Consider the following 56,280-nt stretch of genomic DNA (forward strand, 5'->3'; position numbering starts at 1 on the left):
TAAATCGCTTCGATCACCGTTCGAGCAAATCGCCGCGTGCAGCGCTCAAATACTGGAACATTGACCAGAAAGTGAGCACGGCGGCAATGTATAACGCCACCACGCCGATCCCCTCAACAAGATGATTCGGGTGCCATAGCAGCGCGAACAGCGCCAGCATCTGCGCCGTCGTTTTGACTTTACCAATCCAGGAGACGGCCACGCTGTTACGTTTGCCAATTTCTGCCATCCATTCGCGCAGTGCAGAGATAATAATCTCACGGGCGATCATCGTCGCCGCCGGCAACGTGATCCACCAGGAGTGGAAGTACTCCGCCACCAGCACCAGCGCCATCGCCACCATCACTTTATCCGCCACCGGATCGAGGAACGCACCAAACTGTGTCGTCTGTTTCCAGCGACGGGCAAGGTAACCATCAAACCAGTCGGTAATTGCCGCGAAGATGAAAATCAGCCCACAGGCCAGCGGAGCCCATTGAAATGGCAGGTAAAAAGCCAGGACAAAGAACGGGATTAAGACTACGCGAAACAGGGTAAGTAGGGTCGGAATATTAAATGGCATAATTACGCTAACTGTCTGGACAGAGTAGAATTTGTCCCTATGTTCCTACATTGCCCCGGGTGTTGCAATGCTTAGTGTTTCAGCGCGTGGAAGATTTTTTCCGCCAGTCCGTGCGAGATCCCCGGCACGCTGGCAATTTCATCCACCGACGCATTCATCAGCGGTTGCAGGCCCCCCATGTACTTCAGCAGCATCTGACGACGTTTTGGGCCTATGCCTTCGATAGTTTCCAGCGCGCTGGTATTCTTCACTTTAGCCCGTTTATTACGATGGCCTGTAATTGCATGATTGTGAGAGTCGTCACGAATATGCTGGATAACATGCAGTGCCGGTGAGTCAGGCGGCAGGGAAAACCCCTCCCCTTCCGGTTCGAGGAACAGCGTTTCCAGTCCGGCCTTACGGTCGGTGCCTTTTGCTACACCCAGTAACAGAGGATGATGCTTATCCCAGGGCACATCCAGGCCGGCAAAAACCTCTTTCGCCTGTGACAGCTGGCCTTTGCCGCCGTCGATGAGGATCACGTCAGGAATTTTATTCTCTTCCAGCGCCTTGCCATAACGGCGGCGCAACACCTGGTTCATCGCCGCATAGTCATCGCCAGGGGTAATACCGGTGATATTGTAGCGGCGATATTCGCTGCGCAGTGGTCCGTTGGCATCAAACACCACACAGGAAGCCACTGTCTGCTCACCCATGGTATGGCTGATATCAAAACATTCCATACGGCGGATAGCCGGTAGCTTCAGCGTGTCGGCCAGCGCCGACAGGCGCTGGTGAATGGTAGAGTGCTGTGCCAGCCGGGTCACCAGCGCGGTAGCCGCATTGGTGCGCGCCAGCTTCAGGTAGCGGGCACGATCGCCACGCGGCTTGCTTTGGATGGCAATTCGCCGTCCGGCCAGCTCGGTCAGCGACTCCGCCAGCAGATCTTTTTCGGGCAGGGTGAAATCCAGAAGAATATCGGCGGGGAGTGTGCGCGCCTGGCTGCCCTGCAAATAGAACTGTCCGACAAATGTCTGTACCACTTCTGCCAGCTCAGTGCCGCCCGGCACCTTCGGAAAATAGCTCCGGCTGCCCAGCACCTTGCCCTGACGAATAAAGAGAACGTGCAGACAGGCCATTCCGGAGTCGAAGGCCACGCCGATGACATCCAGATCGTCGCCCTGATTGGAGACAAACTGTTTTTCCGTCACGCGGCGTACGGCCTGGATCTGATCGCGCAGGCGGGCGGCCTCTTCAAAGCGCATCTCTTTGCTGGCCTGCTCCATGCGGCCAACCAGCTGGTTCAGCACCTGATCATCTTTGCCAGAAAGGAACAGCCTGACGTAGTCAATCTGGCGGGCATACTCTTCTTCGGACACCAGCCCCTTTACGCAAGGGCCAAGACAGCGACCTATCTGGTACTGGAGGCACGGACGCGAACGGTTGCGGTAGACACTATTTTCACACTGACGTACCGGGAAAACTTTCTGCAGCAGGGACAAGGTTTCCCGCACGGCATAGCCATTGGGGAAAGGCCCGAAATACTCGCCTTTGGCATGTTTAGCGCCGCGGTGGCTGGCCAGACGCGGATGCGTGTCTGCGCTGAGGAAAATATAGGGATAGGACTTATCATCACGCAGCAGCACGTTATATCGAGGCTGGTAGAGCTTAATATAGTTATGTTCCAGCAGCAGCGCTTCGGTTTCCGTATGGGTAACCGTGACATCGATATGGCAGATCAGGGCCACCAGAGCCTCTGTCTTACGGCTGGCCAGGTTTCCACGAAAATAACTGGAAAGTCGTTTTTTAAGGTCTTTGGCTTTGCCAACGTAGATGACCGTCCCTCCAGCGTCATACATCCGGTAAACGCCCGGCTGGCTGGTGACGGTTTTCAGGAAATTCTTTGCATCAAACAGATCATTCACTACTGATTAACGACTCCGCGCTGAACAGGCCATGACGAATGGCCAAATGCGTTAACTCTACATCACCGCTAATATTCAGTTTGCTGAACATGCGATAGCGATAACTATTAACAGTTTTAGGGCTCAGGTTAAGCTGTTCGGAAATTTCCGTCACTTTCTGCCCCTTTGTTATCATCAGCATAATCTGCAATTCGCGTTCCGACAAACAGCTAAACGGCGATTCCGTCTTTTGCGGTTCAATCTGACTGAGTGCCATCTGCTGAGCAATATCAGAAGCGATATAGCGCTGTCCCGCGTTAACCGAACGAATTGCACTGATCACTTCCTGCGGTGCGGCACCTTTGCTGAGATAGCCAGAAGCGCCGGCCTGCATAACTTTCGCTGGCAGGGGATTTTCAGTGTGGATGGTTAACATAATAATTTTGCAGTCAGGCGTATAACGGATGATCTTGCGCGTCGCTTCAAGGCCGCCAATACCGGGCATATTCATATCCATCAGTACGACATCCGCACAGTGAGCGCGACACCATTTAACCGCCTCTTCGCCGCAGTTCGCCTCACCAACGACCTGGATCCCTTTAATATCTTCCAGGATACGACGAATACCTGCGCGAACCAGCTCGTGGTCATCAACAAGAAAAACGCTTATCAAACGATGCTCCCTAAGTGGCTAATGCAGGTGACGAAAGTGATATCGGCAGGCCAGTGATGTTACTACTTTTTGACAGCTGTTAGAATAGAAATAATAGGTAACTTTACCCGTATCCTTTATCAACTGATAGGGTAAAATATGAATAAAATTGCCCCGATTTGCTACCTAATGGTGGCGTCCGAAATAACGTCTTATGGCAATATATATTTACATAATGAGTAAAACTGGCAGCACAATATGAAAAAACCTGAGGCCATTCACTTCCCGCATTAGTAATACCCGTGCTGCCACCGCCTTACTTATAGTAAAAATACACTCTCTCCCTCACGCTCTGGCCAGCATTTTTGTGTTATGAAACAGACTTTTCTTAAGCCGAAACATCCGGCAGAACAGTGATTTCCTGATGGCGTGATATGATATACTTCTGACAACTTTTTAGTGATCGGTGCTTGCAACGCAAGCACTGTTTTTCAAAGACCAACGGGAGATATCATGAGTGAGATCGACTTTTCAACCAGCGAAGAAGCGCAGGCACTGGCCAACGAAGTGACCTGTATGAAAGCCCTGGTCACACTGATGCTGAAAGGAATGGGTCAGGCGGATGCAGGTAAAGTTATCATTAATCTGGAACGTTATATTGCCGGACTGGAAGACGAAAAACAGGCTGAAGTGTTCACCAACACGGTGAAGCAGATCAAACATGCTTATCGCCAGTAGCCACAGGCTGAGGTGATCCTGCGCAGTTAAAAAGGGCCATTGCATTTTTTGAGGTTTTAACACAACGTAGTGTTTTTAACTGACAGAAAAAAACAATGGCCTTACTTTTCAAAGCAGTATTAGGGGCGCTGATTGTGGTGCTGATTGGCATTCTGTCAAAAACGCGTCACTACTATCTCGCCGGATTGCTCCCGCTTTTTCCCACATTTGCTCTTATCGCTCATTATATCGTAGGCAGCGAACGGGGAATGGAAGCACTGCGCACCACCATTATCTTCGGCATGTGGGCGATCCTGCCCTATTTTATCTATCTGCTGAGTCTCTGGTATTTTATTACCATAATGCGGCTGCCACTGGCGCTGCTGGCAGCCGTATTATGTTGGAGCATGGCAGCGTGGGTGCTGATCGCGCTGTGGTCAAAATGGCAGGGTTAACGTTCCCGCGGCCCCCAACTCACTGAGACGCCCAATGTTGGCAGAACCTCTTCCGGTCTGAAACGGCGCGCACCATGGAATTTATTCGCAAGATTCTGCTGTTTTACCGGTATTTTGACGGCAAACAGATTATCTTCTGACTGAATTATTCCCGGTGTCAGCAGGTCATAGTTGACCTGATGATGTTCAAACATCTGTTCAAGCATGGGCGTTGCTGCGCTGAAAAGATACTGGATGCCGGACTGCTCCGCCAACTGCACCGCATGCCATAAAATATTAAGCGGCAGCTCGGCATCAATTTCCAGGCGAGCCGAAAAGCGTGACATCTCCCAGACAACGTGACTGTCGATGCGGGGATGATCGCCGCCTGCCGCCAGTCGGCTGTTATCAGGATCCTGCCAGGCCATGAGCCGCGCACACCCACAAATCCCATGCTGTGCTGTCCAGGCAATAAGCCAGATGACATCTGAACGATCGTAGCGGTCATACTCCTGACCCGGTGTACTCAGGCGTGACGGAATCGACCATCCTTCGCCTCTGGCGAAGACGCTGTAACGGTAACTTCCTAATTCTGCCAACAACGAAGATGGCATGTCCTTCAGCTTGGTCTGGATAATCTTCATTTTTGATCCCCTGTCGCATTCCCTCGTGAGCGCCGCTCCTGACGGTTCGGGCAGGGTTGTTACCCTGGGCGCAGGGTAGACAACCAGTTAGTTATTCGAAACTACCAAATCTGGTAGTTGCAACTGCTATCAGATTAAACCGATTGCGGCTGCATAAGAGGCAACTTGCGTTTTGTTCGGTGCATTAAATCGTTTTTGCATGTTTTTTTGGTGAAAATTAACCGTATTCTCAGAAATTGAAAGGATGAGTGATATTTCAGCCGATGTTTTTCCCTCTGCAGTCCATTTAAGAATTTCAAGTTCTCTTTCACTTAATTCTAAGCTGGCGATCGACATCGAAATATCATTCACTTTGATGAGCGCTGCCATCGCCAGCTCCGAAATATACTGGAGTTTAAGTTCCATTTCCGTTGTTAATGCCATATTTTTAGATGGATCCGCCGAAGACAGCGATAATATTCCTATAGCTCTGTTTTTTGCCAGCACTGAGCAGGAAATGCCCTGATAAATACCGTGCTCCCTGGCCGCGTCAAAAACCTGCTGCCCGCTGTCCGCCGCATCGTCAGTCCACTGCCATACTACCCCTGGTGAGCCACATTTTTTCAACACCGGGTCTGACTGAGCAAAGTTTTCCTGCAAATAATATTCAACCCACTTCTGCGGGTAATTACAGTAAAAAAAAGTTTTCGGCCGGGTAAAAGGCACCGGATGTCGAATAAAAAGTGCATAAAAATCGAATTCCAGCTCGTTCGCCTGTTGTTCAATTATCCTGGTAATATGAGCAACATTGCTTCCATTGCAAAAAGAAAATTGCATTTCGGAGCGCCAGCTGAAATAGCTTTCAGGTGTCATTAACGCCTCAACCGGGCAAGGCGGGTACACCTCGCCTGATTATCATTGTTATGGTGATTTCGGTCGCATACAAATGAATAAAACCGCAAAATATCTCATTGACTAGTCTGATACTTATTCCAGAAACACAATTTTTAACGTTTTCGGTCACTGACTGTGAAGTCAGAAAAGAATGAGCAAAATAAGCCTGGAAAAACGACACAGACCCTTCGCCCCATTAATTATCTTTGTGTTTCAGCACTGTCAACAAGATACATCGATTTAACACAACCCTCACCACACCCGCCTAGAATAGGATTTTTCCTATAAACATTCAATAATTTTGACTTAAATGTCCTTAGTAATACATATAATATTTCTTCACTATTACCCTACAAAACGCTGTTCAATCTGCACACCGGGGTGACATCGACAGCCGAAATGCACTGATACTAATAGAAAATGCCTGCGAATCTTTGCCGTTTGAGTTTCCTAGCATAGATTAATCTGCATGAATGAACATCAGACAACTCCACAATCTTTGCAAGGGATTGCGCTGGCTTTTCCTGCGTCCGTAGTCCCCTTTTCAACTGTCGGCGGAACAGCCTGGCTGGGCATCAACATGAGCAAAAGGCGCGGGCACACAGAAGCACATCTCATTGATGATATACAGGGCTGAACGCGGCCCTGATGTTATTATTTCAAACGTCACGCTCCGGTTTTCTGCCCATTTTTTTCAGCAACGTTGTGAAAAACCCACGCATTTTATTGATGCCGTGATTGAACTCCTATATAGGGAGCACCGCGCTCTTTTTCAACCCGGCAGAAAGGTACACAGGAAAGCGCCTTTATTCAGCACCGCCAGGCGTCTCCTGGCGGGGATGTATTTTATTCAGTCCTGCATGACATTTTGCCAGGAAGAAAACGTGCGCAGCCAGCCCTCAACGGCAGAGGCCGAAGCTACGCATACCAAAATGGAAATGGTTAGCATGGGCCGCGTTATAATCCGGCCCCAGTGCGGTGCCAAACAGCGGGCAGCTACTGGCAAAGACAGCGTGCAGCCAGCGGCCACGGTCGCTCTCTTCTGACCAGTGATTGAGCACGCTGATACGCCTGCCGTTTTGCAAACGAAACCCACTGATATCCCAGGCTTCCGCCGTGGCATGTTCACTTAACCTTCCCTGGGCGCGATGGTAAATATTCCGGCAGGCGAAGCTGCCAAAGTGATCGATACGCACCAGTGGTGAGCCCAGTTCGCTGGCAGCGAGCGGTTTCAGCGTCTGTGTGACCATCATGGTGCTGCTGACGGCCAGCGCACAACTGCTGAGAAAGGAGCCGCTAAGCGTCACATCGCCGAAGCGCGTGATTCTGACCGGGTCGACGAGGGGGCACTGGCCACTCTGCGAACCCGGGCGGGTAAAACTGATGTAGCCTTTCGCCTGGGCCTGCTGCAGTACAGCCAGGCAGGCGTCAGGATCGGAGGCCAACTGCTTTAGCTTATAGCGCGTCACCAGCGTCGGCGCATCGGTCACGGACAGCGGCCTAAAGGGATCCCACTGCGGGGGTAATTCAGGCAGGATGACTTTTACCCCTCCCCAACAGAGCAGAAGCACGATCCCCAGCAAGATTAATCGCTTCATCTCCCCCTCCAATGATTAAACCAACAAGCGCAGCCGGGTTTTTAAGCAAGCAATGCACACTAAACGCAGTTTAGCTGCAATTTTGCTTTCTCAGCCCGTTTTTTACGTTAAGCTCTTGATCGTACTAACCTCAACAACATCAGACATCAGAAAAGCCATCAGAGCTTTCGTCTCATCAACACACGACAGGAAATCCGTAATGGTTGATCAATCAAAAGAGGCCGTTGCCTCCGCAGACGAGCCGGTATCGCTCCAGCGTAATTTGCATAATCGTCATATTCAGCTTATCGCCATCGGCGGGGCTATCGGTACGGGTCTGTTTATGGGATCTGGAAAAACCATTAGCCTCGCCGGACCGTCAATCATCTTCGTCTATATGATCATCGGTTTTATGCTGTTCTTCGTGATGCGGGCGATGGGTGAGCTACTGCTTTCCAATCTGGAATATAAATCGTTCAGCGACTTTGCCGCCGATCTACTGGGTCCATGGGCAGGTTATTTCACCGGCTGGACTTACTGGTTCTGCTGGGTGGTCACCGGCATTGCCGACGTTGTTGCCATCAGCTCTTATTTTCAACTCTGGTTCCCGGACTTCTCGATATGGATGAGCGCCCTGCTCTGTATCGTCGTGTTCCTGACGCTGAACATTGCCACGGTAAAACTGTTCGGAGAGATGGAGTTCTGGTTCGCGATTATTAAAATCGTCGCCATCGTGGCGCTGATCGCCACTGGCATTGTGCTGGTAGCGATGCACTACCCTTCACCAGGTGGCGGTACGGCATCGCTCAGTAATATCTGGGATCACGGCGGCATGTTCCCGAAAGGGTTAAGCGGCTTCTTTGCCGGCTTCCAGATTGCGGTGTTTGCTTTTGTCGGCATTGAACTGGTGGGTACCGCCGCGGCGGAAACACATAATCCGAGAACCGTACTGCCGCGTGCGATTAATGCCATTCCACTGCGTATTATTATGTTTTACGTGCTGTCGCTGATGGTGATCATGGCTGTCACGCCGTGGAATCAGGTCGTAGCGGATCGCAGCCCGTTTGTTGAAATGTTCGTGTTGATTGGTTTACCGGCAGCGGCCAGTATCGTTAACTTCGTGGTGCTGACATCAGCAGCCTCATCCGCCAACAGCGGTATCTTCTCCACCAGCCGTATGCTCTATGGCCTGGCGCAACAGGGCGTCGCGCATCGTCGCTTTGGTCTGCTATCACGCCGTGCGGTGCCGACTACGGGCCTGTTCTTCTCCTGCCTTTGTCTGTTGGGTGGCGTCGCGCTGATTTACCTGATCCCTAACGTGATGACCGTATTCACCCTTGTCACCACGGTATCAGCGATCCTGTTTATGTTTGTCTGGACGATTATTCTCTGTTCCTATCTTGCCTACCGTAAGAAGCATCCGGAACGTCACGCTGAGTCAGCCTATAAGATGCCGCTGGGCAAGTTTATGTGCTGGGTTTGTATGGCCTTCTTTGCCTTCGTGCTGGTGCTCTTAACGCTGGAGGAGGATACCCGTCAGGCACTGATGGTCACCCCACTGTGGTTTATCCTGCTGGCTGTGGGCTGGTTCCTGCGCAAACGTAAAACCGCCTAATCAAAACGGGTCAGATTCCCTCCTGGCCCGCTTCGTTTTTAAAAACGCGACCACAGCTTATGCAACGCCTGCCCTAACGGCGGGCGCTGTACACTGACTCTCTCCGGTTTAAACGGCCCGTTTTTTAACGGTTCCGGCCCCAGATCAAACGTAAAACTGTAATTCGGTTCTTCCCCCATCCTCAGATCAGTAATGGTAATATGCTCACCCACCCGCTTCATGGCATAAAAACCCCGGCTGAACCACGCCACGCGCTGCACATACCAGTTAGTGCTGAACTGCTGGTACAACGCCCTTCCATTATCGTGCTTCGTCAACGCCAGGGGGTGATCGGCATTGAGCAGGGAATAAAACCCCTCCTGATAATGATCGGCGGTCATCACCACGACACGCCACTGGAGTGTATTAAAGGCAGTGGGTGTCACCAGCAACCGCAACACGCGTTCTTCCCGCTGGGCCAGCTGTTGCTCAATCTGATGCGTCACCCACCCCTGCGCCACCATGCTCCACAGCAGATAGAGGCTACTCAGCCCCAGTCCCAGGCTGTTCCAGCGGTAGCCACGGGTTTGTCGCCAAACGAGGGCGGCAATCACCCCGACCAACAGGGGCAGCGTATACAGAGGGTCGATAATAAACATACTGCCGATAGCAAAAGGCCTATCGGTAAAAGGCAGCGCTAGCTGGGTACCATATACGGTTGTCAGGTCAAGTAACGGATGGGTGATCAACGCCAGCCATACTGCCCCCCACCAGCGGGGAAACATTTGTGGCTGACGGCACAGGCGCGACACCAGCCAGCCCAGAGCGGGGGAAACCAGCGTCAGCCAGAAGAGTGCATGACTCTCGGTCCGGTGCAGAGTCATATTACGGATGGCATCGCCATGATCAATAAAGACATCAAGGTCGGGGAGCGTGCCACACACGGCCCCGACGGTAACGGCCTGCCATACCGGAACCTTGCGTCCCATGACCGCGACGGCCACTGAGGCTCCAAGTAAAAATTGTGAAACAGAATCCATCATCCTTTCCTGTGTGTCACTGGCGTTAGCGTACGCGGATACCTTCAATCACCATGCGCTGGACATTGTCGACCGTCTGGTTAAAGAAAGACTCATCGTTCAGGGTCTGTCCGGTGATCGCCTCCACCTGGGTAGCAAAATCCGCATAGTGCTGAGTGGTTGCCCACAGCATAAAAATAAGATGGTTCGGCTGCACAGCGGCCAGTTTGCCCTCCTGCACCCAGGTTTCGATCACCGTCGCCTTATCTTCAACCAGATGACGTAAATCGCCGGCAAGTTCAGCTTTCAGCAACGGAGCCCCCTGCAGCATCTCCATGCAAAACAGGCGTGAAGCCTGAGGATGATCGCGGGACACTTCCAGCTTCAGACGGATATAGTCACGTATCGCTTCAAGCGGATGCTGGTCATGGCGCAGAGCGCGCAGCGGAGCCAGCCAGACGTCCAGCAGGTCTTTCAGTACCGCGATATAGAGCTCTTCTTTTGAGGGGAAGTAATAAAGCAGATTGGTTTTGGACACATCAGCACGCTCAGCCACTTTATCCAGGCTGGTGCCGTGAATGCCAAACTGCGAAAAATATTCCAGGGCCGCAGAAAGAATAGCGGAACGCTTTGCTGCCACCGCACGCGAACGCCGCGTCGGGGTTTTAGCCGGTAATTTATCAGCTGACTTCACCGTGACTCCATGATCCATGTGGGGTGCGGGGATGATAACAAATCACCTGGCGCATACCTAATCACGCGCATGCACTTTTATTGACCATCCCTGCCTGCTTTCCGTGCACCTTTTTTACCAACTGGTCTGAAATGGACCCTTCAGTCCAGCCTGAATCAATAATAAAAAACCAACCTCCTGTATTTTTTGCATTTTTTTAAAGTGGCACAGCGTTTGCAATCCAATCTGTAGCGCCGCTTCAATGGAAAGTGCGGGAAGCACGGCAGCGCCGGGGTTTGCACTTTCACTTACGCAGAGGATGACTTATGAAAATTGGTGTTTTTATCCCTATCGGTAACAACGGCTGGCTGATCTCCAACAATGCGCCCCAGTACATGCCGACCTTTGAACTCAACAAAGCCATCGTACAGAAAGCCGAGCACTATCATTTCGACTTCGCGCTGTCGATGATCAAACTGCGTGGCTTCGGTGGCAAAACGGAGTTCTGGGATCATAACCTGGAATCCTTCACGCTGATGGCCGGGCTGGCTGCCGTCACCTCGCGCATTGAAATTTATGCGACGGCCGCCACCCTGACGCTGCCGCCAGCGATTGTAGCCCGCATGGCATCCACCATCGATTCCATCTCCGGCGGTCGCTTCGGCGTCAACCTGGTCACTGGCTGGCAGAAACCGGAATATGATCAGATGGGACTGTGGCCCGGCGATGAATATTTCTCGCGTCGCTACGACTACCTCACTGAATACGTCAGCGTACTGCGCGATTTATGGGGCAACGGTAAATCCGACCTCAAGGGTGAATTCTTCACCATGAACGACTGCCGCCTCAGTCCGCAGCCACAGAAGCCGATGAAGGTGATCTGTGCCGGCCAGAGCGACGCGGGCATGGAATTTTCAGCAAAACACGCCGACTATAACTTCTGCTTTGGCAAGGGCGTGAATACCCCGACGGCATTCGCTCCGACAGCGGCACGCATGAAGAGTGCGGCAGATGCGCAGGGGCGCGATGTCGGTTCCTATGTTCTGTTTATGATCATCGCCGATGAAACCGACGAGGCCGCACGGGCGAAATGGGAACACTACAAGGCAGGTGCCGATGAAGATGCTCTGTCGTGGCTGACCACACAGAGTCAACAGGATAAACGCTCCGGCAGTGATACCAACGTACGCCAGATGGCCGACCCGACGTCCGCCGTCAACATCAATATGGGCACTCTTGTCGGTTCTTATGCGAACGTTGCGCGCATGCTGGACGACGTGGCCACGGTGGAGGGGACGCAGGGCGTGCTGCTGACCTTTGATGACTTCCTGCAGGGTATTGAAAACTTTGGTGAGCGCATTCAGCCGCTGATGCAGTGTCGCGCAGGAATTATTGAAGCTGCGCGGGAGGTGGCGTAATGACTCATAAACCGGCCGTGGTCTGTTCTACCACCTCAACACATCACACCCTCACCCTGCCCGCTCGTCCGGAGGCCATTGTCTTCCCACCGGAACAGACGGCCCTGATTGTCGTTGACATGCAAAACGCCTATGCGACACCCGGTGGCTACCTTGATCTGGCCGGCTTTGACGTGTCGGCGACCCGCCCGGTGATCGATCGGATTAACGTGGCAGTGAACGCCGCACGCGCCGCCGGTATTCAGGTGATCTGGTTCCAGAATGGCTGGGACGATCAGTACGTTGAGGCGGGAGGCCCCGGCTCACCGAACTGGCATAAGTCAAATGCCCTGAAAACCATGCGCCAGAATCCGGAACTTCAGGGCACGCTGCTGGCAAAAGGCGGCTGGGACTATGAACTGGTGGATCAGCTAACGCCACAGCCGGGTGATATTGTGCTGCCAAAACCGCGCTATAGCGGCTTCTTCAATACCGCACTGGACAGCATGTTACGTAGCCGGGGCATCCGACATCTGGTCTTTACCGGAATTGCGACCAATGTCTGTGTCGAATCAACGCTGCGGGATGGCTTCTTCCTGGAGTATTTCGGCATTGTCCTGGAGGATGCGACTTACCAGGCTGGCCCGCAATTTGTCCAGCAGGCAGCGATATTCAATATCGAAACCTTCTTTGGCTGGGTCTCTGACGTCGGTAGCTTCTGTCACGCACTGCAAACCGAACACGCAGCCATCCCCCAGACAGCTTAACCCTGGCTGATTTAACGGAGAACAGTTATGCCAAAAACCATTATCACCCCGCCGGGCACGGGTATCCCGATTGCCCCCTTTGTTCCCGGCACGCTGGCGGACGGCGTGGTGTACGTGTCCGGTACCCTGCCATTTGATAAAGATAATAACGTGGTTCATGTCGGCGATGCTGCCGCGCAGACCCGTCACGTGCTGGAAACCATCAAAAGCGTCATTGAAACGGCAGGCGGCAAAATGGAAGACGTCACCTTCAATTCCATTTTTATTACCGACTGGCAGCACTACGCGGCGGTGAATGCGGTCTATGCCGACTATTTTCCGGGGGAAAAACCGGCCCGTTTCTGCATTCAGTGCGGGCTGGTAAAACCCGATGCGCTGATTGAAATTGCCAGCGTGGCCCATATCGGAAAATAAGGCGTTCACTATGCATATTGAGCTGTCAGGCCGGGAGGATCCCGGAGCAAGAACCGTCGTGCTAGCTGCCGGACTCGGTGGACTGGGAAGCTTCTGGCTGCCGCAGATGAATGAACTGCGCCGGGCGTTTCGCGTGGTGGTTTATGACCAACGCGGCACCGGCCGCAGCCCGGATGTCCTGCCGGAAGGCTACAGTATGCGGGACATGGCCGCTGAGCTGGCCTCACTGCTGGAACAGCACCATATTCATCAGTTCGATATTATTGGCCATGCGCTCGGTGGCATGATTGCCCTGCAACTGGCGCTGGACTATCCGCAACGCGTAACGCGACTGGTGCTGGTGAACAGCTGGCTAAAACTGGATGCCCATACACGTCGTTGCTTTCGCGTGCGGCAGGATCTGCTGATGAATGTCGGGGTTGAGGCATTTGTCCGCGCCCAGCCTCTGTTTCTCTACCCTGCAGACTGGCTGTCAGAAAATCAGGCACGCATTGAAGCGGAAGACACCCTGCACGCCGCGCACTTTCAGGGGATGGATAATCTCCTGAAGCGACTCCACGCGCTGATGGCCTGTGACTTCAGCGATCGTGCCGGCCACATCACCCAGCCGGTGCTGCTGCTCTGTTCTGGTGATGACCTGCTGGTGCCCTGGACTTGTTCTGAGCGGCTCCTGGCCGCGCTGCCTGATGCCACCCTTCACCGCATGAGCTGGGGTGGGCACGCCATGAGCGTCACCGACAGTGCCACATTTAACCCCCTACTGATGAGCTGGCTGCAGGGCAGCCGTCTCGTCGTCCACACCACTGACAGGGAGCCACTATGGCAGACGCGCTGAACACTTCCGCCCTCGACACGCTCTTTACTCAGGCGCGGACTTACAACGGCTGGCAGGATCGTACCGTGACTGACATGCAGCTGCAGGAAATTTATGACCTGGTGCGCATGGCACCTACATCAGCAAACTGCAGCCCGGCACGATTCTTTTTTGTCCGCAGCGCAGAGGCCAAAGCCCGTCTTAAGCCCACGCTTTCCAGCGGAAACCTTGAGAAAACCATGACGGCGCCGGTAACAGCTATCGTTGCCTGGGACCCGCAGTTTTACGACAGGCTGCCAGAACTGTTCCCCCATGCCGATGCACGCGCGTGGTTCACCAGCAGTCCGGCGCTGGCGGAAGAGACCGCTTTTCGCAACAGTTCCATGCAGGCGGCTTATCTCATTGCGGCCTGTCGCGCACTCGGGCTCGATACCGGCCCGCTGTCTGGCTTTGACCGGTCAGCGGTCGATGCTGCCTTTTTTGCCGGCCTCGGCTGGAAAAGCAATCTGTTAGTCAACATCGGCTACGGCGACCGGACGAAGGTATATACCCGCCTGCCACGCCTTAATTTTTCCACTGCCTGCGTGATTGAATAAGGAGCGCCTATGACACTTGCCACCCCTCCTGCTACTCCGGTTAGTGGTGTAGAGAAACCGCTGTTCCGTGATGCCATGGCGCGTCTGGGGGCTGCCGTCAATATCATCACCACTGACGGCCCAGCCGGACGGGCCGGGTTTACCGCCTCGGCGGTATGCAGTGTGACCGACACGCCTCCCACCCTGCTGGTGTGCCTGAATCGTTCTGCATCAGTGTATGACATCTTCCTGGAAAACAGGCAGCTCTGTGTGAATACGCTGGCAGCCGGGCATGAAGCGTTATCCACACTGTTCGGGGGTAAAACCCCCATGGATCAACGTTTTGCTGCGGCCAGCTGGTCAACGCTGGCCACCGGTTCCCCGATATTAAGCGATGCGCTAGCGTCATTTGACTGTGTTGTCACTCAAGTGATGAGCGTGGGCACCCACGACATTCTGATCTGCGAAGCACAGGCACTGGTTTTCAACGACAGCAGTCATGGTCTGATTTGGTTCGATCGCAGTTACCATCCGTTAACCCAACGCAGTTTCTGATTTTTCATGTAGTGCTCACACTCTGGAGATATCGATGGCAACGTCCTGGTTCCCGAAATGGTCGAAAACGACGGCATCCGCAACAGGTATCGTCGCACCTGATGAAACACTGCCCGCAGGGCAAACGATCGTCATGGGCTTGCAGCATGCGGTAGCAATGTTTGGCGCTACGGTGCTGATGCCCCTGCTGATGGGCCTGGATCCGAACCTGTCGATCCTGATGTCGGGCGTGGGTACGCTGCTGTTCTTTCTGATCACAGGAGGACGCGTGCCAAGCTATCTGGGCTCCAGTGCAGCGTTTGTCGGGGTGGTGATTGCCGTCACCGGTTTTAACGGCCAGGGTCTGAACCCTCATCTCAGCGTCGCCCTCGGCGGAATTATCGCCTGCGGCCTGGTTTACACACTGATCGGTTTTGTGGTGATGAAAGCAGGTACGCGCTGGATTGAAAAGCTGATGCCGCCGGTAGTGACCGGTGCCGTCGTGATGGCCATTGGCCTCAATCTGGCCCCCATTGCCGTTCGTGGCGTCTCCGCCTCCATGTTCGACAGCTGGATGGCAGTAATGACGGTGCTGTGTATAGGCGTTGTGGCAGTGTTTACCCGGGGCATGGTGCAGCGCCTGCTGATCCTGGTCGGGCTGATTGCCGCCTGGGCCATTTATGCCCTGCTGACTAATGGCCTTGGTCTGGGTAAACCCGTTGATTTTAGCCTGCTGGCCAGCGTCCCCTGGTGGGGTATGCCGCAAATCACCTCCCCCACCTTCAGTAGCCAGGCGATGGTGATGATTGCTCCGGTCGCAGTGATTCTGGTCGCGGAAAATCTGGGGCACATTAAAGCGGTTGCCGGTATGACCGGGCGCAGTCTCGACCCGTATATGGGCCGGGCGTTTGTCGGTGACGGAGTGGCGACCATGCTCTCCGGCAGCGTAGGCGGTAGCGGCGTCACCACATACGCGGAGAATATCGGCGTGATGGCGGTGACCAAAGTCTATTCTACGCTGGTGTTTGTCGCAGCGGCGATCATTGCCATGGTGCTGGGCTTCTCGCCGAAGTTTGGTGCATTAATTCACACCATTCCCGGCCCGGTCATTGGCGGGGCCTCGATTGTCGTTTTCGGCCTGATTGCAGTCGCCGGGGCGCGCATCTGGGTTCAAAACCATGTCGATCTTAGCCTGAATGGAAACCTGATTATGGTGGCCGTTACGCTGGTGCTGGGTGCAGGGGATTTTGCGCTGAAAATCGGTAGCTTCACCCTCGGCGGGATTGGTACGGCGACCTTCGGCGCGATTTTACTCAATATGCTGCTCAGCTATAAACGCATCAGGCCATTAACCGAACAGAGCCCGGTACGTGAGAATAGCTGAACTGTTTTGTGTCAGGGGCCGGCCAGGCCCCTGCATCTAGGCCTGAGAAGACTTTTCCGCCGCCGTTTTTTTCCGCTTCAGCTTCATTTCACTGATCAGCACCCCCACGACGATCAGCGCCCCGCCAAGCAGGGCGATAGCAGGCAGCCTTTCCCCGGCGATACGGCCGACGATACCCGCCCACACGGGTTCACCCGCATAAATCACCGTTGCGCGCGTCGGTGAAACGCTGCGTTGCGCCCAGTTCATTGTCACCTGAATGAGTGCGCTGGCCATCCCGAGGCCCACGGCGCTGTAGAGCAGATAGGGGCTGAACGACGGCACCGTCTCACCGTTAGGGGCCATCATGATAAAACCAAATACTGACGCCGCCGCCAGCTGGATCACCGTGACACGCTGGACATTGACTTTCCCGGCGCTGGCCCCAATCAGAATAATTTCCGCCGCAATCGCCAGCGTGCTCAGCAGGGTGGCGATTTCGCCTGCGTTGAGCGCCAGCTCACCACTTTCCGGGCCAGCCAGCAGCAGCAGGCCGCCGAATGCCAGCACGATCCCGACCCATGACATCAGACCCGGCATCCGGCCAAGGAAAACCCACTGTAAAATGGGCACCAGCGGCACATACAGCGCCGTAATAAACGCCGATTTACTGCTGGAAATGGTTTGCATGCCGTAGGTCTGCAGCCCGTAGCCGAGGCCAATCGCCAGCCCTATCAGCGTACCGGCTTTGATCTCGTACCAGGTCACGCCGCGCAACACGCGCCAGGAGATGACGCCCAGCAGCAGCGCAGCGGTGGCAAAGCGTACACCGATAAAAAAGAAGGGCCCACTGACGGTCATGGCATGATGGACGGCCAGGAAGGTCCCGCCCCAGACCATCGTAATGAAGATCAGCACCCCCTCCTGGGGATTCACTGCAAACTTATAACGTGAGAAAAAACCTGACATCAGAGCACTCTGCTGAAAATTTGGCGTCAGTGTGCTGGGTTAGCTGCGGAGGGTCAAGCGCTGTGCGTGGGTTCAGTCTGCACCGCCGGAAAACCCGGCGGTGGGCAGCCTGCCGGGTTATTCCCCGTCTTCCGTTTTACTTTTACTGCCACGACTGTTTCGGCCGCCTTTTTCCCCGGCGACGGAGGCGCGCTTAGGGTCATTTTTAAAATTCCCCCCGCTGACCTTCCCGCCTTTACGCCCCGCTTCTGATGCTCTTTGACGGTCTTCAGCGAAATTTCCAGATCCACCACGATGTTCTGCCATTTCCTACCTCCGAATAGTTAAGACATCATTCTGCATGGTGCCCGTTCACGCGGTGATGAACCGGGCACGATGGCAACACACGCTGCCGTCTGCCACCTGATTAAGCGTAGTGTATCCCGCAGGGGATGTGCTCTTGCTGCCCGATCCCTGTGCAGAGGAGAGAGGAACATGCTGATTTTACCGCTTAATTTTTATTAATGGATTGTGGCAAAAAATGGGGTAACTGGTGATTTCTCAGGCAAATGCCGCGCTCACCACGGACAGTTCCCTTCCACTCTTCTATACTGATAAATCACTTAAATAACGGACGACATCAACCCCAGGAGAGCATTATGGCGACACAACAATCGAAAGCGCATCACGTTGGCGAATGGGCCAGTCTTCGCAACACCTCCCCCGAAATTGCCGAAGCCATTTTTGAGGTCGCAGACTATGACGAGCGGCTGGCTGAAGAGATCTGGGTGCAGCAGGGGAGTGACGAGGTGCTGTTACGTGCCTTTGAAAAAACCGATGCCGATGTCCTGACATGGGACAATAAGGTGGTTGAACGTAAGAACGTCTGACACAACGGCGGGCAGCAAGGCCCGCCCTGTTATTCAGCCCGGTGAGACTCGTCCGAGAACCGAAACGCCCCGCATTCTGTCGACTACCCTTAGTACCGGGTTAACAGATGACAGCCAGAACCCGGCTGATTACTGACACTATCTAAAGGAGGCATCATGCCGTACCAGACGATTAATCCCGCAAGTAATAAGCTGATCAAATCCTGGTCAGACCACAGCGACAGCCAGATTGAACAGGCACTGGCCACGGCTGACGCACTGTATCACTCTGACTGGTCAAAGGGGGCCATGCAGCCCCGTCTGCAGGTGCTGAAAAAGCTGGCAGACCTGATTGACAGCCGTGTTGACGAACTGGCTGAAGCCGCCAGCGTTGAGATGGGCAAACTCATTGAACAGAGCCGGGGTGAAGTGCAACTGTGCGCTCAGATCGCCCGCTACTATGCCGAAAACGCAGAGCGTTTTCTTGCACCAACCCCCTACCCCACAGAGCTGGGCGAGGCGTGGGTTGAGAATCACCCCATTGGTGTACTGGTTGCCGTTGAGCCGTGGAATTTCCCTTTCTACCAGCTGATGCGCGTACTGGCACCGAACCTCGCCGCCGGTAATCCGGTTCTGGCGAAGCATGCGCAGAACGTTCCGCACTGCGCCACCCTGTTTGAATCACTGGTGACGGAAGCCGGGGCTCCTCAGGGGGCATGGACAAATCTCTTTGCCAGTAACGATCAGGTCGCCACACTGATTGCCGATGACCGTGTGCAGGGGGCAGCATTGACCGGCTCCGAACGTGCGGGCAGCGCCGTTGCACAGCAGGCGGGCAAATACCTGAAAAAAACCACCCTTGAGCTGGGCGGTAATGACGTGTTTGTGGTGCTGGACGACTGCGACCTGGATAAAGCCGTTAAAGCAGGTGCAGGGGCGCGTCTGAGTAACTGCGGTCAGGTCTGTACGGCCGCCAAGCGTTTCCTCGTTCACGAAAAAGTGGCCGATCGCTTTATCGAAAAAATGACCGAAACGTTCAAAGCTGCAAAAATCGGTGACCCGCTGGATGCCAGCACCACCCTTGGCCCGCTGTCGTCGGCAGAGGCACGCGACAGCCTGCACAAACAGGTTGAGCAGGCGAAGGAGAAAGGCGCGAAAGTGCTGTTGGGCGGCGCGCCGGTTCCGGGCGACGGCTGTTTCTATCAGCCAACCATCCTGACCGGGATCACGCGCGATAATCCTGCCTACTTCGAGGAGTTCTTTGGCCCCGTTGCACAGATCTACATCGTGAAAGACGATGATGAAGTGGTGAAACTGGCCAACGATTCGCACTATGGGCTGGGCGGTGCGGTCTTTACTCGTGATATCAACCGCGGTAAAGCCCTGGCTTCACGTATTGAAACCGGAATGGTGTATATCAATTCCGCGACCAATACGGCCGCAGAACTGCCGTTCGGCGGTGTGAAACGTTCAGGCTACGGCCGTGAGCTTTCCGATCTGGGCATCAAAGAGTTCGTGAACCAGAAGCTGGTGGTGGTGAGTAAGGATTAAGCGCATGACGGGTAGCCCCGGGGATCGCCCGGTGGCTTAACGTGCTGACAAAAAAAGGGGTGACCGGTTAACCGGTCACCCCTTTTTCGATTTGAATGCAGAACCGCCATCAACGGCGGCCCCGATCCCTTAGTTTGTCGCAGGCTGCGCCGCCGGTTTGGCCGGTGCCGCACTGCCAGCGGCGGCCTTATCGGCCTTCGCTTTCTCTGCACTGGCTTTCTCTGCAGCGGCTTTATCCTTTGCCTCCTGCTCAGCCGCGGCCTTATCCGCTGCCGCTTTATCCTTCGCTGCTTTATCGGCTGCAGCCTTATCGGCGGCGGCTTTCTCGGCAGAAGCTTTTGCCTGAGCGGCTTTGTCCGCTGCGGCCTGGTCTGCGGCGGCTTTATCAGCCAGCGTTTTATTGACAACCGCTTTTTCGTCAGCGGGTTTCGCTGCCGGTGTGGCTGCGGCCGCTGGTGCCTGCTCTGCCACCTGCAGTGGCGTACCCTGCAGGGACTTATTCAGCACCTGCGTGAACTGATCCCATGAACAGAAACCGTTAGCATCGGTCGGGCAGCCGGCCATTTGCAGCGTTACACGCTTTGGTGGGTTGTCCAGCGACAGCACTTCCGCATCACGCAGCTGGCTTGAGGTCTGATAGACATATTCAACCTTAACCAGTTCGCGATCGTTTTTCTTGTCGTGCCAGCGCTGGAACTGGATCATACCGCCAATCGGCGTCTGCTCATTTTGTCCCGGCAGATCGTAAGGTTTGAAATCCAGCGCCGTCAGCAGCGAAGCGATATTCGAATCATGCCCCACCATCAGTGTCACTTTCGGCGCGCTGGCTTTATCCTGGTCGACGAGCAGGCTTCGGATATAATCCACCAATGGCGCCGCGACCTCACGGGCTACGACCGGAGAAGTAAACAGCGTGTCCTGATAACCGTTTTTAATCGCCGCCAGCTCTTTCCACTGTTCAGGGGTTTTAATTTGTCCCCAGGCGACCTGTTCCATCGGGAACCCTTCGTAATACTGCAGCGTAAAAGCATCGACCAGCGAATTACCGACTTTTAACGGGCCGGAGACGTTTGGCTCTTTGCCATTATCAGCACTGAATTTGTTCTGGTTAGAGCTCAGGTCACACTGTTTTTTGCCATCACAGGCTGGCGAATTTTTATAATCAATGATTTTTTCCAGACGCTGGAAAGCCGGTTTCAACGCCAGCTTTTCGCCTTCGCCGTTGATGGCGGTCAGCGCCTGTTTATTGAAGTCTTCGCTGTCGTTGGTGATCACCGGATTAAAGACCGGATCCATGGTGCCCATCTCGTCCTGGTGAGAAACGGCGATATCACAGCCGGGGAATGCGCCCGTGATAAAGAACTGCGCGGTCGCCACCGTCCGTTGCAGGCTGTTGGCGTAGGCATAGATGTCATCCGGTGCCGGACACTCTCCGTCTTTTACCAGCCCCTGCTGTGCCAGCCATTCACGGGTATAACGGCCCATGTAAACTTCCAGTACGCCCCCTTTGGTGGTCAACTGCCCGCCGGGTACGTCCCACTTAGGCCAGGCCTTTTTAGTCGCCTGTGCCAGTACGCTGCCATTGTCAGCTAACGGAGCACGCAGGTTATGGCGGCTCATCATCAGGACTTGCTCAAGCTGATAATCACCATCAGCGGCCCAGGCAGGAACCCCGGAAAGTGCGGAGCAAACGGCCAGCGCACAGAGACTAAACTTTTTGATCATATGTATATTCCATTGATTCAAGGGGTGAACGTACCGGGCATAGTATGCAGCGCAAGAGCGTGCCGTGCATCAACGCTGACTCACCACAACCCCACTCAGAGTGCAACGTCAGCGCATTGCCTGACGTCAGAACAGGCAGTCAATCATTCATGAGAATATAGCAGACTCTGACCCCGACGGTTTAGTGGCTTCAGGCGATTGAAAAGAAACAAGATGTTTTTAGGAATGCTCTAATCACCCGTTCTGCCAGAAAATAGCAGGAAAGGAGCGAAAACTGAAGGATAAGAATGATAATCGTCCTGCCTTTCACCGGCGTTATAAATACTCCACCGTAAATAACACCTGCGCCTGAAAGCGCCCGGTGCTGACCACCGGCGAACGTGCTTTCAGCACCGTCGTAAAATGGAGCTGATTATCCCCTTCATTAAGCCGCTGCCAGGCCACGGGCTGATTATTACGTACCGGTTGACCGTTTCGATCGCGCAGTTCAATGCCCACCGTCGTGTTCCCCTCCCCCACAGAAAACAGCCCGTCCGCATATGATGTCCCCTGAAAAATCACCCGTACCTGGTTCTTCTGCAATGTGTGGCACCGGGCCAGCGCCAGATAAAATTCCCTCACTGGTGACGGATGGCCGTTTTGCAACGCCGCAGAACTGATATCACCGAAATTGACCTCAATGCTCCCGGCACCCGGCGCCAGAGAACAGGGAGCATCCACGACCACGCCGGACAGGGTTATTTTTCCGTAACCGTTCTCTGCCGCCTGGCTGCTTAACGCCAGCACGAATAGCCCTGCGAAGATAGCCGCGTACTTCATGATCTCTCCCTGTCCGAAGGTGACGAATAAAATAACCAGTGATAAAGCTCCAGATTCTTTTGCATTCCCAGCTTGAGCATGACCGAACGTTTGTAGGTGCTGATGGTTTTTGGGTGCAGCGCCATACTGCTGGCAATCTGATGCGGCGTTAAGTGAACGCGCATATGTGCGATAAACGTTTTTTCCTGCGGTGTCAGGCGGTCTTCTTTGAGTGATCGCGGATCGATAACCGTGATCAGACTGTCCTTCTCCGGGATCAACTGATGCAACAGGCTGGCGAGGCGTGCCAGTGGCAGCCGCCGATGGAGATGTGTTACCGGGTAGCCCTGCAGACTTTCTGGCAGCGTTCGAAAGCCCCGTTCACCGGAGTCATGAACCACCAGCAGCTGGCTTTTTGTGGTTAATCGCCGCGCATACTGTTGCGAGGCACAAAGCGAGACGGCGTCCATTCCGGTCATCAGAAGATCAATTTTTGTCACCTGTCGGACAGACAGCCTGATGATGACCTGAGAATAGTGAGATTGCAGAAAACGCAGGACGCCATCCGCAAAATAGCGGTCGTGGTCAAACATCATCAGCGTCAGACTGCGGGGATCAGACATCGTATTTTCCTTAATCCGGGAGAATGATACGCGCTTACAGCAGGCTCATAACCAGCACCGCTGTGGCGCTGAAAGGCCCTGTGGCGACGTCTTCGCGATTCGACCTCACCAGAGCGAAGGTGAAATCGTCCCCCCCGATCCCATTGATGATCTGGCTGTTAATACTCTCGAAGGGACGTATTCGTTTTCCCTGATGGTAAATTTCCACCCCCAGGTCAGGGTTAGTGGTTTTAATGGCATTAGCGGAAAAAGAGCTGGCCTCTGCAGAGAGCGTCATTTTTATTGCCCAACTGCGGGTGTCTTTACACTGATAGGGAATATGCACGTCACGGCGAAACGGCGTGACGCTGGCACTCTGAGCGATTTCATTGCGTGCGACATAACCAAAGTCCACGTTGATATCCTGCCCCTGATTAATCGCGCAGGTGCCAGACGTGTAGTACGCATCATTCGCAGCGATGACGCGCCAGTTTGCGGTAAAAACGCCCCCGGCTGGCGTACTCCATTTATATAGCTGCATACTGGCCACGACCGTGCCGGCCTTGATCAGTACGCCTCGCCCCGGGTTATCTTTAAGCTGATAAAAGGCTTTCAGTTGTAGATCGTGCCAGCCACCATCGCGAAGCGTATACACCGTTATTGCTGAACCGATCGGATTCAGGTAGCGCTGGCCGTTAACCTCAACACCGCTGTTAAAAGAGGCATCCAGCGCCGTGTTATAGGTTCCCGCATTCAGCCGCATATAATCGACGTAAATGGAAGGATCCGTATTCCGGCAGGTGAAATACTGCGCCAGGTCGAACACCACCACGTCGCCAATCATAATTTCCGGTGACAGATTGACCGTGACGTCAATATTGCGCTGACCAACGGCGTCGAAGGCTTTACCGTCACGCTTATCAATACAGGAAAAAGCCAGTGCTTTCGCGGGCAGCAGCAGGACAACCAGCCAGAACAGCAGCCGTCTCATGGCTGTTCAGCGGCCGCACAGACCGCTCCCCGACAGTGGAAGGCCAGCGTTGAGCGTCCGCCGAAGTCATTGACATATTGCAGCATCGGTTCATCCCCCAGTGCGGCTGCACTTCCCCCGAGCGTGGCGTTGCTGAATGGTGCCACCATCACCGGCTCAAAACCGCTTATCGTCTCTTCTGCCTGATGCCGTCGGGCATCAATAAGGGTAATGAAGTAGCCGGTCGGGTTGTACACCTGGTAGTGGTCGCCTTTCCGCGCCAGCGTCACCTGCTGCTGGATCAGGGTCGTGAGCTCATTGGATGAACGCTGTAACGTCGCAGGCCGGTAAAATAATTTTATTTTGGTCTGCAGCGCAATTTGCAGCGTATTGGGCTGGTCAGATCGCGGCGGAATTTCCCGCAGATTAAAATAAAACAGTGACTCTCTGTCCTGAGCCAGTAAATTCACCGGCGGCAAGGACTGAATTTTTATCTGACTTTTGTCACCGGCTTCAATTCGCTGCACCGGCGGCAAAACAGTGAAAGGGGAATTTATCTTTCTGCCCTGTTGATCTTCAATCCACCCCTGGGCCAGATAGGGCAGTTGATGACTTTCATTCGCTATCGTCAGACTGACGGACGGAGTTTTCGCCTCCACAATAATGCGCGTACGATCGAGTGAAACAGCCGCCGTAGCGGATAACGAGCAAAGGACAACAATGGCCGCCGTGGAAAACGTCACTGCCGCTGAGATGGAGATAAGTTTCATGATTTTAACTCTCTGATTATTGATGTAACACGCCTTCTGCCGCCGGTGCAGGCTGGCGCACGCAGGGCAGCAGCAAAGCGGACAACGCACGATCGTTCAGCGCCGGTATGACAATCTGACACTGCGGTTTTCCGCCCCAGTGAACCGTCATCGATTCTCCTGACGCCATCCCACTCAGATACACAGCCCCGTTGTCGGCCACCAACCCGACATCCTGCTGCCGCGCATTTAGTACCTGTGCGCCGAACGGCGGCGAGGTGCCGTTTTCAAGGCGGATCATCGCCATGGCTTTCACGCCCGCCACCACGGAAAACTGGCGATAGCCAATCGCCCCGTCGGTCAGCGTGGCGCTGACAATAGATGAGGTCACTTCGGCGTTATCCGGAAGTCGGTTAATATCAATACCGATCTGGTTACGGTAATAACTGCTGATATCGGAAATAACCGCTGTGCCACGACCATTGCTGTAAACCACTCCCCCGCTGGCTCTGATGGGAATACCCGCCACGCCGTCGGTATCAACAAGCAAGCGTGTTCCTCCCGGCGTGTTTTGCCGGTGCAGCGCGATGCCTTTACGTGTGGCCGTTATTCCGCCCTTCAGCGTTGCGCCAATCGCCTGATAATGATCCTGCTGAACGTTAAGGCTGCCGGTGAGCTGCCCGCTATTGCCGTCATGCAGGTAATATCCCGACAGAACCTGATGGTCATTTGTGGTTCCAGCGCTCAGGCTGTAACTGTCGTTATTCTCCAGCGTCTGGTAGTAGTTGAGCTGCTGACTGCGATTGTTTCGCCCGCCCGACCCGCTATAGCTGACCGTACTGCGATTGCCAAACGGCAGAGACAGAGACAGATACACACCCCGGTCACGGACCTGGTTATAACGGTTGGACCAGCCTGAGAGTGAGAGACTGATATTTTTCCACTGCATGACATCGAGATAGCGTGACAGGGCCAGGCTATAGCGTTCACTTTCAGGCCTGTCCCAGTAAGTCTGTCGGTTGTAGCTGAACTGCGCACTGGCAGCCAGCGCCGGCAGGTCCTGTGCCAGCGTGATGGTGTACATTTCACGACTGTTACTGTGGCTCTGTCTGTCACCCGCGTTTCCGGCGTCAAGGTACTCTTCCATCGTCATAAACTGCCGCTCTGAGAAGCGGTAACCGGCAAACGTGACCTGGCTTCCGTAATCATCGAAGCGTTTTGAATAACTCAGCCGGTAGGCATTCCCCTGCCGGTTTTCTCCCCAGGGTAAACGGGCGACGGAATGGGTAACGTCGAATGACATTGCCCCCAGTACCAACAGGTCTCGACCCACGCCACTGGCCAACGACTGATAGTGCTCACTGGCGATAGCCCCGCCGTACAGTGACCAGCCGTTATTGACTCCCCACGAAAATTCACCGCTGATGAATTCGGGCCCGTTGGTACGATGCTGCCAGTTAACAGGCCGCCCCAGTGCCATTTTGTAACGCACCTGGCCCGGACGCGTAAGATAAGGCACCGAGGCGGTATTCAGCGTAAAGGTCTGGACGGTTCCATCCTGCTCCTCCACGCGAACGTTGAGTTCACCCAGTACCGCATCATCGATGTCCTGGATACGAAACGGCCCTGCAGCCACCTGGGTCTGATAAAGCACCCGTCCCTGGTGCATTACCACCACACGGGCATTCGTCCGTGCCACACCGGTAATTTCCGGCGCATAGCCTCGCAGATTAGGCGGCAGCATATTGTCATCGGTAATCACGCTGGCCCCCGCAAAGCGGAAGCTGTCAAAAATATCGGAGGTCAGATAGTCCTCACCCACCACCAGCCGGGCACCAAGATGAGGAAGCGCGCGCCCGGCGTAATAACGCGTCCAGTCAAAGCGACTGCGGGTGGTGCCATCCAGTGAGTCACGACGCCCCTGCCAGCTGGCACGCAGACGCCATGGCCCCAGATTGGCTCCGGTCACCCCCGTACCGCTCAGACTACGCTGTTCACCTGCATGTTGGGTAAACCGCGCCTGACTGGTCAGATTGTAATCAAATAACACGCCCGGTATCCCTTCATCCCAGCGTGACGGCGGATCCCAGGTGGCTGACTGGTACTCCAGAAAGGCCTGTGGCACGCTGAGCGTCAGCGTCGAGTCCGATAGCGATCCGCTTGCCTGCATCCCTTTCAGACTGCGAATATCGAGGCACTGGCCGTCATGCCACCACCTTAAATCCTCCGCCCGCGCCGGTCGCAGGCCCAGCTCAGAGACCAGCTGCGCGTTGAGACAGGGTTCGCTGCTGTCAGGCCGTGCCTCCGGTACAAAAAAATCCACCGTGCGAGCGGAAAGCGGCTCGTTATTCAACCGGATGTTCATCGGATAGCGGCCCGGCATGATGTAACCCTTCTGCGTAAAACGAGAGATATCGATATTCTGCCGGTCATCGACATCAAACAGGTCGGTATTAAACTGAACGCGATCGGCCCGGGCTGTCTGTTCTGCCATATCCAGAGAAAGAAAAATGGAAACGGCCACTATCCCTGACCATTTTATTTTTGAGGTTAATTTTTCCATAATCCATTACCGGAGCGACGTATGTTTTGGCGTGAAGGCATCAAGCCCTTATACAGGCCGGGACAACCGTCCCGGCCTGATCGCTCATTATGGATAGGCAAGGGTAAAGTTAGTGACCGCTGTGAATGCACCGGTACCCACAGCAACCGGATCATCGGTCGTACCATCCCCTTTCAATGCCGCAGTAAATTGCAGCGTATTGCTGCCAGCATTGATATTTTGCGCGGCGGTCGCCGTACCCAGCTCGATTTTTTTACCGCTACCATCCCGCAACAAAATACTGGCTCCGGTTGCCTCTCCCGTTATCCCCAGACGACCATCCACACCCGCTTTCCCGGTAAATGTCGCCGTAACCGTTTTCTTCGTACTGTTATCACAGTTCTGTAAGTCAATAGTAAATGGAACGGCTGTTTGCTCTCCGCCGTTGGCCAGCAGAGTATTTGATACCTGACCCAGCGGTATTTTTTGATCGTCAACGTTAGGTGCAATAGAACAAGGGGCATTAACGATGGAACCATAAAAAGTGACTTTCCCGCTCCCTTCGTCCGCGGCATTAGCTACGCCGGAGGCAGAAAAAGCAAAAAGTGAAACAATAGCAATTTTTTTAATTTCCATTTAGAAGTCCTTGATTTTATCTTTTTACCGAATGCGTGTTTACCACGACGTCCCACCAATCATTTTTCAAACGATCGCCAGGCCCATTGCAGGTATTCCTTAGTGAAGCCACGCCATCCTAAAGAGATTAAAATCTCAGTCACTGTCCATTTTTGTTGTTAATTTAAAAACCTTATAAAACATAAAGTTAAAACAAAACAACACACCAGCCACGGGCAATTATTAAGCTATAAATAAATTCTTAATTGCTAAATATATGTAAAATATGATTTTTATTTAAAACGTAACTCGCAATCTAAAGAAAATAGCGCAATGAATATCTCAGCGTGTTGACATCACTGCTTTCGGTAAATAAGATAATTCCTAACAACATATAATTCAGAAACAAAGAAATAGACTTATGCCTTTCATTAGCAGGAAAAAGTTAGCGCTCGAAAAAAAACTACGAGATCTCGCCAGGAACTTCAGGGAAAAGGAGAACATTGATGAGGCAATTAAATGCCATTACGACCTTCTACTTAAACAGTATCTAACCAATCCTCTTTATTTTAAAACATTATTCAAAGCCAACCGCTTTATTGTTGGATCGGCGATTTTGGGTATTTACTACACACGACCAGGGAGCACCTTTAAAGACATTAAACGATTCTGTATCGGTAACGATTTGTTCAGTAGCAATTCGCTGGATTCATTTTTGTTATTTTTACGCGTTGGGGGACGACTTGAAGTCTATCGCGATCATCAGGATAAGCGAAAATTTAACTATAAACCGACAACCAAAGCACTTGAAGAAACGCGGCGCATGATTAATACCATGCTGATCCCCTACTCCATGCTGTCGGATAATGTTGATCTGACGTTTTACCAGACGCATAAAAACTTTGTGCCCGCGTTTTTTACGGCTTATTCGGAAGTCACTCTTAATCGCATTTTCCTGCATGACATGGTGCCGGGAAGCGGGGAATTTCTGAGCCGCGATGGGGGGCACATGATTATGTTTTATCTCTACCTGGAGAGCATTAAACAGAAATCGCGGGTCATTAAATACAATATTCTGAAAGCGGCGTTTTGCTGTGCGGTATCGCGGTCACATATCCGTCGCAGCCTGCACGCTGCGGGGCAGATTGGTCTGCTGACCATTGAAGATGAGCTTCACCAGCTGACGCTGAGTCAGGGATTTTTGGACATGGTTAAGGACTATTTTTGCCTTTATCTGGCCAGTACGGTTCATGGATTATCAGGCATAAAATAAACAAAAAAACCCCGGGCTTTTACAAGCCCGGGGTCAGAATTGATGGTGGAAGCGTAGAGATTCGAACTCTAGAACGGTTTCCCGTCGCCGGTTTTCAAGACCGGTGCCTTCAGCCACTCGGCCACGCTTCCACACGGTTATCAGCTTGCTTAAGAAGACTTGCGCTAACTGATGGAGCGAAGTATAGGAGATGTTTTTTGCTTTGCCAAGAAGATTTTTCGCTAGTTTGTTGATTTTGTGAGCATTTGTGATCGATTGCTGTAAAAACAGGCAGTGGACAGGAAAAAACGAAACTGAACAGCGTTGCAAGAGGGGATTTGCTTTTATTGTGTCTGTATTCGGCGCAAAGCAAAACGGGCCAGCTTTACGCTGACCCGTTGGATTTGATGGTGGAAGCGTAGAGATTCGAACTCTAGAACGGTTTCCCGTCGCCGGTTTTCAAGACCGGTGCCTTCAGCCACTCGGCCACGCTTCCACAATGGGGCGCACTATAAACATCCCCGTACGCCTTGTAAAGTGAGTTTTGTATTATGTCGGTAAAAAAGAGCCCAATGGCGTGCGACTGCCGATATTATCGCCAGCCCGCGTACGAAATCAGCGGAATAGCGCGTAAAGAAGGGTAAAACGCCTTTCCCCGTTGCGCTGGCCTGCCTATGCTCCGTGGCAGACTGCTTATTATTCTAATGACCCAAAGAGGTGATTTATGGATCGCATCGTTTCCTCCACGCGCGAAAGCTCATTACTGAGCACACACCGGGTATTGCGTAATACCTATTTCCTGCTGGGCCTGACCCTGGCGTTTTCTGCGCTGACCGCCACGTTGAGCACCCTGTACGCGCTGCCGGCACCCGGTCTGATTCTGATGCTGGTCGGCTTTTATGGTCTGATGTTTCTGACCTATCGCCTGGCTAACAGTCCGGCCGGTATTCTGGCGGCGTTTGCCTTTACCGGCTTCCTCGGTTACTGCCTGGGGCCCATCCTTAACAGCTTCATGTCTGCCGGTATGGGTGATGTCATTGCTCTGGCGCTGGGTGGAACCGCGCTGGTGTTCTTCTGCTGTTCGGCGTGTGTGCTGACCACCCGTAAAGATATGTCGTTCCTGTCAGGCATGCTGATGGCGGGCTTCGTGGTGCTGCTGATTGCCGTGGTGGCGAATATTTTCCTGAACATCCCGGCCCTGCATATGGCGATTAGCGTGCTGTTTGTGCTGTTCTCTACCGGGGCCATCCTGTGGGAAACCAGCAACATCATCCACGGCGGAGAAACCAATTACATCCGCGCCACCGTCAGCCTGTATGTTTCTCTCTACAATATCTTTGTCAGCCTGTTGAGCCTGCTGGGCATGTCCCGCAGCAATTAATCTCACAGCAGGTATTAACTAAGCCCCGCCCTGCGGGGCTTTATTTTTGCTGGCGCAAAAGTTTGATAAACTGGCTGCCGGTTTGATATGACGAGGCAATAAAGTGCAGTTTGAAGGCAAAGAGATTGCGCGCGATGCGCAGGGATACCTGAAATCCCCTGCCGCGTGGAGTGAGGAGCTGGCCGTGCGGCTGGCAGCAGAAGAAGAGATTGTACTGAGCGAAGCCCACTGGGAGGTTGTTCACTTTGTGCGGGCATTTTATCTGGAGTTCAACACCTCTCCTGCCGTCAGGATGCTGGTAAAAGCCATGGCACAAAAATACGGTGAAGAGAAAGGCAACAGTCGCTATCTGTTCCGGCTGTTCCCGAAAGGCCCGGCCAAGCAGGCCACGAAAATCGCCGGTCTGCCCAAACCGGCAAAGTGCCTCTGACGCTATACCGTAGTGAAACCCTGTGGAAGATGAGCGGGGTGATGGGGCTCCGCCAGCACCTTATCGACCCGGGCGCTACGTGGCCCTCCTGCTTTTAACCACGCCAGCAGCGCCTCCACCTGCCGGGCCTCGCCACAGGCCAGTACTTCCACGCTACCGTCCTCAAGGTTTTTGGCGTAACCCTTAATCCCCAATTCTCTCGCCTCGCGCTGCGTACTGAAGCGAAAGCCAACGCCCTGAACGAGCCCATGAACCCACGCACGAATACAGATGATGGCCATTTTTCCTCCTGAGACTAACACCGTTTGCATTTTCGCAGTCCGCACCGGACAATATCGCCTGATTCTCTGAGTGTAAGCATAGCAAAATATGACTGTTCGATTGATTCTTGCCAAAGGACGTGAAAAGTCCTTACTTCGTCGCCATCCGTGGGTGTTTTCCGGGGCTGTTGCCCGCATGGAAGGCAAAGCCCAGTCGGGTGAAACTATTGATGTCTGTGACAGCCACGGTAAGTGGCTGGCGCGTGCCGCCTGGTCGCCTGAGTCACAAATCCGTGCCCGCGTGTGGAGCTGGCAGCAGGATGAGTCGATTGATATCGACTTTTTCGTTCGCCGCCTGCGCGCTGCCCAGCAGCTTCGCGACTGGCTGGCTCAGCGCGATAACCTTGACAGTTACCGCATCATTGCTGGTGAGTCTGACGGTTTGCCTGGCGTGACTATTGACCGGTTCGGAAATTTTCTGGTCTTACAGTTGCTTTCTGCCGGTGCCGAGTATCAGCGTGCTCCGCTGATTACCGCCCTGCAAATCTGCTACCCTGACTGTGCTATTTATGACCGTTCTGATGTGAGCGTCCGTAAAAAAGAGGGTCTGGAACTGACCCAGGGCGTGGTGCTCGGTGAAACGCCACCCGCGCTGCTGCCGATTACCGAACACGGCATGAAACTGCTGGTGGATATTCAGACAGGGCATAAAACGGGTTACTACCTGGATCAGCGTGACAGCCGTCTGGCTACCCGCCGCTATGCAGAAGGTCGTCGCGTTCTTAACTGCTTCTCCTACACTGGCGGCTTTGCGGTATCGGCACTGATGGGCAATTGTACTGAAGTCGTCAGTGTGGACACGTCGCAGGCGGCGCTGGATGTAGCTCGCCAGAATGTGGAACTGAACGGTCTTGATGTCAGCAAAGCGACATTCCTGCGCGATGACGTCTTCAAGCTACTGCGTCGCTATCGTGAAGAGGGCGAAAAATTCGATCTGATAATTATGGATCCGCCGAAATTCGTAGAAAATAAAAATCAGCTGATGGGAGCCTGTCGCGGCTATAAAGATATCAATATGCTGGCCATGCAGTTGCTCAATCCGGGCGGAATGCTAATGACCTTCTCGTGCTCCGGCCTGATGCCCACCGACCTGTTTCAGAAAATCATTGCCGACGCAGCTATTGATGCACAGCGTGACGTCCAGTTTATTGAACAGTTCCGTCAGGCAGCCGATCACCCGGTGATCGCCAGCTACCCGGAAGGAATGTATCTGAAAGGGTTTGCCTGCCGCGTGTTGTGACTTGAAAAATGGATGTCTGCCTCCATATAGTGAACAGGGCAAAGTTTCTCAGGAGGTTATGATGATTGCCAGCAAATACGGAATCGGACAACAGGTACGCCATCAGCTTCTCGGTTTTCTTGGCGTTATTGTAGATGTTGACCCGGAATACTCTTTAACTGACCCGGCAATTGATGAGGTCGACGGGGGCGAAGCACTGCGCGCCGCGCCATGGTACCACGTGGTGATGGAAGATGAGGATGGCCATACCGTCCAGACTTATCTGGCAGAGGCCCAGATCGCGTGGGAGTTACCCGGCGAACACCCCGAACAGCCTTCACTGGATGAGCTGGCAGCGTCAATCCGGCAACAGCTCCAGGCTCCCCGTCTGAGACACTAAAAAAACCCCGCTTTCGCGGGGTTTTTTATGACGTCGTCAGCCCAAGCCGGGGGATTTCAATTTTTGGACAGCGATCCATAACGACTTTCAGCCCCGCTTCAGCCGCCAGAACAGCGGCCTGCTCGTTAATGACCCCTATTTGTAGCCACAGCGTTTTTGCTCCTACCGCTATCGCTTCCTGCGCAACGCCCCAGGCCGCATCTGCATTGCGAAAAACATCCACCATATCGATGGGATGGGGAATATCACTCAGACTGGCATACACCGTCTGTCCGAGTAGCGTCTGTCCTGCCAGTTTCGGGCTGACCGGCGTCACCTGATACCCCTGAGAAAGCAGATAAGCCATGACACCATAGCTCGGCCGTGCCGGATTGTCGCTGGCCCCGACCAGCGCAATTGTTTTTGTGGTCGTCAACACATCCGCGATAGTTTGATCATTCATGATTGCCTCCATTTGCCTTACTGGCTCTTATGCCGTTAAGTGTGGCTTGTTTAACGCATCAAAAAATTCAACCTGTGCGATTCTCGATATATAGCACGATTAAGTATTTTTAAATGTTAATATGCTGCCATACTGAAAGACTTTGATACATTCAATCCGTTTTACCCTTTGCCCTGCTGGAGAAACAATGAAGCTGAGTATGGTCATCGCCGGGATGCTGGTGATGCTGATTGCCACCCTCGCGCAGGCGACAACGCTGAAACTCTCTACTGACATTGACCTGCTGGTGTTAGACGGGCATAAAATTTCAGGCTCTCTGCTCAAAGGGGCCGATGGTCTGGAGCTGGAACAGGGTGAACATCAGCTGCTGTTCCGCGTGGAACGGGCAGTAAGTCGCAATGCTCAGACCGCTGTAAACTGGGTTTCACAGCCACAGATCGTCACGTTCTCTACCCGTACTCAGTCCGTCGTTATTCGTCTCCCCGCGTTACAGACGCTGCGTGATGGCAAACATTTCGATAAAAACCCTCAGTTCATCCTGGTGGATGAGCGCGGTTTGGAAGTGGACAGCAAACGTGATGCGCTCCGTCCGCAGGCACAGGTCGATCTGGAGCAGGCGATGGTGCAGTATAATCTTGATAATAAAGTAGCGTCCGTGCCGCGTTTTGCGCAGCCGATGCGCCGCTCTGCCCAGGCGGGCAACGTTCTGCAGGATATGGCCACCAGCCAGCATCCAGCGGAGCGCATGCTGCGCTTATGGTATCTGCAAGTTGATTCGGCCACCCGCCAGCGCTTTGTTATGTTAATGAACGCCCTGCATACCAGTTGATACAGGCTGAGATCCGGCGCTAAACTCACTCCTCCGTTTGCTTGTTCATTTTGCCCGCCCTAACAAACCAGGATACTGAATGGATCAGACAACCCGTACGATAAAACCCCAGAAACATATTGCCCTGGTGGCTCACGACCACTGCAAAAATGCGTTAATGCAATGGGTAGAAATTAATAAAGAGCAGTTACTGCATCACACGCTATACGCGACAGGCACTACCGGAAACCTCGTGCAGCGAGCCACGGGCCTGCCCGTCACCGCCATGCTCAGTGGCCCGATGGGCGGTGATCAGCAGGTCGGAGCGCTGATTTCGGAAGGGAAAATTGATGTACTGATTTTTTTCTGGGATCCCCTGAATGCCGTGCCGCACGATCCCGACGTGAAAGCCCTGCTACGCCTGGCAACTGTATGGAATATCCCGGTGGCCACCAATCGCGCCACCGCTGATTTTATCATCCAGTCACCGTTGTTCGATCATCAGGTTGAGATTCAAATCCCCGATTACGAACGCTATCTGCAACAACGCCTGAAATAACCTCAGTTGCTGTTGCCCGGTCAGGGCTTACGTAATACCGGTACGCCCTGACGCCTGAACTCCGCAACAAACACCGATGGATTTGCACGATCGTAAAGCAGCCACACCTGCTGCTTTGCTCGCGTCATGGCAACATAAGCCAGTCTTCGCTCCTCGGCATCCGGGAAATCTTCCGGTACTGGTAACAGCGCATCCTCCATGACCGACTCACGGGCAGCGGCAGGGAACCCCTCTTTTCCCTCGGCCAGGCCCAGTAAGATCACGTAATCAGCCTGCTGTCCTTTACTGGCATGAATGGTCATAAAATCAATACTCAGCTTCGGCCAGCGCGTTGCGGCTTTGTCCAGCACATCCGGACGCAGATGATGATACCTGGCCAGCACCATAATCCGTTCGCCGGTCGCCACATAACCACTGAGTTTATTGAAGAGCGGTTCGAGCTGATCTTCAGGCAGCAGTGAGATCGATTTTTTATTCCCGTTGCTGAGGCTGTTGAGCGGTTTTTTCAGCTGGTGTGGATTGCTCTGAACAAAGGTATTTGCTATTTCGCCAATACGCTGGTTAAAGCGATAGGTGGTGTCCAGTACGCAGCGGTCACCTTCCCCAAAATGATGGTGGAAAGCCGTTGTCAGGGTCATTTCTGCCCCGCTAAAACGATAAATAGCCTGCCAGTCATCCCCCACCGCAAACAGCGAGGTTTGGGTATTCTGCCGGCGGAGCGCCGCCAGCAGGGCTGCACGCTGCGGAGAAATGTCCTGAAACTCATCGACCAGGATATGCTTCCAGGGGCTGATAAACCGCCCTTTATCAAGAATATTCACCGCCTGATGGATCAGCCCGGCGAAATCCACGGCACCCTCTTCTTTCAGCGCCCCTTTCCACGCTTTCATCAGCGGCGCCATCAGTTTGACGCGCTTACTGAAAAGTTCACGCACCTCTTCCGGAGCACTGTCGATCATTGCGGCCTGCGCCCCGCCGTGCGTTCGCATCAACCCCAGCCAGCGCTCAAGCCTGCTGGCCAGTCGGCGTGCGAGGCGTTCATCCTGCCAGAAACTCCCCTCTCCGGGCTCCCACCCGAGCTCCCCGGTCAGCCACTGTCGCCAACCGTTAGCGTGGGCTTTTTTCTCATTACACTGCTGCCGCCATACTTCAATCAGCAAAGCCTGCCGCGCGTCGCGGTCGGTTTCCAGCTTGCTGATGGTCGGCGCTTTATTACTGCCCTGCTGAATAATGTGCAATGCCAGGGAGTGAAAGGTGCGAGCCTGAATGTCCTCCGTGTGCAGGCGCGCACGAATACGTTCATTCATTTCAGCCGCGGCCTCGCGACCAAAGGCCAGTAACAGGATCTGCCCGGCGCTGGCCTGCCTGCGCATCATCAGCCAGCCGGCCCGGGCCACCAGCACGGAGGTTTTACCACTGCCCGCCCCCGCCAGAAGCAACACGGCATCCTCACCGTTGACCACGGCACGCGCCTGTGAGGTATTCAACGGCGAGGTTTCAACCTGGTTAAAGAAATCAGCATGCTGTTCCAGCATGCGGCGGGTCCATTCATTATTACGCTGAACACGTCGGGCGTCGCTGTGGCTGAGCCACTGTTGACAGTAGAGATAGGGATCGCGGCAGTTTTCGAACTCACTCAACCGCTGAACCGGGAGCGGAATGGCATCGAAAGCTTTTTGAATGGCCTGCTGCCATACGGCGATATCGCTGCGTTTCAGCCACTTATCCTGCTGCTCTGCCTCACGGATTTGCTGCTGCTGCGCCACCAGTACGCTGGCAGACACGTCGCTCATTTCCGTACTCCAGCGAGCCCATTCCTGGTTGAGGTAATGGTAGAATCGCTGCGTTTCACTCCATTCGGTGCCGTGCAGGCGTACCACTTTTTCATCCGGCAGCGTGAATTCCAGTTCACCCCAGACCAGCCCACGTTTGCACCTGATTGCCAGCAACTGGTTGAAAGGGATCAGATACTCATGCTTTTCGCCGCTGACTTCGACACCTGCGGTTAACAACCGCACCCGGTTGTAAGGATGCTGGGCCAGATGTTTACCCAAGGATGTTGCTTTCAGTTCCATTACCGTGACCCTGGCTGCGGTTATTTTCAACATCAGACAGTTTAACTGGCTGTCGTGTACCGCTCCAGTGCTAAAACACGTTACAATCAACCAATTGTCGGTTAATTGCCGTTATCTGCCGTGGGGAAACGCTTTTATGCGCACTGTGTTAAATGTCCTTAATTTTGTTCTGGGTGGCTTTCTGACCACCTTTTCCTGGCTGGTCGCCACCCTGCTGAGCATTATTTTTATTTTCACCCTGCCCCTGACCCGATCGTGCTGGGAAATCACCCGACTGTCGCTGTTTCCCTATGGTAATGAGGCTGTCCATGTTGATGAGCTGAACCCTGCCGGGAAAAGTGCGCTGTTAAACTCGGGTGGAACCTTATTAAATATATTCTGGCTGGTGCTGTTCGGCTGGTGGCTTTGCGTCATGCACATCATGGCCGGGATCACTCAATGCCTGACCATCATCGGCATTCCGGTGGGGATCGCTAATTTCAAAATTGCCGCGATTGCGTTATGGCCAGTCGGTCGCCGGGTCGTTTCCGTGGAAGTGGCGCAGGCAGCTCGCGAAGCCAATGCGCGTGCACGTTTTCGTTAAACTGACATTATGAGCAAAATCCTCATCGGCAGTCTTCGCCGGCACGCCTTTAACAGCGCGTGGCTCTATAATATTCGCATTACGCTCGCGCTCGCCGGGACGACCGCCGTGCCCTGGTGGTTGCATCAGATCACCTGGACCATCCCCCTGACGCTGGGTGTGGTCGCCGCAGCGCTGGCTGACCTTGATGATCGTCTGAGCGGGCGGCTGCGAAACCTGCTCATCACCCTGGTCTGTTTCTGTATTGCCTCCGTTTCTGTTGAACTGCTGTTCCCGCATCCCTGGCTGTTTGTCGCCGGGCTGGCGGTTTCCAGCTGGGGCTTTATTCTGCTGGGATCGCTTGGCCCGCGCTATGCCACTATCGCCTTTGGCGCTTTGCTGATAGCGATTTATACCATGCTGGGCATCAATCTTTTTCCGCAGTGGTACCTTCAGCCTGCACTGCTGCTGCTGGGAGCCGTATGGTATAACCTGCTAACCCTGTCAGGTCATCTGCTGTTCCCTATCCGGCCGCTGCAGGAGAATATTTCACGCTGCTTTGCCGCGCTTGCCCGCTATCTGGAAGCCAAGGCCAGCCTGTTTGACCCGGATATTGAAGGGGACGACCGTCAGACGCTGGTGGATGTGGCCATGGCAAACAGTCAGCTGGTTGCCCTGCTTAATCAGGCTAAGGCATCCATCCAGTCACGTCTGCGCGGTGACCGGGGCCAGCGTGGAACACAACGCACGCTGCACTACTATTTTGTTGCCCAGGATATTCATGAACGGGCCAGTTCCTCCCATGTGCAGTATCATGCCCTGCGTAAAGCATGGGGAGAGAGCGATATCCTGTTTCGTTTCCAGCGTCTGCTTTCGCTGCAGGCGCAGGCCTGCAATCGCCTTTCGCGCGCGATCCTGCTGCGTGAACCCTATCAGCATGACGCACGTTTCGAACGGGTGTTTGTTAATCTGCACACTGCGCTGCAGCGTATCAGCAGCCAGCAGCCGGACAGCGCGGAAATCAACGCCATGACATACCTGCTCAACAACCTGAAGGCGATTGATGCCCAACTGGCGACGATCGAGTCAGAACAGGCACTGGCGGAAAGAAGCTCCCAGCACGATCAAACGCTGTCCAGTGAGGGGCTGACGGGCTGGAGTGATGTCCGTCTGCGCCTCAGCCGTCATCTCAGCCCGGAGTCAGCGCTGTTTCGTCATGCGGTCAGAATGTCGTTGCTGCTGTGCAGCGGTTACGCTTTTATCCAGGTGACAGGCCTGCAGCATGGTTACTGGATCCTGCTCACCAGTTTGTTTGTCTGCCAGCCCAACTACAGCGCCACCCGCCGCAGGCTGGCCTTGCGCATTATCGGTACGTTGGCGGGTATTGTCCTCGGCCTGCCGCTACTGTGGCTGGTGCCTTCCATTGAAGGTCAGCTCATATTGATTGTGGTCACGGGAGTCCTTTTCTTTGCGTTCCGTAATGTCCAGTACGCCCATGCCACAATGTTTATTACGCTACTGGTGCTGCTCTGCTTCAACCTTCTGGGAGAAGGTTTTGAAGTCGCCCTGCCGCGTATTGTTGATACGCTTATCGGCTGTGGCATTGCCTGGCTGGCGGTGGCATTTATCTGGCCGGACTGGCGCTTTCGCCGGCTACCTGCCGTTGCGGAACGTACGCTGAATGCAAACTGCCGTTATCTGGATGCTATTCTGGTGCAATATCACCAGGGGAAAGATAACCGCCTGGATTATCGTATTGCCCGCCGGGATGCCCACAACGGTGACGCAGAGCTGGCTTCGGTTGTTTCAAACCTCTCGGTTGAAAACAAGTCCGACCAGACGCTGAGAGAAGCGGCCTTTCGGCTTTTATGCCTTAACCACTCCTTCCTGAGTTATATTTCTGCGCTTGGCGCGCATCGGGAAAAACTGGACAGCGATGCCATGCTGCAACTGCTGGATGATGCGGCCTGTTATGTTGATGATGTGCTACATGTTGATATCGTCGATGAGGAAAAAGCCCGGCGTATGATGGACAGCCTGGCCTTGCGTATTCAGAACTACCGCGCTGATACGAACACAAAAGAGCCACTGGTATTACAGCAGGTAGGATTACTGGTGGCTCTTTTACCCGAGATAACACGCCTCAAAAAACAAATCCTGCTGCGCGGCTAGTTCTGTTCATGCCTTCTTTTTTGTTCTCGCTGCACGTTGTAATGAAACCAGGCGCGCAGCTCATCTTTGACTTCCCGGGGCAGCGCAGCGTGATGGCGTCCATCAATTGCCCCCTGTAAGGCAAATAAAACGGGTAACCCCAGATTTTCATTACAGGAACGTATCAGGAGCCAGCTGCGTTTTGCCCCCTTCTGGATTAGCATATCAACGGTAGTGATACCGACCTGCCGCAGTAACATCTCCATCCGTATACCAAGATTGGGTAAATCTTTCAGACGGCGGTTACGCTGACGTTCCTGCTGTTGTCGTCTTGCCCCTTGCAGACAAAGATGCGATAGCGCCAGCAGTTGCTCATCGTCAGACCACAGCGCCCCGTCGACACGATAATAGTTTAATTCTACCGGCACGCCCCGCTTACTCAGGCTCAATGGCTGCATTTTGCGTTCAATAATATAGGGCTGCACCTGTTCACAGGCTCGCAGGTACATCTCGCCTTCAGCGACTACGGCAAACACCGTTTTCTCAACGGCCAGACAATAGCCACCAAACTGCGTCCTGGACTGAACCTCACCCAGAGGTGCCAGTCGCTCTTTTGCTTCTGCAATTTTACGCTTTGAATTATCCATATTCTCACCTGCTATTATTTCAGAGTTAACTCACTTCACTAACGAAAACCACATAGCAAAAATAGGTAATCCTGATTACAGGTTCAATGAATATATTAATATTTCATTGTTAACATTGTAATTTTGCGAGGCATTACGAAAAACATCACTTATCAGGCTGATATAACTCACGCCATTTATTATGCTGGCCAATTGCATTCACCCATCTAAAGCCACTCTATTTATTCAATCAACCAACAAAAATAAATATTATAAAATGGCAAAGCCCACCAACTAAATAAACAGAAAATTAAAGTTATTTATTCATACTAAACAATAGGTTAAACAAAAAACCACAAACTCTGTTTGAAGAGAATGAAATAAACACCCAATTTTTATCTGCATATGAACAGTTTTTTCGCTAACGACCTTCACATAACAGTGTCAGCGCGCATAGGGTTAATAGAAAAGTTAGCCGTTCACATAATTTTATTTCTTTAAACCTGTCGATATATATCAACCGGCTTTGGCGACCAGCACATCGAGAACAGACGATACGAAACCGTGACAACGGTTGTTAATCCACACAGTTCTCCCAGCGATTTTAATTTACCCTGACGAATCATGACGAACCTGAAGGCATAGTCATCTTCACTTAGCACTGACAGATCTGAGAAAAACAATGAAAGTGAACGAAAAAACCATCGCGCTATTTTTTCTGCTTCTCGCTATAACCTCTGTTGCGCAGGGCCAGGAAGCAACTGTGGCAGATAACAGTCTCATTCATCAAAGAAATTTCCACACCCACTCAGGCATTGTTGATACGGCAGAAAACCCTGATGAGCATCGGGAAGAATCCTTCGCCCGCAGACATCATCTGACGCACTGAACAGGCAGCCCTTTAAACGATCCGCAGAGTAAATCCCCGGGATGAGGCGGTAACAGCTAAGCGGACCGTTCATTATGTGGATCGGGGAAAGCGCAAGATTAAGGTTGATCTTTGCTCACTGCGACTATACTGTATATCCATACAGTCAACTGGTGAGCGAAGACATTATGCGTACTCATTCTCTGAAATCTCAATCTGTCCGTCGTAGTCTGCACGCTACTACGCCAGCCCCCGTGGCGTCCCCTTGTGCTAACGGCCTGATCAGCGAACTGATCTACAGTGAGAATCAACCTGACATGACTCAGTTGCTGCTGTTGCCCCTGCTGCAACAACTGGGAACGCAGTCTCGCTGGCAGCTTTGGCTTACCCCACAGCAAAAACTGAGCCGTAATTGGTTGCAACGTGTCGGCCTGCCATTGGATAAAGTGATGCATTCATCGCACTCCAGCGCGATTACCACGGTAGAAGCGATGATCAAAGCGTTGCAGACGGGTAATTACAGTGTGGTTTTGGGATGGCTGGAAGAGGAGATCTCAGAAAATGATCGAATGAGATTGCAGGAAGCAGCCAGTTCGGGCCAGGCATTGGGACTCATTATGCGTACCGAAAGCAGTATTTTTCCTTCAACCAGACCATTAAATGGCCTAAGAATTCAGTCAACTTTGTATCATTAAGTAAAAATGAGATTTTTCTCTGTCTTTTTCTGGCACAGAGGCAAGATAAGCGCCTGATTATGTTATGACGCGGCGGGACAATGGGTTAGCTGCGTTCTCAGACCCCATTTGAAGCAAAGAATTCACCCTGAAATGTTAAAAATTGTGTATGAAAGCCTGTTTTTTTGCTGACCATCGTCACATCATACTTGTAAGTTTGCTGGTACGTTGTAGACTTTAGCTCGCCAGGGTGCTCAATAACCTCCATATTTTGGAAGAGTCATAATCGAGCTTCATAACCCGGCGAAGGATTAAACCAAAGAGCTAACTTAAAGCTCATTGCCTATTTGGATGATAACGAGGCGCAAAAATGAAAAAGACAGCTATCGCAATTGCAGTGGCACTGGCTGGCTTCGCTACCGTAGCGCAGGCCGCTCCTAAAGATGACACCTGGTATACCGGTGCTAAACTGGGCTGGTCTCAGTACCACGACAAAGGTTACTACGGTAACGGTTACCAAGATAACGATGGTCCATCGCATGAAAGCCAGCTTGGTGCTGGTGCGTTCGGTGGTTACCAGGCTAACCAGTACCTGGGCTTCGAGCTGGGTTACGACTGGTTAGGCCGTATGCCTAACAAAGGCAACAACGTAAACGGCGCTTTCAAAGCACAGGGCGTTCAGCTGGCAGCGAAATTAAGCTACCCAGTAATGGATGATCTGGACGTTTACACCCGTCTGGGCGGTATGGTATGGCGTGCAGACTCCACCCAGAACGCTAACGGCACTCGCATCAGCGACCACGACACCGGTGTTTCTCCACTGGCCGCGGTTGGTGTTGAATACGCAGTGACCAAAAACTGGGCAACCCGTCTGGACTACCAGTGGGTTAACAACATCGGTGACGCAGGTACCGTTGGTGCGCGTCCTGATAACTCAATGCTGAGTGTTGGCGTTTCCTACCGTTTCGGTCAGGATGATGCAGTAGCACCAGTTGTTGCTCCAGCTCCGGCTCCAGCTCCAGTTGTTGAAACCAAGCGTTTCACCCTGAAGTCTGACGTTCTGTTTAACTTCAACAAAGCAACGCTGAAGCCAGAAGGTCAGCAGGCACTGGATCAGCTGTACACTCAGCTGAGCAACCTGGATCCTAAAGATGGCTCTGTAGTTGTGCTGGGTTACACCGACCGTATCGGTTCTGAGCAGTACAACCAGAAACTGTCTGAAAAACGCGCTCAGTCTGTTGTAGACTACCTCGTTTCTAAAGGCATCCCTTCTAACAAGATCTCTGCACGTGGCGAGGGTAAATCTAACCCTGTTACCGGCAGCACCTGTGACAGCGTGAAAGGCCGTAATGCCCTGATCGACTGCCTGGCGCCAGACCGTCGCGTAGAAATCGAAGTTAAAGGCATCAAAGACGTTGTAACTCAGCCACAGGCTTAAGTTATCTCGTTAAAAAAACCCCGCTTCGGCGGGGTTTTTTATTATCTGAAGAGGACGAAGGAACGATAAACATCGTCTTCGCTTGATCTGCTTTATTCGGGTTTACCCAAGATAGCCTTCAGATCCTGTTTAAGTGATGACATCTGGCTGGCGTATTGCTCTTTACGCTCGGCGTCTTCAATAAGCTGCACGATGGTTTCGGACAAGGTACTGTTACGACGCTGGGCCAGTCCAGCCAGGCGCTGCCATACCAGATACTCTAAATCGATAGACTTTTTTCGCGTATGCTGATGTTCGGCATTGAAATGACGTTTACGGCGCGCACGGATCGTCTGCTTCATCCGGTTTTCAAGCGCCGGATTGATGTGCAGGTCAATCCATTTCAGTACCTCTACCGGCCGATTCTCCATGACAAGCAGTTCATCGACGGCGGCCTGCGCTGCACTTAACTCGATGTAACGCGTGATCAGTTCACCTTCCCGGTGCTTTTTAACCAGATATTTCCATTTCCATCCGCTTTCAAGATTTTCCAGCTGCTGATATTTCATCGGAATCTCATGCTGACCACATAACAGGTTTAGAATAACAGCTTTTTTTCATCAGGCTGCAAACAAAACAGGAACACTGATCGTAATGTTAACGCAAGCTGCGTAGATGTGCATGTCTGCTGTGCTTAACAGGCTGAAATATTGTATAATGCCGCTTTTAATCATTCAGAAAAATACGATAACTTTGACCAACAACCGATTAGAGTGGCGCGCCCTGCAGCCCGATACAGAACGCTTTCAGCATCTCCTCTCGCAGGTACCAGCTGCCGAAACAGAATGCTTTGCATCCGTGCAGGCACGTCTGTTTAACGGGCTGAACCTGTTACTGCAAACGCCGGCCAAAGTCCCACTCATGCTGGTCAAAAGTCCCGAAAGTGCGGAATATTTAGCGCTGCTGCAAAATATTCTCTCCACCCTTGCTGATGAGGAAGAGGGCCCCCCTACGCTTTACGGTGGTCAGTATGATATCGGAGATAACGCGATAAGCTGGCGACCCGCACAGAGTGGTGCGGATAATTTCGCCAGCGAAGGGGGCATTCATCAGGCAGAGTGGATCGAAGCCGAGCAGCTTTTTGGCTGCGTGCGCCTCCACCAGTCCAGGATAACCCTGTCACCGGGGCTCGTACATCGCGCCAACGGCGGGGTGCTGATCCTTTCCCTGCGAGCTTTGATGGCACAGCCTTTACTCTGGCTACGTCTGAAACAGATCATGGTTAACCAGCGTTTTGACTGGTATTCACAGGATGAAACCCGCCCCCTTCCTCTGGCTGTCCCTTCTATGCCGATGGCGTTTCGCCTGGTGCTGATTGGTGAGCGAGATGTGCTGGCAGATTTTCAGGAGATGGAGCCTGAACTGGCTGCCCTGTCACTGTACAGCGAGTTTGAAGATAATATACAGCTGGTAGATGACGAAGAGTTTATTCACTGGATACAGTGGGTGCAGAACGTAGCCGTCAGCCTGGGGTACCCGGTTCCCGATGCCGATTTCTGGCCGGTGTTGATTCGTGAGGCTGCCCGTTATACGGGCGATCAGGATACCCTTCCACTTGATCCTCAGTGGCTGGGCCGGCAACTTCAGGATGCCGCGCTCTACAGCGAAGACGAGCGTATCTCAGCACAAAATCTGCAGGATGCGCTCAGTACACGCGAATGGCGCGAAGGCTTCCTGCCTGAACGTATTCGCGATGAAATTTTGCTCGATCAGATCCTGATCGAAACCGAAGGGGAAATGATCGGCCAGATCAACGCGCTCTCTGTCATGGAGTTTCCTGGCCATCCGCGTGCTTTTGGTGAACCCTCCCGCATAAGCTGCGTCGTTCACGTGGGTGACGGTGAGTTTATGGACGTGGAGCGCAAAGCCGAGCTGGGTGGAAATATTCATGCAAAAGGCATGATGATTATGCAGGCCTGGCTGATCGCGGAACTGGAGCTTGAGCAGCAGCTGCCCTTTTCTGCCTCACTGGTCTTCGAGCAGTCCTATTCCGAAGTCGATGGTGACAGCGCCTCGCTGGCAGAACTGTGTGCTCTGATCAGCGCCCTCGCCTCACAGCCCATCAATCAGCAGCTGGCGGTCACCGGCTCTGTGGATCAGTTTGGTCGCGTGCAGCCGGTCGGCGGCCTGAATGAAAAAATTGAAGGCTTCTTCAATGTCTGTCAGCAGCGCACGTTAACCGGTTCTCAGGGGGTGATCATCCCTGCAGCGAACGTACGCCACCTCTCCCTGCAACAGGACGTTGTGGATGCCGTGCGGGAAGGAAAATTCCATCTCTGGGCCGTGTCGAGCGTTGACGAGGCGCTGCCTCTGTTAACCGGTATGGCGTGGGATAAAGAAACCGGCGCCTGCCTGCACCGTTCGATTCAGGAGCGAATTGCTCAGATGCTCCATCCGGATGCACGTCATCGCCCGTGGCCCCTGCGCTGGTTAAACTGGTTTACGCCAGGCTGATCGGACTTGTCCGGCGTACACGTGTAAGCTAAACTCCGTGCTTCATTAAAATAAGGCTTATTGAGACTATGGTAGATAAACGCGAATCCTATACAAAAGAAGACCTGATTGCCTCTGGTCGCGGTGAATTATTTGGCGCAGAAGGCCCGCCATTGCCAGCCGGCAATATGTTGATGATGGACCGCGTGGTTAAGATGACCGAAGACGGCGGTAACTACGGGAAAGGATTCGTTGAAGCGGAACTGGATATCAATCCCGATCTGTGGTTCTTCGGCTGTCATTTTATCAATGACCCGGTTATGCCCGGCTGCCTCGGCCTGGATGCTATGTGGCAGTTGGTCGGTTTCTACCTCGGCTGGTTAGGCGCTGAAGGTAAAGGCCGCGCACTGGGCGTGGGTGAAGTGAAATTCACCGGGCAGGTTCTGCCAACAGCCAAAAAAGTTTCTTACCGCATCCATTTCAAACGCGTTATTAACCGTAAACTGGTGATGGGCGTGGCAGATGGTGAAGTACTGGTCGATGGTAACGTGATTTACACTGCTACCGACCTGAAAGTGGGCCTGTTTAAAGACACCACTGCTTTCTAAAATAATTTTGACCCAAATTATCCGTGTTATTGCAAGGCAGCAACGCAACGATCCCCGTGAAGTTTACTCCGGTGAGCAAATGGGTTGAGTTAGGTAGCAAAGGCTTCTGCGGCTTTAACGTAGAGGGGTCAAAATGAAAACCTCCGCAACAGCGGAGGTCTTTCCTTTTCAATAACAGGCCGCTACGCGGTAACTGACCTGTCCTCCATGGCTTGTCGCCAACCTCCCAACCAGTGAGATCGAGCATCCAGCATTTGATACGGACACATCTCTTTAGAGCGTCCTGTAATGCCTGCGTGATAACCCCGTGACTGCGCCCGATCAAGGCGATCTCGTTTCTGTCTCTTCATGCCGCGTTTCCCTCATTTTGTCTGGTGGAATCTGGTGGAAAGAAAACAGTGGTTACGTTTCGTGCAACCACGCTTCAGTTTTACCGCGACTTTGAACAAAGATCAACGCGCAAATGTAATGCGACTGTCATCATTCTGCCTCACTGGCCGGGCCGGAATTGGACTGCAGCAGAAGAAGAAAGGATTACACCCTGCTGATTTATATAAAAAAAGCCTTTGATGCAGCAGAAGTAAGGTTCTGCAACTATCAAAGGCTTAGTGCGTTAGTTAATTTTTACTTATTGTTCGCGAATAATCGCATTAGCGACCTGTCCCGCAATCTGTTGCCATCCTTTAGCCAGCGTTCTCACTAACCCGTCGTAACCATCTTCACTTTGCGGTAACGACAGCGAGAACGGCTGTTTCTGCAGTTTGCCGTTATGTTCCAGAATCCACTCGCCACTGATAATGGCATGACCATCATAGCGGCCATGGAAACCGGTTACGGTGACATTCAGCGTATCGTGCGTCTGGCCGAGAGGCGTCGAGGAGATCAGCGCCGCCGGCAGGCTGGTGCTCAGATTGGTCACCAGCGTCTGCTGTAACTGCTGATCCAGTGGGCTTGCCCATTGGTTATTGGCGGCAATGACGTACTGGACATCATTACTCTGGTACACCACGCCATTTCCGGCCAGATAGTCCGGCACAGAGACACGTTCCACCCAAACTGGCGTGCTCACCGTCTTACTGCTGGCGACGAGTGCCTTTTCTGCCGGGGGCAGCTGATAATAAACAGTTTCAGGGCTGCTGCTGCATGCACTGAGTGCCAGCGCCAGCGCAATGGGTATCCATTTCATCATTGTTTCGCCCTCTTCGGCTGTGGGTCCTGACCCGGTTTGGCTTCAAACACCAGCGCATTGCTTTTACTGTTAAGCGTTTTCAATACGGGCTGTAATTCGCGCAGAACCTGATCGAGGCGCTGCATATCACCCACCATCTTGTTGTAAGCAGGTGAACCTGGCTGGAAGCCTTTCATGCTTCGGTTAAGTTCACGCAGCGTGCTTTGCATATCCGCAGGCAGCTCCTTCATCGACTGGCTTGAGGTTATCTGATTCAGACTGTCCAGCGTTTTTTGCATTTCCCGCAATGTGCGCTGGCTCTCTTTCAGCGTCCCCGTCGCTTCGTTCAGCAGCGGATTCAGAGGCAGACTGTTAATCTTATCCAGTGATTCCATCAGTTTCTGTTGAATCTGCGCCAGACCGCCTGTCATCGTCGGGATCAGCTCATAGTCAGCAAAGGTTGTCGGGCCGCTGACTGGTTTAGCGTTGCTGTAGAAATCAAGGTCAACATACAGCGAGCCCGTCAACAGGTTAGCGGACTTCAGTGAGGCTCGTAACCCATGAGTTATGCCATCTTTCAGATGCTGCTCGAAGTTAAAATCGCTTCCCAGCTGTTTCTGGAACCGATCCGGCTCAATGCGTATCAGCACCGGGATCCGGTAATCATTGTTCAGACGCTGTGCAATGCCTGGGGTCGTAAACGGCACTTCAGCAACGGTTCCCAGACGAATACCGCGGAACTCAACTGGCGCGCCTTTCTGCAGACCACGAATGGAATCACTGAAGAACAGCAGGAAGTCTTTATGCACGCTGTAGAGGGAATCCTGAATGCTACGCTGATCGTTAAACAGCCGGTATTCCGCCTTGTTTTGTGCTAAATCGCCGCGCTCCCACCCTTCCGGAACATCAAAGCTGACCCCCCCGCTAAACAGCGTGGTCAGTGAACCCATCTCAACACGCATTCCGGAGGCAGACATGTCGACAGCAATCCCGCTATCCTTCCAGAAGCGAACGTTACTGGTGATCAGGCGATCGTATGGCGCAGCAATAAACAGCTGGTACGTCATCATACGTTTATCGGCGTCAAAGGCGCTGGTTTCAACGGTTCCGACGCGATACCCCCGAAACAGTACCGGATCGCCCGCATTCAGTTGTCCGGCCTTTTCACTGTCAAGCGTAATGCGGATACCTTTGGCATCAGGCGGTGCCAGCGGCGGCGCATCCAGCAGTTGGTACTGCTCGGCTTTTTCGCCTTTAGAGCCAGGCTGCAGCTCAATATAGGCACCTGAGAGGAGCGTTCCTAACCCGGTAATACCTTCACGGCCAATGGCCGGTTTGACCACCCAAAATGCGCTGTCTGCACTTAGCAGCTTATCCATACCGGCATTAAGGCGTGCTTTGATTTCCACATGGTGAAGATCGTCCGTCAGAACGGCACTCTCCACCACGCCAACATCAACGCTGCGGCTTTTGATGGTGGTTTTTCCGCCCTCAATACCTTCAGCATTGGTGGTGATCAACGTCACCAGCGGTCCCTGATGGCTGAAGTGGTAAAACAAAATCCATGCACCGATCAACACGGTGACGATGGGGATGATCCACACCGGCGACCACCGTTTGATCTTATCTACCGTGGCTACGCCGTGGTTATTGTCCGTCACTTTTCAGGCTCCTCAGTACTCTTTTCTCGTATCCGATCCCAGGTAAGTCGCGGGTCAAACGTCATGGCAGCAAACATTGTCAGAATAACCACCAGAGCAAACAGCACCGCACCGTTAGCAGGATAAATACTCATTAATTGGCCCATGCGCACCAGCGCTGATAAGACGGCGATAACAAATACGTCAATCATTGACCAGCGCCCGACGAACTCAACCACCTCATAAATCTTGTGCATTCTGTCGCTGTCATACCGGTTATTGTCCCGGCCGTTGGCGTGCCAGCAAAGCCAGCCTATCGCCATCATTTTCAGCGATGGAACCATAATACTGGCAATAAAAATCACCAGCGCTACCGGATAGGATCCGTCACTCCACAGCAGGATTACCCCTGCCATGATAGTGGAATTCATTTTGTTACCCAGCGCCTCGGTAACCATGATCGGCATGACGTTGGCCGGGATATACAACAGAATCGACGTGATCAGTAAGGCCATCGTCCACTGCAGGCTATGCCGGCGTCGCGCATGGCCATTCACGCCGCAGCGCGGGCATTCCAGCACATCGCTGGCCAGCACGGCAGTACAACAACGACAGGATCGTAACCCCTGGCGAAGACCGCTCATCCCCGCCCGGGGGACCGCGGGCAGTGCGGGCAGCGGGGCAACCCGCAGCCATAATGTACGCCGATCAATACACTGGAAGGCTCTGAGCTGTAAGACACAGAAAAGGCACCAGGGAATAAAACTGGTGCCGATACCAATATCGCCATAGGCCATGAGTTTAACAAAACTCACCAGCACACCTGCGAGGAAGATCTCCGCCATTCCCCAGGTTTTCAGCTGGAACAGCACCCGGGCCATGACACGTTTCAACCCCAGAGGCAACCGGATGTCATTCACCAGCAGCAGGATCATCAGCATACATAAGGCCGGCACCCCCTGCACAAACAGCAAAAACAGGGTCGCCAGACTGCTGTAGTCATCGGAAACCATCACCTGAGGTATTTTTGTCAGGGTAATTTCGCTGCTCAGTCCGGCAACGTGCATATTGATGAACGGAAACAGGTTTGCCAGCAGCAGCATGAAGAGCGCCGCCAGCGCATAAGCGGTTGGCCGCTTGCGCGGCTCAACCCAGTTAGACTGCAGTGTGGTATGACAGCGTGGGCAGCTTGCTCTGCTGCCCGGGCTGATATCTGGCAACTGGGTCATCAGATCACACTGCGGACAGAGCATCCATTGATGCGCATGGTGCGACGAACACATACCTGACCCTCGGTAATGTCAGAACAGCTGAATCAGGCGCCGTTACTTAACGACTCAAGATATTCCCAACGTTCAAAAGCGACTTCCAGTTCCTGTTCAGCCTGAGCAAGTGAGTCCAGCACAGGCTGAGTCACATCATGCGGCTGATTAAAGAAGTTAGCATCGGCAACCTGTGCCTGATACGCTTCCAGGCGGCCTTCCAGCTCTTCCATTTTCTTCGGCAACTGCTCCAGCTCCCGCTGCAAATTGTAGCTTAACTTAGCAGCCGGTTTTTTAGCCGTTTCACTTTTTGTGTTGTCCTGACGAGGCTGCGTCGACGAACTGGTCTTGGCTGCCAGACGATTTTGCTTAAAGGCGCTGCGCTGCAGCTGGGCATCGTGATAGCCGCCAACGAATGCGCCAATATCGCCATTGCCTTCGAAGATCCAGCATTCGGTCACGGTGTTATCAACGAACTGACGATCGTGACTCACCAGCAGAACCGTGCCCTGATATCCGTCCACCAGCTCTTCAAGCAGCTCCAGCGTTTCCACATCGAGGTCGTTGGTCGGTTCATCGAGGATCAGCAGATTGCTTGGTTTGAGGAACAGACGCGCCAGCAGCAGACGATTACGTTCACCGCCGGACAGCGCCCGCACCGGGGTCATCGCCCGTTTCGGGTGGAACAGGAACTCCTGCAGGTAGCCCAGCACATGGCGCGGCTTACCGTTGACCATCACTTCCTGTTTACCTTCGGCCAGGTTATCCATGACCGTGCGGTCCGGATCCAAATCGGCACGGTGCTGATCGAAGTAGGCCACTTCCAGCTTAGTGCCGATGTGCACGCGGCCGCTGTCCGGTTTCAGCTGATCCAGCATCAGCTTCAGCATGGTGGTTTTACCACAGCCGTTAGAGCCAATCAGCGCAATTTTATCCCCACGCTGGACCTGACGGGAGAAATTACGTACCAGCTGTTTACCGCCCACAGAGTAGTCAACGTTTTCCAGCTCAAAGACAATCTTGCCGGAACGGGAGGCCTCTTCGACCTGCATATTGGCTTTGCCCATCACTTCACGGCGATCGGAACGTTCGCGACGCAGCGCTTTCAGCGCGCGCACACGCCCTTCATTACGCGTGCGGCGGGCTTTGATCCCCTGACGGATCCACACTTCTTCCTGCGCCAGCTTGCGGTCGAATTCGGCATTCTGCATCTCTTCCACGCGCAGTGCTTCTTCTTTACTGGTCAGATACAGGTCGTAGTCGCCCGGCCAGGACACCAGCTTGCCGCGGTCAAGGTCAACAATACGCGTTGCCATGTTGCGGATAAACGAACGGTCATGCGAGATGAAGATAATGCTGCCCTGGAACGTTTTCAGGAACGTTTCCAGCCAGTCGATAGTTTCGATATCCAGGTGGTTCGTCGGCTCATCCAGCATCAGTACTTTCGGGTTGCTGACCAGCGCACGGCCGAGGGCCGCTTTACGCAGCCAGCCGCCGGATAATGAGGAGAGATCCGCGTCCCCATCCAGACCGATCTGCTGCAGCACATCGTGGATACGGCTTTCCAGCTGCCACAGGTTCTGGTGATCAAGAATGCCCTGCAGGCGCGCCATCTCATTGAGGTTCTTGTCGCTCGGATCTTCCATGACTTTATGAGAGATCGCGTGATACGCCTTGAGGTGCTCGGCCTGCTCTTCCACACCTTCAGCAACGAAGTCGTACACTGACCCCTGCACGTTACGCGGGGGATCCTGCTGGAGGCGTGCCACCACCAGATCCTGTTCGTAAATGATGCGTCCGTCATCGAGCGGCTGCTCACGGTTAATGATCTTCATCAGGGTGGATTTACCCGCCCCGTTACGGCCAACCAGACAGACACGCTCGTTTTCTTCGATGTGCAGTTCAGTGTTATCCAACAGCGGCGCGTCGCTGAATGAGAGCCATGCGCCATGAATACTGATTAGTGACATAAAAACTTATTCCTTACCGGCGTGAACAATCAGCCAGCAGTTGTGAATTTGACGGTTACGGGCGAAATCCTGTGACTGGGTTTTCGCGGTGATTTCAGTTGCAGCCAGGCCAAGCGCTGCCAGTCCGGCCAGATCCATTTTGAAACCGCGTTTGTTATTCGAGAACATAACGGTGCCGCCCTGACGCAGGATACGCTTGAGATCTTTCATCAGATCGAGATGATCGCGCTGCACATCGAAGCTCTCTTCCATTCGCTTGGAGTTGGAGAACGTCGGTGGATCGATAAAGATCAGATCAAACTGTTCATCGGCATCGCGCAACCAGCTCAGGCAGTCAGCCTGCATCAGGCGATGCTGACGCCCGGACAGACCGTTAAGGCGCATGTTGCGCTCGGCCCACTCCAGATAGGTACGTGACATATCAATAGTGGTGGTACTTCGCGCGCCACCGAGACCAGCATGTACGCTGGCACTGCCGGTATAAGCAAACAGGTTCAGGAAATCTTTTCCGCGGCTCATCTGCCCGAGCATCTTACGGGCAACACGGTGATCGAGGAACAGGCCGGTATCAAGATAGTCCGTCAGATTAACCCATAACTTAGCGTTAAACTCGCTCACCTCGAAGAAATCGCCCTTTTCGCCCAGTTTTTGATACTGGCTTTTCCCTTTCTGCTTTTCGCGGGTCTTCAGTACCAGGCGATTGGCGGGCAGTTCCAGCACGCTCAGGGTCGCGGCAATGACATCAAACAGGCGTTGACGGGCTTTTGCCGGTTCAATGGTTTTCGGTGCCGCATACTCCTGTACGACCACCCAGTCACCGTAACGATCTACCGCCACGTTATAATCCGGGAGGTCGGCATCATACACGCGGTAACACTCGATACCCTCCTGACGCGCCCACTTATCCAGCTTCTTACAATTTTTACGCAGGCGGTTAGCGTAATCCTCTGCCAGCTGGCCGGCCGCCGCCCCACCTGGGTTCTCTGCCAGCTGATAGTTTTTCTGTACACAATCGAGTGGACCGTTTTTCGCTTTAAACTGGCGATCGGCACGCAGCTGCAGACAGCTCAGCAACTCGGGTGAGGCACTGAACAGTGACAGGTTCCAGCCACCGAAGTGCGTTTTCATAATACGCCCCAGCTGGCTGTGCAGCGCAATCAGGGCGGGTTCACTGTCCAGTCGTTCCCCATAGGGTGGGTTACTCAGCACGGTACCCGTCTCACCCTGCGGCAGAGGATTGGTCAGCTTCAGCACATCCTGGGCAGTCAGCGTAATCAGATCGGTCAGTCCGGCGTTGCGGACGTTGGCACGTGCACGCTCGATGACGCGTGAATCATTATCATACCCGTAGAAACGTGAGGTAGTTTCAGACACCCCCTTTGCCGCACGTTCGTGCGCTTCGCGGGTAATATCGCTCCACAGCGGCTGATTAAAGCGACTCCAGCCGGTAAAGCCCCAGTGTTTGCGCTGCAAACCCGGCGCACGATCGCTGGCGATCATCGCAGCTTCAATCAGTAACGTCCCGGACCCACACATCGGGTCGACCAGCGGCGTGCCTGCCTGCCAGCCGGAACGCTGCACGATAGCCGCAGCCAGATTCTCTTTCAGGGGTGCCTGTCCGGTCTGCTGACGATAGCCGCGCTGATGCAGGCCATCGCCGCTGAGATCCAGGGCAATGCTGGCGGTATCTTTATTCAGCCAGACATTGACGCGGATATCGGCCTGTTCACGATCGACATTCGGGCGTGGCAGGTTTTTACGGGTAAAGCTGTCGACGATAGCATCCTTCACTTTCAGCGCGCCGTACTGGCTGTTTCGGATCACTTCATTCAGGCCGCTGAAATGCACCACAAACGTTTGATCACTGCCAAACATCGCAGGCCAGTCAATCGCCTGCACCCCAAGATAGAGGTCGAGGTCGCTGTAGACGCCGCATTCCGTTAACGGCAGCAGAATACGTGAAGCCAGACGGCTCCACATCAGACTCTGGTACATCAGACGATCGTCACCCTGGTAATGTACGCCGCCCTGGACCACCTGGCAGCCTTGCGCTCCCAGGGCTTCCAGTTCACTTTTTAACAGCTCTTCGAGCCCACGCGCCGTACTGGCAAACAGAGAATTCATAGCGTCACTTATCGTCATCAGAAAATTGCTGCGCATTATATCTAATCATGGCGGCATGTCATAAAGTTAGCGCTTATTCCTGCAAAAACCCTGTAAAGAGCCGGGTGAGCGGCACGGTGCAATGGAGAATCACCATGATTAACCTGTCTCGTTTATTTGTTCATCCTGTGAAATCCATGCGCGGGATGCAGGTTTCCCACGCGCAGGCACTGATCAGCGGTCTGGCATTCGACCGTATCTTTATGCTGACCGAACCTGATGGCACCTTTATCACTGCCAGGCAGTATCCGGAAATGGTGCTGTTCACCCCGGCGCTGATCGTTGATGGACTGCACCTCACCGCCCCTGACGGCAGCAGCGCAACCGCCCGCTTTGCGGATTTTCAGGAAACCCCTGCCCCCACCGAAGTCTGGGGAAACCAATTTACGGCGCAAATTGCGCCGGAAAATATTAACCAGTGGCTGAGTGGCTTTTTTCCGCGCCAGGTAGAGCTGCGCTGGGTGGGAGCAGAGATGACCCGCCGGGTGAAACACTTCGCGCAGGTGCCGCTGGGGTTTGCTGATGGTTATCCTTTTCTGCTGATCAATGAAGCCTCACTGCATGACCTGCAACAGCGCTGTCCTGCCGGCGTGCGTATGGAACAGTTTCGCCCTAATCTGGTCGTCAGTGGTGCCAGTGCCTGGGCAGAGGACAGTTGGTCATCTCTGCGTATCGGTGAGATTATTTTCGATGTGCCCAAACCCTGTAGCCGCTGCGTCTTCACCACGGTCAGCCCCCAGCACGGACGTAAGCATCCCGCTGGGGAACCGCTCAATACCTTACAACGCTTTCGCAGCGCACTGGATGGCAGCGGTGATATCGACTTTGGCCTTAACCTGGTGGCGCGCAGCAGCGGTATTGTCCGGGCGGGTGATGAAGTTGAGATACTGACCACCCATACGCCACGCGCTTACGGTGCCGGGCAGGTGACAGAGACGCTGGAGGTCAACCAGACGGCGGCCCGCACTCTGGACATTTGCTGGCAGGGGCAACATTTTAGCGGCAACAATCAGCAGGTGTTGCTGGAACAGCTGGAACTACAGGGCATTAAAATCCCTTACTCCTGTCGCTCAGGCATCTGTGGAAGTTGCAAAGTCAGTCGGGTCAGCGGGGAAGTCACTACGCTGAAAAAAGGCGCAATACGTGAGGATGGTACGCTACTGAGCTGTAGCTGTATTCCGGCGGGCGATCTCGTGCTGCGTTAATGCTGAGCGCGGTAGCTTATACCGCGCGGGCAAAACGAATCCCGTCAGCGCTGGCCTGAGGCAACAGGCGGTCATGCATAATTTTAATTGCATCGCCGAGCACCATCCCCCGACCCGCCACATTCAGCTGCGGCTGGGCCAGCAGGCACAGCGCGGCGCTATCGCCTGACTCCACCACCAGCAGCGTCGCCGTTTCACCAGTCTCAGACACTTTGACATTCACCAGCTCACCGTCTCCCGGACGCCAGTTTCCCTGGATATAGCTGTCAAAGTGCCAGCTTTTGGGCATCAAAGGCTTGAGGAAGCGCGTAGCCACCAGCGCATTCAGCACCAGTTCAGCACGCTGATCGGTATTCAGAGGCGCATCACGGCAACGCTCGTCAAAGGTAAAAAACAGTGCGGCATCATCGACACAAAAACCGGAAACATCAAAGGCGTCAGGCGTTAACATTTTGCGCGGAAAGCGGGAACGGAACAACATACCATCAGCCAGGTCAAGCATCATCCGGTCATGTTCTGCGTCGAAGAACCAACGCCAGTTATCGTCTGGTTTTATCCTCATCATGGTTCCTGTATTAATACTGAGTAACAAGTAACCGGAGATTAATTAATTTTTCCGGTAATCAGAGGGTAACTCTACGCGCTCAGCATCCTCTGTAAATTTTGAATATTGTATGAACAGCACAAAATATAAACGAGCCGGAGGCGAAAATAAAGCCCCCGGCA

The 56,280-nt window shown here is 53.4% G+C and carries 56 protein-coding genes and 2 tRNA genes; 27 read left to right on the forward strand and 31 right to left on the reverse strand.

The window, feature by feature from the left end; translation table 11 throughout:
- Nucleotides 1-13 precede the first annotated feature (13 nt).
- The 3 genes from pgsA to uvrY all read right to left on the reverse strand — a co-directional run bounded on the left by pgsA (nt 14) and on the right by uvrY (nt 3,118).
- Nucleotides 14-562 (reverse strand): CDP-diacylglycerol--glycerol-3-phosphate 3-phosphatidyltransferase, encoded by a 549-nt coding sequence (gene pgsA / locus K6L24_RS13715; protein ID WP_062743794.1) that lies wholly within the window; start codon nt 560-562, stop codon nt 14-16.
- 71 nt (nt 563-633) lie between these two features.
- A complete protein-coding gene (gene uvrC, locus K6L24_RS13720; RefSeq protein WP_062743795.1) occupies nt 634-2,466 on the reverse strand; it encodes an excinuclease ABC subunit UvrC in 1,833 nt (610 codons plus the stop codon).
- The gene (uvrY, locus tag K6L24_RS13725) at nt 2,459-3,118 is read right to left on the reverse strand and encodes a UvrY/SirA/GacA family response regulator transcription factor (RefSeq protein WP_062743796.1); all 660 of its coding nucleotides are present in this window, start codon (nt 3,116-3,118) and stop codon (nt 2,459-2,461) included. The genes uvrC and uvrY overlap by 8 nt, the downstream gene beginning before the upstream one ends.
- A gap of 492 nt (nt 3,119-3,610) precedes the next feature.
- On the opposite strand from uvrY, the gene K6L24_RS13730 reads away from it, so the two are divergent.
- Nucleotides 3,611-3,835: a DUF2594 family protein gene (locus tag K6L24_RS13730; protein ID WP_062743797.1), complete on the forward strand. Its 225-nt coding sequence runs from the start codon at nt 3,611-3,613 to the stop codon at nt 3,833-3,835.
- 95 nt (nt 3,836-3,930) lie between these two features.
- Entirely contained in the window at nt 3,931-4,269 is a 339-nt protein-coding gene (locus tag K6L24_RS13735; protein WP_062743798.1) for a GlpM family protein, read from the forward strand.
- On the opposite strand, the gene K6L24_RS13740 is transcribed toward K6L24_RS13735, so the two are convergent.
- From K6L24_RS13740 to K6L24_RS13750, 3 genes are all read right to left on the reverse strand, one after another.
- Nucleotides 4,266-4,892 (reverse strand): acyl-homoserine-lactone synthase, encoded by a 627-nt coding sequence (locus tag K6L24_RS13740; RefSeq protein ID WP_062743799.1) that lies wholly within the window; start codon nt 4,890-4,892, stop codon nt 4,266-4,268. The two genes, K6L24_RS13735 and K6L24_RS13740, sit on opposite strands and share 4 nt — an antisense overlap.
- A 129-nt stretch (nt 4,893-5,021) precedes the next feature.
- Complete coding sequence (locus K6L24_RS13745; RefSeq protein ID WP_187509620.1) at nt 5,022-5,744, reverse strand: autoinducer binding domain-containing protein; 723 nt, start codon at nt 5,742-5,744, stop codon at nt 5,022-5,024.
- Nucleotides 5,745-6,664: 920 nt separating this feature from the next.
- Nucleotides 6,665-7,363, reverse strand: a complete 699-nt coding sequence (locus K6L24_RS13750) for an extensin-like domain-containing protein (protein ID WP_137268882.1) — start codon at nt 7,361-7,363, stop codon at nt 6,665-6,667.
- A gap of 199 nt (nt 7,364-7,562) precedes the next feature.
- Between K6L24_RS13750 and cycA the strand changes: the two genes are divergently transcribed.
- Entirely contained in the window at nt 7,563-8,957 is a 1,395-nt protein-coding gene (gene cycA, locus K6L24_RS13755; protein ID WP_222681568.1) for a D-serine/D-alanine/glycine transporter, read from the forward strand.
- Between the two features lie 38 nt (nt 8,958-8,995).
- Here cycA and K6L24_RS13760 read toward each other — a convergent pair whose 3' ends face one another.
- The gene (locus K6L24_RS13760) at nt 8,996-9,976 is read right to left on the reverse strand and encodes a metal-dependent hydrolase (RefSeq protein WP_222682333.1); all 981 of its coding nucleotides are present in this window, start codon (nt 9,974-9,976) and stop codon (nt 8,996-8,998) included.
- 25 nt (nt 9,977-10,001) lie between these two features.
- Complete coding sequence (gene rutR, locus K6L24_RS13765) at nt 10,002-10,667, reverse strand: HTH-type transcriptional regulator RutR (RefSeq protein ID WP_062743804.1); 666 nt, start codon at nt 10,665-10,667, stop codon at nt 10,002-10,004.
- 287 nt (nt 10,668-10,954) lie between these two features.
- On the opposite strand from rutR, the gene rutA reads away from it, so the two are divergent.
- Genes rutA through rutG form a run of 7 tightly spaced genes read left to right on the forward strand, consistent with a single transcriptional unit; the run spans nt 10,955 to nt 16,513 of the window.
- A complete protein-coding gene (gene rutA / locus K6L24_RS13770) occupies nt 10,955-12,046 on the forward strand; it encodes a pyrimidine utilization protein A (protein ID WP_222681569.1) in 1,092 nt (363 codons plus the stop codon).
- On the forward strand, nt 12,046-12,792 hold the full coding sequence (gene rutB / locus K6L24_RS13775; RefSeq protein ID WP_118664330.1) for a pyrimidine utilization protein B: 747 nt from the start codon (nt 12,046-12,048) through the stop codon (nt 12,790-12,792). The genes rutA and rutB overlap by 1 nt, the downstream gene beginning before the upstream one ends.
- 27 nt (nt 12,793-12,819) lie before the next feature.
- Nucleotides 12,820-13,206 carry a pyrimidine utilization protein C gene (gene rutC, locus K6L24_RS13780; protein WP_062743807.1) on the forward strand — a complete coding sequence of 129 codons (387 nt, stop codon included), beginning with the start codon at nt 12,820-12,822 and terminating at the stop codon, nt 13,204-13,206.
- 10 nt (nt 13,207-13,216) lie between these two features.
- Nucleotides 13,217-14,041: a pyrimidine utilization protein D gene (gene rutD / locus K6L24_RS13785; RefSeq protein ID WP_118664331.1), complete on the forward strand. Its 825-nt coding sequence runs from the start codon at nt 13,217-13,219 to the stop codon at nt 14,039-14,041.
- Nucleotides 14,026-14,616 carry a malonic semialdehyde reductase gene (locus K6L24_RS13790; protein WP_062743809.1) on the forward strand — a complete coding sequence of 197 codons (591 nt, stop codon included), beginning with the start codon at nt 14,026-14,028 and terminating at the stop codon, nt 14,614-14,616. The genes rutD and K6L24_RS13790 overlap by 16 nt, the downstream gene beginning before the upstream one ends.
- 9 nt (nt 14,617-14,625) lie before the next feature.
- Nucleotides 14,626-15,150, forward strand: a complete 525-nt coding sequence (gene rutF / locus K6L24_RS13795) for an NADH-dependent FMN reductase RutF (RefSeq protein WP_118664332.1) — start codon at nt 14,626-14,628, stop codon at nt 15,148-15,150.
- Between the two features lie 34 nt (nt 15,151-15,184).
- Complete coding sequence (gene rutG / locus K6L24_RS13800) at nt 15,185-16,513, forward strand: pyrimidine utilization transport protein G (RefSeq protein ID WP_118664333.1); 1,329 nt, start codon at nt 15,185-15,187, stop codon at nt 16,511-16,513.
- 36 nt (nt 16,514-16,549) lie between these two features.
- On the opposite strand, the gene K6L24_RS13805 is transcribed toward rutG, so the two are convergent.
- Nucleotides 16,550-17,461 (reverse strand): DMT family transporter, encoded by a 912-nt coding sequence (locus tag K6L24_RS13805; RefSeq protein WP_062743812.1) that lies wholly within the window; start codon nt 17,459-17,461, stop codon nt 16,550-16,552.
- A 117-nt stretch (nt 17,462-17,578) separates the two neighbouring features.
- On the reverse strand, nt 17,579-17,767 hold the full coding sequence (locus K6L24_RS13810) for a con-10 family general stress protein (RefSeq protein ID WP_187509615.1): 189 nt from the start codon (nt 17,765-17,767) through the stop codon (nt 17,579-17,581).
- 332 nt (nt 17,768-18,099) lie between these two features.
- Here K6L24_RS13810 and K6L24_RS13815 point away from each other — a divergent pair, with 332 nt between their 5' ends.
- Entirely contained in the window at nt 18,100-18,330 is a 231-nt protein-coding gene (locus K6L24_RS13815) for a YccJ family protein (RefSeq protein ID WP_062743814.1), read from the forward strand.
- A 156-nt stretch (nt 18,331-18,486) separates the two neighbouring features.
- Nucleotides 18,487-19,860 (forward strand): NAD-dependent succinate-semialdehyde dehydrogenase, encoded by a 1,374-nt coding sequence (locus K6L24_RS13820; RefSeq protein ID WP_222681570.1) that lies wholly within the window; start codon nt 18,487-18,489, stop codon nt 19,858-19,860.
- Nucleotides 19,861-19,989: 129 nt separating this feature from the next.
- On the opposite strand, the gene agp is transcribed toward K6L24_RS13820, so the two are convergent.
- From agp to K6L24_RS13855, 7 genes are all read right to left on the reverse strand, one after another.
- Nucleotides 19,990-21,585 carry a bifunctional glucose-1-phosphatase/inositol phosphatase gene (gene agp / locus K6L24_RS13825; RefSeq protein ID WP_062743816.1) on the reverse strand — a complete coding sequence of 532 codons (1,596 nt, stop codon included), beginning with the start codon at nt 21,583-21,585 and terminating at the stop codon, nt 19,990-19,992.
- Between the two features lie 315 nt (nt 21,586-21,900).
- Nucleotides 21,901-22,404, reverse strand: a complete 504-nt coding sequence (locus tag K6L24_RS13830) for a fimbrial protein (protein ID WP_062743817.1) — start codon at nt 22,402-22,404, stop codon at nt 21,901-21,903.
- Nucleotides 22,401-23,006, reverse strand: a complete 606-nt coding sequence (locus K6L24_RS13835; RefSeq protein ID WP_118664335.1) for a helix-turn-helix transcriptional regulator — start codon at nt 23,004-23,006, stop codon at nt 22,401-22,403. The genes K6L24_RS13830 and K6L24_RS13835 overlap by 4 nt, the downstream gene beginning before the upstream one ends.
- A 34-nt stretch (nt 23,007-23,040) precedes the next feature.
- A complete protein-coding gene (locus K6L24_RS13840) occupies nt 23,041-23,976 on the reverse strand; it encodes a fimbrial protein (RefSeq protein WP_191927162.1) in 936 nt (311 codons plus the stop codon).
- The gene (locus tag K6L24_RS13845) at nt 23,973-24,725 is read right to left on the reverse strand and encodes a fimbria/pilus periplasmic chaperone (protein WP_157075997.1); all 753 of its coding nucleotides are present in this window, start codon (nt 24,723-24,725) and stop codon (nt 23,973-23,975) included. Before K6L24_RS13845 ends, K6L24_RS13840 begins: the two co-directional genes overlap by 4 nt.
- Before the next feature lie 16 nt (nt 24,726-24,741).
- On the reverse strand, nt 24,742-27,267 hold the full coding sequence (locus K6L24_RS13850; protein WP_137268891.1) for an outer membrane usher protein: 2,526 nt from the start codon (nt 27,265-27,267) through the stop codon (nt 24,742-24,744).
- Nucleotides 27,268-27,354: 87 nt separating this feature from the next.
- Entirely contained in the window at nt 27,355-27,882 is a 528-nt protein-coding gene (locus K6L24_RS13855; protein ID WP_062743821.1) for a fimbrial protein, read from the reverse strand.
- A gap of 400 nt (nt 27,883-28,282) precedes the next feature.
- Here K6L24_RS13855 and K6L24_RS13860 point away from each other — a divergent pair, with 400 nt between their 5' ends.
- Nucleotides 28,283-29,134: a hypothetical protein gene (locus K6L24_RS13860; protein WP_222681571.1), complete on the forward strand. Its 852-nt coding sequence runs from the start codon at nt 28,283-28,285 to the stop codon at nt 29,132-29,134.
- A gap of 43 nt (nt 29,135-29,177) precedes the next feature.
- On the opposite strand, the gene K6L24_RS13865 is transcribed toward K6L24_RS13860, so the two are convergent.
- Both K6L24_RS13865 and K6L24_RS13870 read right to left on the reverse strand, forming a co-directional pair.
- Nucleotides 29,178-29,265 (reverse strand) — tRNA-Ser (locus K6L24_RS13865).
- 256 nt (nt 29,266-29,521) lie between these two features.
- A tRNA-Ser gene (locus tag K6L24_RS13870) sits at nt 29,522-29,609 on the reverse strand.
- A gap of 228 nt (nt 29,610-29,837) precedes the next feature.
- Between K6L24_RS13870 and yccA the strand changes: the two genes are divergently transcribed.
- Both yccA and tusE read left to right on the forward strand, forming a co-directional pair.
- Nucleotides 29,838-30,494: an FtsH protease modulator YccA gene (gene yccA / locus K6L24_RS13875; RefSeq protein ID WP_222681572.1), complete on the forward strand. Its 657-nt coding sequence runs from the start codon at nt 29,838-29,840 to the stop codon at nt 30,492-30,494.
- A gap of 103 nt (nt 30,495-30,597) precedes the next feature.
- Nucleotides 30,598-30,924: a sulfurtransferase TusE gene (tusE, locus tag K6L24_RS13880; RefSeq protein WP_222681573.1), complete on the forward strand. Its 327-nt coding sequence runs from the start codon at nt 30,598-30,600 to the stop codon at nt 30,922-30,924.
- A 2-nt stretch (nt 30,925-30,926) separates the two neighbouring features.
- On the opposite strand, the gene yccX is transcribed toward tusE, so the two are convergent.
- On the reverse strand, nt 30,927-31,205 hold the full coding sequence (gene yccX, locus K6L24_RS13885) for an acylphosphatase (RefSeq protein WP_062743825.1): 279 nt from the start codon (nt 31,203-31,205) through the stop codon (nt 30,927-30,929).
- Nucleotides 31,206-31,293: 88 nt separating this feature from the next.
- Between yccX and rlmI the strand changes: the two genes are divergently transcribed.
- Both rlmI and hspQ read left to right on the forward strand, forming a co-directional pair.
- Nucleotides 31,294-32,484: a 23S rRNA (cytosine(1962)-C(5))-methyltransferase RlmI gene (gene rlmI / locus K6L24_RS13890; RefSeq protein WP_062743826.1), complete on the forward strand. Its 1,191-nt coding sequence runs from the start codon at nt 31,294-31,296 to the stop codon at nt 32,482-32,484.
- Nucleotides 32,485-32,545: 61 nt separating this feature from the next.
- Nucleotides 32,546-32,863 (forward strand): heat shock protein HspQ, encoded by a 318-nt coding sequence (gene hspQ / locus K6L24_RS13895; RefSeq protein ID WP_062743827.1) that lies wholly within the window; start codon nt 32,546-32,548, stop codon nt 32,861-32,863.
- 25 nt (nt 32,864-32,888) lie between these two features.
- Here the strand turns inward: hspQ and K6L24_RS13900 are convergent, their stop codons facing one another.
- Nucleotides 32,889-33,305: a CoA-binding protein gene (locus K6L24_RS13900; protein WP_062743828.1), complete on the reverse strand. Its 417-nt coding sequence runs from the start codon at nt 33,303-33,305 to the stop codon at nt 32,889-32,891.
- Nucleotides 33,306-33,492: 187 nt separating this feature from the next.
- On the opposite strand from K6L24_RS13900, the gene K6L24_RS13905 reads away from it, so the two are divergent.
- Both K6L24_RS13905 and K6L24_RS13910 read left to right on the forward strand, forming a co-directional pair.
- Nucleotides 33,493-34,134: a DUF2057 family protein gene (locus tag K6L24_RS13905; RefSeq protein WP_062743829.1), complete on the forward strand. Its 642-nt coding sequence runs from the start codon at nt 33,493-33,495 to the stop codon at nt 34,132-34,134.
- 79 nt (nt 34,135-34,213) lie between these two features.
- Nucleotides 34,214-34,672, forward strand: a complete 459-nt coding sequence (locus K6L24_RS13910; protein WP_062743830.1) for a methylglyoxal synthase — start codon at nt 34,214-34,216, stop codon at nt 34,670-34,672.
- A 20-nt stretch (nt 34,673-34,692) separates the two neighbouring features.
- Here K6L24_RS13910 and helD read toward each other — a convergent pair whose 3' ends face one another.
- The gene (gene helD / locus K6L24_RS13915; RefSeq protein WP_062743831.1) at nt 34,693-36,747 is read right to left on the reverse strand and encodes a DNA helicase IV; all 2,055 of its coding nucleotides are present in this window, start codon (nt 36,745-36,747) and stop codon (nt 34,693-34,695) included.
- 136 nt (nt 36,748-36,883) lie between these two features.
- Here helD and K6L24_RS13920 point away from each other — a divergent pair, with 136 nt between their 5' ends.
- Both K6L24_RS13920 and yccS read left to right on the forward strand, forming a co-directional pair.
- A complete protein-coding gene (locus K6L24_RS13920; protein ID WP_062743832.1) occupies nt 36,884-37,330 on the forward strand; it encodes a YccF domain-containing protein in 447 nt (148 codons plus the stop codon).
- 9 nt (nt 37,331-37,339) lie between these two features.
- Entirely contained in the window at nt 37,340-39,481 is a 2,142-nt protein-coding gene (gene yccS, locus K6L24_RS13925) for a YccS family putative transporter (protein ID WP_222681574.1), read from the forward strand.
- Here yccS and K6L24_RS13930 read toward each other — a convergent pair.
- On the reverse strand, nt 39,478-40,107 hold the full coding sequence (locus tag K6L24_RS13930) for a TfoX/Sxy family DNA transformation protein (protein WP_062743834.1): 630 nt from the start codon (nt 40,105-40,107) through the stop codon (nt 39,478-39,480). The genes yccS and K6L24_RS13930 overlap by 4 nt on opposite strands.
- Nucleotides 40,108-40,768: 661 nt before the next feature.
- Here K6L24_RS13930 and K6L24_RS13935 point away from each other — a divergent pair.
- The 3 genes from K6L24_RS13935 to ompA all read left to right on the forward strand — a co-directional run bounded on the left by K6L24_RS13935 (nt 40,769) and on the right by ompA (nt 43,066).
- Nucleotides 40,769-40,975, forward strand: a complete 207-nt coding sequence (locus tag K6L24_RS13935) for a hypothetical protein (RefSeq protein WP_222681575.1) — start codon at nt 40,769-40,771, stop codon at nt 40,973-40,975.
- A gap of 167 nt (nt 40,976-41,142) precedes the next feature.
- Complete coding sequence (gene sulA / locus K6L24_RS13940) at nt 41,143-41,649, forward strand: SOS-induced cell division inhibitor SulA (RefSeq protein ID WP_187509611.1); 507 nt, start codon at nt 41,143-41,145, stop codon at nt 41,647-41,649.
- 349 nt (nt 41,650-41,998) lie between these two features.
- Nucleotides 41,999-43,066 (forward strand): porin OmpA, encoded by a 1,068-nt coding sequence (ompA, locus tag K6L24_RS13945; RefSeq protein ID WP_062743837.1) that lies wholly within the window; start codon nt 41,999-42,001, stop codon nt 43,064-43,066.
- Nucleotides 43,067-43,158: 92 nt separating this feature from the next.
- Here ompA and matP read toward each other — a convergent pair whose 3' ends face one another.
- Nucleotides 43,159-43,614 (reverse strand): macrodomain Ter protein MatP, encoded by a 456-nt coding sequence (gene matP, locus K6L24_RS13950; protein WP_062743838.1) that lies wholly within the window; start codon nt 43,612-43,614, stop codon nt 43,159-43,161.
- Between the two features lie 112 nt (nt 43,615-43,726).
- Here matP and K6L24_RS13955 point away from each other — a divergent pair, with 112 nt between their 5' ends.
- The gene (locus K6L24_RS13955) at nt 43,727-45,559 is read left to right on the forward strand and encodes an AAA family ATPase (protein WP_137268898.1); all 1,833 of its coding nucleotides are present in this window, start codon (nt 43,727-43,729) and stop codon (nt 45,557-45,559) included.
- Nucleotides 45,560-45,627: 68 nt separating this feature from the next.
- Complete coding sequence (fabA, locus tag K6L24_RS13960; RefSeq protein WP_062743839.1) at nt 45,628-46,146, forward strand: bifunctional 3-hydroxydecanoyl-ACP dehydratase/trans-2-decenoyl-ACP isomerase; 519 nt, start codon at nt 45,628-45,630, stop codon at nt 46,144-46,146.
- Nucleotides 46,147-46,328: 182 nt separating this feature from the next.
- Here the strand turns inward: fabA and rmf are convergent, their stop codons facing one another.
- From rmf to rlmKL, 6 genes are all read right to left on the reverse strand, one after another.
- Entirely contained in the window at nt 46,329-46,496 is a 168-nt protein-coding gene (gene rmf, locus K6L24_RS13965; protein WP_072277417.1) for a ribosome modulation factor, read from the reverse strand.
- A gap of 278 nt (nt 46,497-46,774) precedes the next feature.
- Entirely contained in the window at nt 46,775-47,335 is a 561-nt protein-coding gene (pqiC, locus tag K6L24_RS13970) for a membrane integrity-associated transporter subunit PqiC (RefSeq protein ID WP_118664343.1), read from the reverse strand.
- Nucleotides 47,332-48,975, reverse strand: a complete 1,644-nt coding sequence (gene pqiB, locus K6L24_RS13975) for an intermembrane transport protein PqiB (protein ID WP_118664344.1) — start codon at nt 48,973-48,975, stop codon at nt 47,332-47,334. Before pqiB ends, pqiC begins: the two co-directional genes overlap by 4 nt.
- Nucleotides 48,972-50,237: a membrane integrity-associated transporter subunit PqiA gene (gene pqiA / locus K6L24_RS13980; RefSeq protein WP_187509609.1), complete on the reverse strand. Its 1,266-nt coding sequence runs from the start codon at nt 50,235-50,237 to the stop codon at nt 48,972-48,974. The genes pqiB and pqiA overlap by 4 nt, the downstream gene beginning before the upstream one ends.
- Before the next feature lie 32 nt (nt 50,238-50,269).
- Nucleotides 50,270-52,186, reverse strand: a complete 1,917-nt coding sequence (locus tag K6L24_RS13985) for an ABC transporter ATP-binding protein (RefSeq protein ID WP_062743843.1) — start codon at nt 52,184-52,186, stop codon at nt 50,270-50,272.
- A gap of 6 nt (nt 52,187-52,192) precedes the next feature.
- Entirely contained in the window at nt 52,193-54,310 is a 2,118-nt protein-coding gene (rlmKL, locus tag K6L24_RS13990) for a bifunctional 23S rRNA (guanine(2069)-N(7))-methyltransferase RlmK/23S rRNA (guanine(2445)-N(2))-methyltransferase RlmL (protein WP_062743897.1), read from the reverse strand.
- 134 nt (nt 54,311-54,444) lie between these two features.
- Between rlmKL and K6L24_RS13995 the strand changes: the two genes are divergently transcribed.
- Nucleotides 54,445-55,554 (forward strand): YcbX family protein, encoded by a 1,110-nt coding sequence (locus K6L24_RS13995; RefSeq protein WP_222681576.1) that lies wholly within the window; start codon nt 54,445-54,447, stop codon nt 55,552-55,554.
- A gap of 16 nt (nt 55,555-55,570) precedes the next feature.
- Here the strand turns inward: K6L24_RS13995 and K6L24_RS14000 are convergent, their stop codons facing one another.
- The gene (locus K6L24_RS14000) at nt 55,571-56,116 is read right to left on the reverse strand and encodes a cell division protein ZapC (protein ID WP_062743845.1); all 546 of its coding nucleotides are present in this window, start codon (nt 56,114-56,116) and stop codon (nt 55,571-55,573) included.
- Nucleotides 56,117-56,280 lie beyond the last annotated feature (164 nt).

It is taken from the genome of Erwinia persicina (assembly GCF_019844095.1).
In the GTDB taxonomy this organism is placed as follows: Bacteria; Pseudomonadota; Gammaproteobacteria; order Enterobacterales; family Enterobacteriaceae; genus Erwinia; species Erwinia persicina.

Excerpts from the sequence above, each read along its gene's own strand:
- pgsA (WP_062743794.1), bottom strand. The coding sequence starts at position 562 with ATGCCATTTAATATTCCGACCCTACTTACCCTGTTTCGCGTAGTCTTA.
- K6L24_RS13730 (WP_062743797.1), top strand. The coding sequence starts at position 3,611 with ATGAGTGAGATCGACTTTTCAACCAGCGAAGAAGCGCAGGCACTGGCC.
- K6L24_RS13735 (WP_062743798.1), top strand. The coding sequence starts at position 3,931 with ATGGCCTTACTTTTCAAAGCAGTATTAGGGGCGCTGATTGTGGTGCTG.
- K6L24_RS13740 (WP_062743799.1), bottom strand. The coding sequence starts at position 4,892 with ATGAAGATTATCCAGACCAAGCTGAAGGACATGCCATCTTCGTTGTTG.
- K6L24_RS13745 (WP_187509620.1), bottom strand. The coding sequence starts at position 5,744 with ATGACACCTGAAAGCTATTTCAGCTGGCGCTCCGAAATGCAATTTTCT.
- K6L24_RS13750 (WP_137268882.1), bottom strand. The coding sequence starts at position 7,363 with ATGAAGCGATTAATCTTGCTGGGGATCGTGCTTCTGCTCTGTTGGGGA.
- cycA (WP_222681568.1), top strand. The coding sequence starts at position 7,563 with ATGGTTGATCAATCAAAAGAGGCCGTTGCCTCCGCAGACGAGCCGGTA.
- K6L24_RS13760 (WP_222682333.1), bottom strand. The coding sequence starts at position 9,976 with ATGGATTCTGTTTCACAATTTTTACTTGGAGCCTCAGTGGCCGTCGCG.
- rutR (WP_062743804.1), bottom strand. The coding sequence starts at position 10,667 with ATGGATCATGGAGTCACGGTGAAGTCAGCTGATAAATTACCGGCTAAA.
- rutA (WP_222681569.1), top strand. The coding sequence starts at position 10,955 with ATGAAAATTGGTGTTTTTATCCCTATCGGTAACAACGGCTGGCTGATC.
- rutB (WP_118664330.1), top strand. The coding sequence starts at position 12,046 with ATGACTCATAAACCGGCCGTGGTCTGTTCTACCACCTCAACACATCAC.
- rutC (WP_062743807.1), top strand. The coding sequence starts at position 12,820 with ATGCCAAAAACCATTATCACCCCGCCGGGCACGGGTATCCCGATTGCC.
- rutD (WP_118664331.1), top strand. The coding sequence starts at position 13,217 with ATGCATATTGAGCTGTCAGGCCGGGAGGATCCCGGAGCAAGAACCGTC.
- K6L24_RS13790 (WP_062743809.1), top strand. The coding sequence starts at position 14,026 with ATGGCAGACGCGCTGAACACTTCCGCCCTCGACACGCTCTTTACTCAG.
- rutF (WP_118664332.1), top strand. The coding sequence starts at position 14,626 with ATGACACTTGCCACCCCTCCTGCTACTCCGGTTAGTGGTGTAGAGAAA.
- rutG (WP_118664333.1), top strand. The coding sequence starts at position 15,185 with ATGGCAACGTCCTGGTTCCCGAAATGGTCGAAAACGACGGCATCCGCA.
- K6L24_RS13805 (WP_062743812.1), bottom strand. The coding sequence starts at position 17,461 with ATGTCAGGTTTTTTCTCACGTTATAAGTTTGCAGTGAATCCCCAGGAG.
- K6L24_RS13810 (WP_187509615.1), bottom strand. The coding sequence starts at position 17,767 with ATGGCAGAACATCGTGGTGGATCTGGAAATTTCGCTGAAGACCGTCAA.
- K6L24_RS13815 (WP_062743814.1), top strand. The coding sequence starts at position 18,100 with ATGGCGACACAACAATCGAAAGCGCATCACGTTGGCGAATGGGCCAGT.
- K6L24_RS13820 (WP_222681570.1), top strand. The coding sequence starts at position 18,487 with ATGCCGTACCAGACGATTAATCCCGCAAGTAATAAGCTGATCAAATCC.
- agp (WP_062743816.1), bottom strand. The coding sequence starts at position 21,585 with ATGATCAAAAAGTTTAGTCTCTGTGCGCTGGCCGTTTGCTCCGCACTT.
- K6L24_RS13830 (WP_062743817.1), bottom strand. The coding sequence starts at position 22,404 with ATGAAGTACGCGGCTATCTTCGCAGGGCTATTCGTGCTGGCGTTAAGC.
- K6L24_RS13835 (WP_118664335.1), bottom strand. The coding sequence starts at position 23,006 with ATGTCTGATCCCCGCAGTCTGACGCTGATGATGTTTGACCACGACCGC.
- K6L24_RS13840 (WP_191927162.1), bottom strand. The coding sequence starts at position 23,976 with ATGAGACGGCTGCTGTTCTGGCTGGTTGTCCTGCTGCTGCCCGCGAAA.
- K6L24_RS13845 (WP_157075997.1), bottom strand. The coding sequence starts at position 24,725 with ATGAAACTTATCTCCATCTCAGCGGCAGTGACGTTTTCCACGGCGGCC.
- K6L24_RS13850 (WP_137268891.1), bottom strand. The coding sequence starts at position 27,267 with ATGGAAAAATTAACCTCAAAAATAAAATGGTCAGGGATAGTGGCCGTT.
- K6L24_RS13855 (WP_062743821.1), bottom strand. The coding sequence starts at position 27,882 with ATGGAAATTAAAAAAATTGCTATTGTTTCACTTTTTGCTTTTTCTGCC.
- K6L24_RS13860 (WP_222681571.1), top strand. The coding sequence starts at position 28,283 with ATGCCTTTCATTAGCAGGAAAAAGTTAGCGCTCGAAAAAAAACTACGA.
- yccA (WP_222681572.1), top strand. The coding sequence starts at position 29,838 with ATGGATCGCATCGTTTCCTCCACGCGCGAAAGCTCATTACTGAGCACA.
- yccX (WP_062743825.1), bottom strand. The coding sequence starts at position 31,205 with ATGGCCATCATCTGTATTCGTGCGTGGGTTCATGGGCTCGTTCAGGGC.
- rlmI (WP_062743826.1), top strand. The coding sequence starts at position 31,294 with ATGACTGTTCGATTGATTCTTGCCAAAGGACGTGAAAAGTCCTTACTT.
- hspQ (WP_062743827.1), top strand. The coding sequence starts at position 32,546 with ATGATTGCCAGCAAATACGGAATCGGACAACAGGTACGCCATCAGCTT.
- K6L24_RS13900 (WP_062743828.1), bottom strand. The coding sequence starts at position 33,305 with ATGAATGATCAAACTATCGCGGATGTGTTGACGACCACAAAAACAATT.
- K6L24_RS13905 (WP_062743829.1), top strand. The coding sequence starts at position 33,493 with ATGAAGCTGAGTATGGTCATCGCCGGGATGCTGGTGATGCTGATTGCC.
- K6L24_RS13910 (WP_062743830.1), top strand. The coding sequence starts at position 34,214 with ATGGATCAGACAACCCGTACGATAAAACCCCAGAAACATATTGCCCTG.
- helD (WP_062743831.1), bottom strand. The coding sequence starts at position 36,747 with ATGGAACTGAAAGCAACATCCTTGGGTAAACATCTGGCCCAGCATCCT.
- K6L24_RS13920 (WP_062743832.1), top strand. The coding sequence starts at position 36,884 with ATGCGCACTGTGTTAAATGTCCTTAATTTTGTTCTGGGTGGCTTTCTG.
- yccS (WP_222681574.1), top strand. The coding sequence starts at position 37,340 with ATGAGCAAAATCCTCATCGGCAGTCTTCGCCGGCACGCCTTTAACAGC.
- K6L24_RS13930 (WP_062743834.1), bottom strand. The coding sequence starts at position 40,107 with ATGGATAATTCAAAGCGTAAAATTGCAGAAGCAAAAGAGCGACTGGCA.
- K6L24_RS13935 (WP_222681575.1), top strand. The coding sequence starts at position 40,769 with ATGAAAGTGAACGAAAAAACCATCGCGCTATTTTTTCTGCTTCTCGCT.
- sulA (WP_187509611.1), top strand. The coding sequence starts at position 41,143 with ATGCGTACTCATTCTCTGAAATCTCAATCTGTCCGTCGTAGTCTGCAC.
- ompA (WP_062743837.1), top strand. The coding sequence starts at position 41,999 with ATGAAAAAGACAGCTATCGCAATTGCAGTGGCACTGGCTGGCTTCGCT.
- matP (WP_062743838.1), bottom strand. The coding sequence starts at position 43,614 with ATGAAATATCAGCAGCTGGAAAATCTTGAAAGCGGATGGAAATGGAAA.
- K6L24_RS13955 (WP_137268898.1), top strand. The coding sequence starts at position 43,727 with ATGTCTGCTGTGCTTAACAGGCTGAAATATTGTATAATGCCGCTTTTA.
- fabA (WP_062743839.1), top strand. The coding sequence starts at position 45,628 with ATGGTAGATAAACGCGAATCCTATACAAAAGAAGACCTGATTGCCTCT.
- rmf (WP_072277417.1), bottom strand. The coding sequence starts at position 46,496 with ATGAAGAGACAGAAACGAGATCGCCTTGATCGGGCGCAGTCACGGGGT.
- pqiC (WP_118664343.1), bottom strand. The coding sequence starts at position 47,335 with ATGATGAAATGGATACCCATTGCGCTGGCGCTGGCACTCAGTGCATGC.
- pqiA (WP_187509609.1), bottom strand. The coding sequence starts at position 50,237 with ATGTGTTCGTCGCACCATGCGCATCAATGGATGCTCTGTCCGCAGTGT.
- K6L24_RS13985 (WP_062743843.1), bottom strand. The coding sequence starts at position 52,186 with ATGTCACTAATCAGTATTCATGGCGCATGGCTCTCATTCAGCGACGCG.
- rlmKL (WP_062743897.1), bottom strand. The coding sequence starts at position 54,310 with ATGAATTCTCTGTTTGCCAGTACGGCGCGTGGGCTCGAAGAGCTGTTA.
- K6L24_RS13995 (WP_222681576.1), top strand. The coding sequence starts at position 54,445 with ATGATTAACCTGTCTCGTTTATTTGTTCATCCTGTGAAATCCATGCGC.
- K6L24_RS14000 (WP_062743845.1), bottom strand. The coding sequence starts at position 56,116 with ATGAGGATAAAACCAGACGATAACTGGCGTTGGTTCTTCGACGCAGAA.